Annotated in this window: 34 protein-coding genes (1 of these 34 running past the window's edge); 20 read left to right on the top strand and 14 right to left on the bottom strand. The window is 68.1% G+C overall.

The window, feature by feature from the left end; genetic code table 11:
• The 8 genes in view from ACH438_RS41005 to ACH438_RS40970 are tightly spaced (at most 49 nt apart) and all read left to right on the top strand, a layout consistent with a single transcriptional unit that may run on beyond the window.
• Window positions 1-1,065, top strand: the end of a protein-coding gene (locus tag ACH438_RS41005) for a type I polyketide synthase (RefSeq protein WP_397015679.1). The gene continues 13,890 nt to the left of window position 1, outside the view; 1,065 of the gene's 14,955 nt are visible here — the last part of the coding sequence; its start codon lies off the left edge, out of view; the stop codon is at window positions 1,063-1,065.
• Window positions 1,058-13,135: an SDR family NAD(P)-dependent oxidoreductase gene (locus ACH438_RS41000; protein WP_397015677.1), complete on the top strand. Its 12,078-nt coding sequence runs from the start codon at window positions 1,058-1,060 to the stop codon at window positions 13,133-13,135. The genes ACH438_RS41005 and ACH438_RS41000 overlap by 8 nt, the downstream gene beginning before the upstream one ends.
• A 49-nt stretch (window positions 13,136-13,184) precedes the next feature.
• The gene (locus ACH438_RS40995) at window positions 13,185-23,474 is read left to right on the top strand and encodes a type I polyketide synthase (RefSeq protein ID WP_397015675.1); all 10,290 of its coding nucleotides are present in this window, start codon (window positions 13,185-13,187) and stop codon (window positions 23,472-23,474) included.
• A 25-nt stretch (window positions 23,475-23,499) separates the two neighbouring features.
• Window positions 23,500-29,613 (top strand): type I polyketide synthase, encoded by a 6,114-nt coding sequence (locus tag ACH438_RS40990; RefSeq protein ID WP_397015673.1) that lies wholly within the window; start codon window positions 23,500-23,502, stop codon window positions 29,611-29,613.
• A 29-nt stretch (window positions 29,614-29,642) separates the two neighbouring features.
• On the top strand, window positions 29,643-30,509 hold the full coding sequence (locus ACH438_RS40985) for a 3-hydroxyacyl-CoA dehydrogenase family protein (protein WP_397015671.1): 867 nt from the start codon (window positions 29,643-29,645) through the stop codon (window positions 30,507-30,509).
• A gap of 10 nt (window positions 30,510-30,519) precedes the next feature.
• Window positions 30,520-30,795 carry an acyl carrier protein gene (locus ACH438_RS40980; RefSeq protein WP_397015669.1) on the top strand — a complete coding sequence of 92 codons (276 nt, stop codon included), beginning with the start codon at window positions 30,520-30,522 and terminating at the stop codon, window positions 30,793-30,795.
• Window positions 30,792-31,901, top strand: coding sequence for an acyl-CoA dehydrogenase family protein (locus tag ACH438_RS40975; RefSeq protein ID WP_397015667.1), 1,110 nt, complete (start codon window positions 30,792-30,794; stop codon window positions 31,899-31,901). Before ACH438_RS40980 ends, ACH438_RS40975 begins: the two co-directional genes overlap by 4 nt.
• Window positions 31,902-31,915: 14 nt before the next feature.
• Window positions 31,916-33,034 (top strand): HAD-IIIC family phosphatase, encoded by a 1,119-nt coding sequence (locus tag ACH438_RS40970; RefSeq protein WP_397015665.1) that lies wholly within the window; start codon window positions 31,916-31,918, stop codon window positions 33,032-33,034.
• Between the two features lie 85 nt (window positions 33,035-33,119).
• Here ACH438_RS40970 and ACH438_RS40965 read toward each other — a convergent pair whose 3' ends face one another.
• Entirely contained in the window at window positions 33,120-33,785 is a 666-nt protein-coding gene (locus ACH438_RS40965) for an O-methyltransferase (protein ID WP_397015663.1), read from the bottom strand.
• Window positions 33,786-33,978: 193 nt separating this feature from the next.
• On the opposite strand from ACH438_RS40965, the gene ACH438_RS40960 reads away from it, so the two are divergent.
• Entirely contained in the window at window positions 33,979-34,755 is a 777-nt protein-coding gene (locus ACH438_RS40960) for a thioesterase II family protein (RefSeq protein ID WP_397015661.1), read from the top strand.
• A gap of 53 nt (window positions 34,756-34,808) precedes the next feature.
• Here ACH438_RS40960 and ACH438_RS40955 read toward each other — a convergent pair whose 3' ends face one another.
• On the bottom strand, window positions 34,809-36,674 hold the full coding sequence (locus ACH438_RS40955; protein WP_397015659.1) for a BTAD domain-containing putative transcriptional regulator: 1,866 nt from the start codon (window positions 36,672-36,674) through the stop codon (window positions 34,809-34,811).
• Between the two features lie 1,188 nt (window positions 36,675-37,862).
• On the opposite strand from ACH438_RS40955, the gene ACH438_RS40950 reads away from it, so the two are divergent.
• The gene (locus ACH438_RS40950) at window positions 37,863-38,396 is read left to right on the top strand and encodes an ester cyclase (protein WP_397015657.1); all 534 of its coding nucleotides are present in this window, start codon (window positions 37,863-37,865) and stop codon (window positions 38,394-38,396) included.
• Between the two features lie 93 nt (window positions 38,397-38,489).
• On the opposite strand, the gene ACH438_RS40945 is transcribed toward ACH438_RS40950, so the two are convergent.
• The 3 genes from ACH438_RS40945 to ACH438_RS40935 are packed head-to-tail and all read right to left on the bottom strand — an operon-like array spanning window position 38,490 to window position 40,644.
• Window positions 38,490-39,227 (bottom strand): ABC transporter permease, encoded by a 738-nt coding sequence (locus ACH438_RS40945; RefSeq protein WP_397015655.1) that lies wholly within the window; start codon window positions 39,225-39,227, stop codon window positions 38,490-38,492.
• Window positions 39,227-39,970: an ABC transporter ATP-binding protein gene (locus ACH438_RS40940; protein ID WP_397015653.1), complete on the bottom strand. Its 744-nt coding sequence runs from the start codon at window positions 39,968-39,970 to the stop codon at window positions 39,227-39,229. Before ACH438_RS40940 ends, ACH438_RS40945 begins: the two co-directional genes overlap by 1 nt.
• A gap of 11 nt (window positions 39,971-39,981) precedes the next feature.
• Complete coding sequence (locus ACH438_RS40935; RefSeq protein WP_397015651.1) at window positions 39,982-40,644, bottom strand: LppX_LprAFG lipoprotein; 663 nt, start codon at window positions 40,642-40,644, stop codon at window positions 39,982-39,984.
• A 74-nt stretch (window positions 40,645-40,718) separates the two neighbouring features.
• On the opposite strand from ACH438_RS40935, the gene ACH438_RS40930 reads away from it, so the two are divergent.
• From ACH438_RS40930 to ACH438_RS40920, 3 genes are all read left to right on the top strand, one after another.
• Window positions 40,719-41,072, top strand: coding sequence for a PadR family transcriptional regulator (locus tag ACH438_RS40930; protein WP_397015649.1), 354 nt, complete (start codon window positions 40,719-40,721; stop codon window positions 41,070-41,072).
• Window positions 41,057-41,725: a permease prefix domain 1-containing protein gene (locus ACH438_RS40925; RefSeq protein WP_397015647.1), complete on the top strand. Its 669-nt coding sequence runs from the start codon at window positions 41,057-41,059 to the stop codon at window positions 41,723-41,725. The genes ACH438_RS40930 and ACH438_RS40925 overlap by 16 nt, the downstream gene beginning before the upstream one ends.
• 84 nt (window positions 41,726-41,809) lie before the next feature.
• Window positions 41,810-42,163 carry a hypothetical protein gene (locus ACH438_RS40920; protein WP_397015645.1) on the top strand — a complete coding sequence of 118 codons (354 nt, stop codon included), beginning with the start codon at window positions 41,810-41,812 and terminating at the stop codon, window positions 42,161-42,163.
• On the opposite strand, the gene ACH438_RS40915 is transcribed toward ACH438_RS40920, so the two are convergent.
• Window positions 42,132-43,091 (bottom strand): FAD-dependent monooxygenase, encoded by a 960-nt coding sequence (locus ACH438_RS40915; protein WP_397015643.1) that lies wholly within the window; start codon window positions 43,089-43,091, stop codon window positions 42,132-42,134. The genes ACH438_RS40920 and ACH438_RS40915 overlap by 32 nt on opposite strands.
• A 62-nt stretch (window positions 43,092-43,153) precedes the next feature.
• Here ACH438_RS40915 and ACH438_RS40910 point away from each other — a divergent pair, with 62 nt between their 5' ends.
• The 3 genes from ACH438_RS40910 (at window position 43,154) to ACH438_RS40900 (ending at window position 46,844) form a co-directional block, all read left to right on the top strand.
• A complete protein-coding gene (locus ACH438_RS40910) occupies window positions 43,154-45,364 on the top strand; it encodes a LuxR C-terminal-related transcriptional regulator (protein WP_397015641.1) in 2,211 nt (736 codons plus the stop codon).
• A gap of 60 nt (window positions 45,365-45,424) precedes the next feature.
• Window positions 45,425-46,225, top strand: a complete 801-nt coding sequence (locus ACH438_RS40905) for a BTAD domain-containing putative transcriptional regulator (RefSeq protein ID WP_397015639.1) — start codon at window positions 45,425-45,427, stop codon at window positions 46,223-46,225.
• Between the two features lie 106 nt (window positions 46,226-46,331).
• A complete protein-coding gene (locus ACH438_RS40900) occupies window positions 46,332-46,844 on the top strand; it encodes a hypothetical protein (RefSeq protein ID WP_397015637.1) in 513 nt (170 codons plus the stop codon).
• 6 nt (window positions 46,845-46,850) lie between these two features.
• On the opposite strand, the gene ACH438_RS40895 is transcribed toward ACH438_RS40900, so the two are convergent.
• Window positions 46,851-47,870, bottom strand: a complete 1,020-nt coding sequence (locus ACH438_RS40895) for a hypothetical protein (protein ID WP_397015635.1) — start codon at window positions 47,868-47,870, stop codon at window positions 46,851-46,853.
• A gap of 118 nt (window positions 47,871-47,988) precedes the next feature.
• Between ACH438_RS40895 and ACH438_RS40890 the strand changes: the two genes are divergently transcribed.
• The gene (locus ACH438_RS40890) at window positions 47,989-48,216 is read left to right on the top strand and encodes a hypothetical protein (protein ID WP_397015633.1); all 228 of its coding nucleotides are present in this window, start codon (window positions 47,989-47,991) and stop codon (window positions 48,214-48,216) included.
• Between the two features lie 39 nt (window positions 48,217-48,255).
• On the opposite strand, the gene ACH438_RS40885 is transcribed toward ACH438_RS40890, so the two are convergent.
• Entirely contained in the window at window positions 48,256-49,182 is a 927-nt protein-coding gene (locus ACH438_RS40885) for an LLM class flavin-dependent oxidoreductase (protein WP_397015631.1), read from the bottom strand.
• A gap of 150 nt (window positions 49,183-49,332) precedes the next feature.
• On the opposite strand from ACH438_RS40885, the gene ACH438_RS40880 reads away from it, so the two are divergent.
• The gene (locus ACH438_RS40880) at window positions 49,333-50,565 is read left to right on the top strand and encodes a serine hydrolase domain-containing protein (RefSeq protein ID WP_397015629.1); all 1,233 of its coding nucleotides are present in this window, start codon (window positions 49,333-49,335) and stop codon (window positions 50,563-50,565) included.
• Window positions 50,566-50,637: 72 nt separating this feature from the next.
• On the opposite strand, the gene ACH438_RS40875 is transcribed toward ACH438_RS40880, so the two are convergent.
• Entirely contained in the window at window positions 50,638-51,024 is a 387-nt protein-coding gene (locus ACH438_RS40875; protein WP_397015735.1) for a winged helix-turn-helix transcriptional regulator, read from the bottom strand.
• A gap of 182 nt (window positions 51,025-51,206) precedes the next feature.
• Between ACH438_RS40875 and ACH438_RS40870 the strand changes: the two genes are divergently transcribed.
• Window positions 51,207-51,863: an FMN-dependent NADH-azoreductase gene (locus ACH438_RS40870; protein WP_397015627.1), complete on the top strand. Its 657-nt coding sequence runs from the start codon at window positions 51,207-51,209 to the stop codon at window positions 51,861-51,863.
• 35 nt (window positions 51,864-51,898) lie between these two features.
• Here the strand turns inward: ACH438_RS40870 and ACH438_RS40865 are convergent, their stop codons facing one another.
• From ACH438_RS40865 to ACH438_RS40850, 4 genes are read right to left on the bottom strand one after another with little or no spacing between them, the layout of a single operon-like run.
• Complete coding sequence (locus ACH438_RS40865; RefSeq protein ID WP_397015625.1) at window positions 51,899-52,777, bottom strand: sigma-70 family RNA polymerase sigma factor; 879 nt, start codon at window positions 52,775-52,777, stop codon at window positions 51,899-51,901.
• Between the two features lie 34 nt (window positions 52,778-52,811).
• Complete coding sequence (locus ACH438_RS40860) at window positions 52,812-53,219, bottom strand: VOC family protein (RefSeq protein WP_397015623.1); 408 nt, start codon at window positions 53,217-53,219, stop codon at window positions 52,812-52,814.
• 53 nt (window positions 53,220-53,272) lie between these two features.
• Complete coding sequence (locus ACH438_RS40855; protein WP_397015621.1) at window positions 53,273-55,117, bottom strand: alpha/beta fold hydrolase; 1,845 nt, start codon at window positions 55,115-55,117, stop codon at window positions 53,273-53,275.
• A 21-nt stretch (window positions 55,118-55,138) separates the two neighbouring features.
• Window positions 55,139-55,741 carry a TetR/AcrR family transcriptional regulator gene (locus ACH438_RS40850; protein ID WP_397015619.1) on the bottom strand — a complete coding sequence of 201 codons (603 nt, stop codon included), beginning with the start codon at window positions 55,739-55,741 and terminating at the stop codon, window positions 55,139-55,141.
• 123 nt (window positions 55,742-55,864) lie between these two features.
• Between ACH438_RS40850 and ACH438_RS40845 the strand changes: the two genes are divergently transcribed.
• Window positions 55,865-56,707 carry an esterase/lipase family protein gene (locus ACH438_RS40845; protein ID WP_397015617.1) on the top strand — a complete coding sequence of 281 codons (843 nt, stop codon included), beginning with the start codon at window positions 55,865-55,867 and terminating at the stop codon, window positions 56,705-56,707.
• A gap of 16 nt (window positions 56,708-56,723) precedes the next feature.
• Here ACH438_RS40845 and ACH438_RS40840 read toward each other — a convergent pair whose 3' ends face one another.
• Window positions 56,724-57,323 (bottom strand): TetR/AcrR family transcriptional regulator, encoded by a 600-nt coding sequence (locus tag ACH438_RS40840; RefSeq protein WP_397015615.1) that lies wholly within the window; start codon window positions 57,321-57,323, stop codon window positions 56,724-56,726.
• Between the last annotated feature and the right edge of the window lie 348 nt (window positions 57,324-57,671).

Genomic DNA, 57,671 nt, shown 5'->3' with positions numbered 1-57,671 from the left:
GCCGGTGTGCTCGCCGACGGTGTGATCGGCGCCCTGACCCCGCAGCGGTTGCGAGAAGTCTTGCGCCCCAAGGCGGATGCGGCCCTGCATCTGCACGAGCTGACCGCCGGAATGGAACTCTCGGCGTTCGTGATGTTCTCGTCCATCGCCGGTGTCTTCGGTGGGATGGGCCAGGCCAACTACGCCGCGGCCAATGCGTTCCTCGATGCACTCGCACATCGCAGGCGGGCGCAGGGCGTGCCAGCGGCAGCCCTCGATTGGGGCCTGTGGACCACCGAAGGCGGCATGAGCGGCTCGCTCGACGAAGCCGATCTGCGCCGCATCGCACGCGGTGGCATCCTCGCCTTCACCCCCGAGGACGGCGTCGATCTGTTCGACCTGGCCGTCGCCGCCGACGAACCTGCCGCGCTGCCACTGCGTCTCGACCTGGAAGCGACCGCGACGGCCGGCTACCCGCCCATGCTGCGCGGCCTGATCCGCCCACGGACGCGGCGAGTTGCCGGCGCCGCCGCCACCGAATCCATCGTGCAGCGGCTGCAGGGCCGGAATACAGCTGAGCGCGAACGCATTCTGCTGGACCTGGTCCGGCTCCAGGCGGCCACCGTCCTCGGCTTCGGCGACCCGGACGCGGTGGACGACGATCGCGGCCTGTTGGAGATCGGGTTCGACTCGCTCACCGCCGTGGAACTGCGCAACCGGCTCAATGCCGCGACCGGCCTGCGCCTGCCCGCCACCCTGCTGTTCGACTACCCCACCTCGGCGGGCGTCGCGAAACACCTCGCCGCCGAACTGGCACCGGACGACACCGAACCGGTCACAGGCGGCCTGGCCGAACTCGAACAACTCGAGCAGGCCTTCCAGGGTGGCGCCGCCGATCCGCAGCTGCTGGACCGCTTGCAGATCCTGCTGAACACCTTGCGCGCCAACGCCGATCCCGGTCTCGGGGCGCGCATGGATCGCGCGACCGACGACGAACTCTTCGACTTCATCGACAACGAACTCGGGATGGGGGAGAGCACTCAGCTCCCGTCCTCGATCTACGAAGGTGACGATATCCGTGACTGATGACAAGCTCCGCGACTACCTCAAGCGGGTGGCGGCAGACCTGCACCACACCCGGAATCGCCTCACCGAGGTCGAGGCCCGAGGCCGCGAACCCATCGCCATCATCGGCATGAGCTGCCGCTACCCGGGCGGCGTCGACACACCCGAAAAGCTCTGGCAGATGGTCGAATCCGGAACGGACGCCATCGCCGGATTCCCGGGCGACCGCGGCTGGGACCTGGCAACCCTGTACGACCCCACCCGCCAGCGACCCGGCAGCACCTACGCCGCGGAAGGCGGCTTCCTCGACAAGGCCGCCGACTTCGAACCGGAGTTCTTCAACATCTCCCCGCGTGAAGCGCTGGCCATGGATCCGCAGCAGCGACTGCTGCTGGAAACGACCTGGGAAGCGTTCGAACGCGCCGGCATCGACCCGAACACGGTGCGCGGCAGCGACACCGGAGTCTACGCGGGCGTCATGTACCAGGACTACGCATTGCGGCTGAACCGGGTGCCCGAGGATGTGCAGGGCTACCTCGGCAATGGTCAATCCGACAGTGTTGCCTCCGGCCGCATCTCCTACACCTTCGGTCTCGAAGGACCGGCGATCACCGTCGACACCGCTTGCTCCTCTTCGCTGATCGCCATCCACCTGGCGGCACACGCACTGCGCCGCCGCGAATGCGGACTGGCCCTCGCCGGTGGCGCCATGGTGATGTCGACACCGGTGCCCTTCACCGAAATGAGCCGGCAAGGTGGCCTCGCCGGAGACGGACGCTGCAAATCCTTCGCCGACGAAGCCGACGGCACGGGCTGGGGTGAAGGCGTGGGAATGCTCCTGCTGGAACGCCTTTCGGACGCGCGCCGCAACGGGCACCCGATCCTCGCCGTGGTCCGTGGCAGTGCCGTCAACCAGGACGGCGCCAGCAGTCGGCTCACCGCCCCCAACGGGCCCGCCCAGCAACGCGTCATCCGCCGCGCGCTCGCCGACGCCCAACTACGCACCGACGCAGTCGACGTCGTCGAGGCACATGGCACCGGCACCGCACTCGGCGACCCCATCGAAGCGCAAGCCCTGCTGGCCACCTACGGCAAGGACCGCGACCGCAACCAGCCCCTGCTGGTCGGCTCGCTGAAGTCCAATATCGGCCACACCCAAGCCGCTGCTGGCGTCGGCGGCGTCATCAAGATGGTCATGGCCATGCACCACGGCACCGTGCCGCCCACCCTGCACGCAGCCCGTCCCACCACTCAGGTGGACTGGTCCGCAGGCACCGTCCGGCTGGTCACCGAGCCGACACCGTGGCCCGAGACGGATCATCCGCGTCGAGCTGCCGTGTCCTCCTTCGGAATCAGCGGCACCAACGGGCACGTCATCCTCGAGCAGGCCGAGGCCGAGTCCAACACTGCCGACCGGGACGAACCACCTGCCGTGTCCGACTCCACCTCGGCCGCCGTACCGTGGCTGCTCTCCGCTCGTGACCGCGCGGGCCTACGCGCCCAGGCCGAGCGGCTGCGCAACCACCTCGCCGAACATTCGGATCTCGACCTCGACGGGATCGGCCGGGCACTGGCCGGCCGGACCGTTTTCGATCATCGGGCCGTGCTGACGGCCGGAGATCGGGCGGGACTGACTGCCGACCTGACGGCGCTGGTAGACGGACTGTCGTCGCCCACCGTGGTTCGCGGCGGTGAAATCCGCACCAGCCGTGTGGTTTTCCTGTTCCCCGGACAGGGTTCGCAGTGGACCGGGATGGCCCGGGAACTGCTGGACGAATCACCGGTATTCGCCGAGCGGATGGCCGAGTGCGAGGCCGCGCTGGCGCCGTACACGGACTGGTCACTACTCGAGCTCGTGCGCACGGGTGCGGTGTGGGATCGGGTGGATGTCGTTCAGCCGGTGCTGTTCTCGGTGATGGTGTCGCTGGCTGCGTTGTGGCGCTTGTTCGGGGTGGAACCCGCTGCGGTCGTGGGGCATTCGCAGGGCGAGATCGCTGCTGCCGTGGTGGCGGGCGGGCTGTCGCTGGAAGACGGCGCGAAAGTGGTGGCATTGCGCAGCCGTGCGCTGCGCGCGATCGCCGGTGCGGGCGGAATGGCCTCCGTGCAACTCCCGGCCGAGCGTGTGCGGGCGGAACTGGCCCCGTGGGGCGAGCGGCTCTCGATTGCGGCAGTCAATGGCCCGGCCTCGGTGGTGATCTCCGGGGAGATCGCGGCCATCGACGAATTCCTCACTCACGCAGAGGCTCAGGAACTGCGCGCTCGACGCATCGAGGTCGACTACGCCTCACACAGCGCCCACATCGAGCAACTCCGTGACGAACTGCTGACTCTGCTGGCCGAGATCACCCCGCGCCCAGCCGAAGTGCCCTTCTACTCGACGGTGACCGGCACGACCCTCGACACCCGAACCCTCGACGCCGGCTACTGGTATCGCAATCTGCGACAGACCGTCGAACTGGGTCAGGCCGTCTCCGCCGCACTGGATGCTGGGCTACGCGCCTTCGTTGAGGTCAGCCCGCATCCGGTGCTCACCATCGCGGTCGAGGAGACTGCGCGTGCCGCCGAGCGGGATGCTCTGGTCTCCGGCACACTCCGTCGCGACGAGGGCGGCATCGCCCGCTTCCGCACGTCGGCGGCCGAACTGTGGACCGCCGGCATCCCCGTGAACTGGCGGCCCACGTTTGCACACTTGCCTGCGACCCACACCGACCTGCCCACCTACCCCTTTCAACGACAGCGGTATTGGCTCGAGGACACCGGCCCCGCAACCGGTGACGTCACCGCCGCGGGCCTCGCTGCCGCTGGACATCCACTGCTGGGTGCGGTCGTTACTCTCGCCGACGGCGACGCGCTCGTCCTGACCGGCCGTCTGTCCACGCGCACCCATCCGTGGCTCGGCGAGCATTCGGTGCTCGGCACCGCGCTCCTGCCGGGCACCGCCTTCCTTGAACTCGCCGCCCGCGCCGCCGACCAGCTCGGCTTGCGCCGCGTGGAAGAGCTGACTCTGGAAGCGCCCCTTGCCTTGTCCGCCAACTCCGTCGACGTGCAGGTGACCGTCGGCGCACCCGAAACCGACGGTCTGCGTCCGATCAGCATCTACGCCCGGCCCGCCGACGCCGCACCGGAGGACCCGTGGACCCGCCACGCGCGCGGTGCCCTGTCCGACGAGCTGTCCACATTGCCGCCGTCCGCTGCCTGGCCGCCGGTGGGCGCGACGCCGATCGACCTGAACGGACTCTACGAACGTTTCGCCGCAGGCCGATTCGTCTACGGGCCCGTGTTCCAGGGGCTGCGTGCCGCCTGGCGTCTCGGCGAGGACATCTACGCCGAGGCCGTCCTGTCACCCGAAACGCACTCCGAAGCAGCACTTTTCGGACTACACCCGGCTTTGCTAGATGCCGTACTGCACGTGACGGGATTGTCCGGCGACGAAACGGGCCGCATGCCCTTCGCCTGGACCGGGTCCGCCCTGCACGCCCACGGCGCAACTGTCCTGCGGGCCAAGGTAGCCCCGGCGGGAGAGAACGCCGTCTCGCTACAGGCCTGGGATACCGCCGGACAACCGGTGATCTCCATCGACGCCCTGCTCCTACGACCGGTATCCGAAGCACCGCAACAGGCGATCCGCCACGAATCGCTGTTCCACCTGGACTGGATCCCCGCTCGGATCACCGACCGCCCCTCGGGCATCGCCGAGCCGATCGTGCTCGGCACCGACCGCTACTCGGACTTCGCCGCACTGCGTGCCGCTGTCATCGCAGGGGACGCCGCGCCTGATCTAGTTGTCGCGCCGATGACCGCCGCTGCGCTCGCGAATCTCACTTCCACGTCTGCGGATTCGGATGCCGCCGCTGCTGCCACCCACCGTGCTGTACACGCTGCCACCGCGCTCGTTCAGGACTGGATCGCCGAGGAGCGGTTCACCGATGCGCGCCTGATCATCCTCACCCGCGGGGCGGTTGCGGTAACGGCGGATGAGGACATCAGCGATCTCCCGCAGGCTGCGGTTTGGGGGCTGATCCGCACGGCGCAGTCGGAGCATCCGGGGCGATTCATCCTCGCCGATGTCGACGACTTCAGCGACATCACCTCTCTTGCAGCATTTCTGGCCGCAAACGAAGAGGATCAGGTGGCGGTGCGGGATGGCGAAGCACGGATCCCACGGCTGGTGCGAGCCACCGTCGCCGAGAACTCCGAGCCTGTCGCCGTCGCGGCGCACCTTGCGCCCTTCGCTGATTCGGACGGCACGGTCCTCATCACCGGTGGTACCGGTCTGATCGGCTCTCGGATTGCCCGCCACCTGGTTGCTTCCGGGGCGCGACGGCTCGTCCTGGCAGGGCGGGCTGGTCCTGCGGCGGCCGGTGCGGCCGAACTTGTCGAGGAGCTTGCTGCGCTCGGCGCCGAATGCGCCGTTGTGGCTTGCGATGTTGCCGATGGTGAGGCGCTTCGGCAGCTGCTCAGCGACATTCCTGCCGAGCATCCGCTGACCGTGGTGGTGCATGCCGCAGGTGTCCTCGATGATGGCGTGCTCGCCGCGCTGACTCCCGATCGCATCGATGCGGTGTTGTGTCCCAAGGTGGATGCCGCGCTGCATCTGCACCGCCTCACGGCCGGTATGGATCTGCGGGCGTTCGTGCTTTTCTCCTCTGCTGCAGGCGTTTTCGGTGGTCCGGGGCAGGGCAACTATGCGGCCGCGAATGCCTTCCTGGACGCGCTGGCCCAGCATCGCCGCGCCAACGGCCTGGCCGGGCAGTCGATTGCCTGGACGCTGTGGGAACAACGCAGTGCTATGACCGGTCATCTCGACGAGGCCGACGCGCGCCGAATCGCACGGTCCGGAATGCCCGCGCTGACCGATGGACAGGGGCTCGATCTCTTCGATGCCGCTATTGGTGCAGGAGATCCGTTCCTGGTTGCCATGCCGCTCGACCTCGCGGCCCTGCGGGCTCGCGCCGCTACCGATCCGGTACCTCGACTGCTACACGGCCTCGTCCGTCCGGCCGCTCGCCGGGCCGCAGCGGCGTCACTCGCTGGTGATGGCGCCGGCACACCGTCCGGTCGCCTGACCGCGCTGCCTGCGGCCGAACGTCGCAGGGAATTGCGCGAACTGGTCCGCGCTCAGGTTGCTGCAGTGCTCGGGCATGCCGCCGCTGAGGCCGTGGAACCCGGCCGTGCGTTCCGGGATCTGGGCTTCGACTCCCTTGCGGCAGTGGATCTGCGCAACCGGCTGAACCTCGCGACCGGACTGCGACTGCCGGCCACCCTGGTCTTCGACCATCCCAACCCGGCCGCCTTGGCCGACCACCTCGACACCCGGCTGGCCGGTGAGACCCGCCCGACGCAGGCTGCGCCTGCCGTACGTAGTGGTGTTGCCGACGAGCCGATTGCGATCGTCGCCATGGGTTGCCGATTCCCCGGCGGCGCGAATTCCCCGGAAGCCCTGTGGGACTTGGTCGCCTCCGCCACCGACGCGATCTCCCACTTTCCTGCCGACCGCGGCTGGGATGTCGACAGCCTCTTCGATCCCGACACCGAAACCGAGCGGCACGGCACCTCGTATGTGAAGGAAGGCGGATTCCTCTACGACGCAGCCGAATTCGACGCCGGGTTCTTCGGAATCTCACCGCGTGAGGCGCTCGCCATGGACCCGCAGCAGCGGCTGCTGCTGGAGACCTCGTGGGAGGTGCTCGAACGCGCAGGTATCGATCCGGCGACCTTGCAGGGCAGCCGAACTGGTGTGTTCACCGGCGTCATGCATCACGACTACGCCGTGCGCTTGATCGGGAACGTGCCGGAGGAGGTGGAAGGATTCCTCGGCTCCGGCAACTCCGCGAGCGTCGCCTCCGGCCGCGTCTCCTACGTGCTCGGGCTCGAAGGGCCCGCGGTGACAGTGGATACCGCCTGCTCGTCGTCGCTGGTGTCGCTGCACCTCGCGGTGCGGTCCCTGCGGGCAGGGGAGTGCGATATGGCGTTGGCGGGCGGCGTCACGGTGATGAACAGCCCCGAGCTGTTCGTGGTCTTCAGTCGCCAGCGTGGGCTCGCCCCTGACGGTCGCTGCAAGGCGTTCGCCGACGCGGCAGACGGCACCGGCTTCGGTGAAGGCGTGGGTGTGCTGCTGCTGGAACGCCTTTCGGACGCGGTTGCCAGCGGGCATCGAGTATTGGCCGTGGTACGCGGCTCGGCGGTCAACCAGGACGGTGCATCCAACGGTCTGACCGCCCCGAACGGGCCCGCGCAACAGCGGGTGATCCAGGCGGCGCTGGCCGATGCCCGGTTGACCACCGCGGATGTCGACGTGGTCGAAGGCCACGGAACGGGCACCAAGCTCGGTGATCCGATCGAGGCGCAGGCCCTGCTGGCTACCTACGGCCAGGATCGTGGCGATCGTGCGCCGTTGTGGCTGGGTTCGTTGAAGTCGAATATCGGCCACACCTCCGCGGCAGCCGGTGTCGGCGGCGTCATCAAGATGGTGCAGGCGCTGCGGCACGGCGTACTTCCGGCGACCTTGCACGTGGATCAGCCGTCCTCCCAGGTGGATTGGTCCACCGGCGCGGTGCAGCTGCTGTCGGAATCGCAGGAGTGGCCGGAGACGGGACGCCCGCGCCGCGGCGCCGTCTCGGCGTTTGGCGTGAGCGGAACGAACGCGCACGTAGTACTCGAGCAGGCGCCCGAACTCGCGGAACCGGTGCGGGCCGACGGAGATCGCCCGGCGCATGTTGGTGAGCGATCCACGGCAGGAAGCAGTTCTGCTCTGGTCGCGTCCAACGGGCGATCCGCAACGGCAATCGATTCTGAAACTCACCCTGCATTGCCCGGTGAGCCGCCGGTCGCTTGGGTGTTGTCCGCCCGGTCGGCTGCGGCACTGCGGGCCCAGGCCGAGCAGCTGCTGCAGCACATCGACGCGCGGCCCGAATTGGCTAGCGCCGATGTCGGATTGTCCCTCGCCGTCACGCGCACCCGGCATCCGCACCGTGCGATCGTGGTCGGCGACCGTGCGGAGTTGAGTACCGGATTGCGGGCACTCGCGGCGGACACGCCCGCCGCTAGCGTCGTGGCAGGCACCGGTGGGGATGTCGGCCGCACGGTCTTCGTCTTCCCCGGTCAGGGCGCGCAATGGGCGGGTATGGCGCTCGAATTGCTCGACGCCAGTGCGGTTTTCGCGGAGTCGATGGCGGCGTGTGAACGTGCTCTCGCGCAATACATCGACTGCGCTCTGGTGGAGATTCTCCGGGATCCGACCGCGCTGGAACAGGTGGACTTGGTCCAGCCGGCGCTGTTCGCCGTCATGGTCTCGCTCGCGGCGACCTGGCGCGGGTACGGCGTGGAGCCGGATGCCGTCCTCGGTCACTCCCAAGGTGAGATCGCCGCAGCCGTGGTGGCGGGTGCCCTGTCACTCGAGGATGGCGCGAAGGTTGTCGCTCTGCGCAGCCGGTTGCTGCGCGCGATCGCCGGCAACGGCGCGATGGCGTCCGTATCGCTGCCCGCTGATGAGGTACGAATCCTATTGGAGACCAACGGCGAGGGCCTATCCGTCGCCGCGGTAAACGGTCCCACCTCGACCGTGGTGGCCGGTGATCCGGGCGCGGTCGACGAGCTGCTGGCCGCCTGCGAGCGCGACGGGGTCCGTGCACGCCGCATCGAGGTCGATTACGCCTCGCATTCGGTGCACGTCGACGCGATCCGGGACGAGCTGATCACGGCACTCGAGGGCATCCGGCCCGGAAGCTGCCGGGTGCCAATGTATTCCACACTCGACGCCACCTGGCTGACCGGCACCGAACTCTCCGCCGAATACTGGTTCCGCAATCTGCGCGGCACGGTCGGGTTCGAACCGGCCGTCCGCGCGCTCGCGGACACCGGCCACACCACCTTCCTGGAGATCAGCCCGCATCCGGTGCTCACGACCGGGATCGGTGAGACGCTGGCGGATTCCATACCCTCCGCCGTGGTGACGGGCACGCTGCGTCGCGGTGAGGGCGGCCTCGATCGGCTACTGCTCTCTCTCGGTGAAGCACATGCGGGCGGCGTCGATCTCGACTGGAACGCCTTGTACCCCAATGCCAACCAGGTCGAACTGCCCACTTATCCGTTCGAGCGCACCCGATACTGGCTCGACGCCGCCACCGGCCCGGCCGATGTAGCTGCCGCGGGACTGGCCGCCACTGGCCATCCGCTGCTCGGCGCCGCCGTGGACCTCGCCGACTCCGACGAACAACTGTTCACCGGCCTGCTGTCCCGTACGACGACTCCCTGGCTGGCCGAACATGCGGTATCGGGAGTCACCCTGCTCCCCGGTACCGCCTTCCTCGAACTGGCGCTCCGCGCCGCCGACGAGGTGGGTTGCGGCCTGATCGACGAGCTCACGCTGCAGACCCCGCTCACTGTGCCCGAGCGCTGCGCAATGCGCCTGCAGGTACGAGTCGGTCCGGCCGGACCCGACGGGCATCGCCTTTTCAGCGTGCACGGGCGACCCGACCAGGGCACGGCCACGAACGGCTGGGATGCCGAGCCGGAGTGGACGGCCTACGCCACCGGCACGCTCGCCCCGTACGACAATGATCCGGACGACAGCATCGTGGCCTGGCCACCCGCCGAAGCCGAACCGCTCGATACCTCTGAGCTTTACGACCGTTTCACCACCGTCGGATATCACTACGGACCGACCTTCCGTGGCGTGCGTGCAGCCTGGCACCGTGACGGTGAGGTCTTCGCCGAGATCGCCCTGCCTCAGCAGCGCGACGGCGACGGCTACCTCCTGCACCCGGCTCTGTTGGACGCGGCCCTGCAAGCCTCCGCACTGCTACCCGGCCGCGATGACGTTGCCCGTCTTCCGTTCTCATGGACCGGCGTGACAGCCCGCGCTGCGGGTGCGTCCACACTCCGAGTGCGCATCACCGCCCACGGCGCAGAGGAAGTTTCGCTCGAGGCCCGCGATCTGAGCGGCCGAACGGTCCTGACCGTCGACTCCTTGGCGCTGCGCCCGATGCCCGCCGGCGGTCTACGCGCTGCCACCTCGGCCGCAGGTGGATTGCTCCACGTGGAGTGGATACTTGCGCCCGGCTCCGGCGAATCGGCCTTCGGCGCGGACGAATTCGTACCTCGCTCTAGTGAATCCGCATTGGCGCCGAGTCAGTCAGCGCTCGGCTCTGGCGAGTTCACGGCACGCCTTGGCGAATCCGCGTCGGTGCCAGGTGAATCAGCGCTCGGCCTAGGCGATTCCGCGCTTGAACCTGGCGAATCCACGTCAGAGTTCGGTGATCCGGCGGGCGTGAGTCATTGTGCGGTGCTCGGCGATGGTACGCATGCGCTGCTGCCCGCTGCGACGGCTTGGCCGGACCTCGCGGCGTTGAGCACGGGCGGGGGCGCGATTCCTGCCTTCGTGCTGGCGAACGTTCCGAGTGGCAGCGACGACCAGTCGCAGGATGCGCTGCAGGCCAACACTGTTCGTGCGCTTGCGCTGGTTCAAGGCTGGCTGGCGGACGAGCGGTTCGCGGAGTCGACTCTGGTGGTCATCACGCGGGGTGCGATTCGGACCGGGCCGGGGGACCGCGACGCGAACTGGGCGGAATCCGGTGTGTGGGGCCTGCTGCGTACCGCGCAGATCGAACATCCCGGACGATTCGTGCTCGCGGACATCGACGCGCATCCGGCATCGGTGAACGTACTGGTGACAGCGCTGTCCACCGCGGGGGCCGCGGAGAGTCAATACGCGGTTCGCGGTGGCGAATTGCTCGTGCCGCGGCTGACCGCCGATGCCCGCGATGTACTCACTGCGCCGGACGAACCGGCCTGGCGATTGGGGATCGCGGACGATACCGCGGTCGACGGGTTGGCGCTGCTGCCTGCATCCGATGCCCTCGTTCCGCTGCAGCCGGGACAGGTACGCATTGCCGTGCGTGCCGCCGGGCTCAACTTCCACGATGTCGTCGTCTCCCTGGGCCTCGACCCCGACCAGCCCACCGTCGGTAGCGAAGGTGCGGGCACAGTCCTCGAAACCGGGCCCGGGGTGACCGATTTGGTGCCCGGCGACCGCGTGATGGGTGTTTTCGGTGGGGCGTTCGGCCCGGTTGTCGTCGCCGAGCGCGCGACTGTCGCTCGAATTCCCGCGGGCTGGTCGTTCGCGCAGGCGGCGTCCGCGCCGATCGCGTTCCTCACCGCCTACTACGGCCTGTTCGATCTGGGAGGTCTCCGTCGCGGGCAGTCCGTGCTGGTGCATGCCGCCACCGGCGGTGTCGGTATGGCCGCGGTGCAGCTCGCCCGACATGCCGGTGCGGAGGTCTTCGGCACGGCTAGCCCCGGGAAATGGGATGTCCTGCGCACCACTGGATTCGATGACGCACACATGGCGTCCACACGGACGCTGGAGTTCGCGGAACGTTTCCTGGATGCGACCGGCGGCCGTGGTATGGATGTCGTACTCGACTGCCTGGCACGGGAATTCGTCGACGCCTCACTCGGCCTGCTGCCTCGCGGTGGCGCCTTCGTGGAGATGGGCAAGACCGACGTCCGTGACTCCGCGGAGGTCGCGAGCCGATACCCGGGCGTGCGGTACCGGGCCTTCGACTTGGTGCAGGCGGGTCCGCAGCGCATCGGCGAGATGCTTACCGAGGTGCTGGCGCTGTTCGAGCAGGGCGTGCTCACGCCCTTGCCCCTCACCTGCTGGGATGTCCGGCAGGCGCCGGCGGCCTTCCGGCACCTGAGCAAGGCGCGGCACATCGGCAAGAACGTACTGATGGTGCCCACACCGATCGATCCGTCGGGCACCGTGCTGATCACCGGCGGAACCGGTACGCTCGGCCGACTCGTCGCCCGGCACCTGGCATCCGAATACGGTGTGCGGCAGCAGATCCTGATCAGTCGGCGCGGCCCGGAGGCGCCGGATGCGATCGAGTTCATTGCTGAACTCGCCGAACTCGGCACCGAAGCCACGATTCTCGCCTGCGATGTCACCGATCGCCGTGCCCTCGCGGCCGTACTGGACGCCATTCCGGCGGACCATCGCCTCACGGCGGTCGTCCACGCCGCGGGTGCCCTCGACGACGGTGTCGTCGGCGCGCTCACTCCGGAACAGGTGGAATGGGTATGGCGCCCGAAGGTGGATGCCGCCTTCGCCCTGCACGAGTTGACCCGGGACATCGATCTCGCGGCGTTCGTCCTGTTCTCCTCCGGGGCTGCCCTGCTCGGCGGTGCGGGCCAGGCGAACTATGCCGCCGCCAATGCCGCACTGGACGCCCTCGCAGCCGAGCGACGCGCGCAAGGCCTGCCGGGCGTCTCGATCGGCTGGGGTCTGTGGAAAGAACGGAGCGAGCTGACCGCCACCGTGGCCGGTACCGAGGAAAAGCGCATGTCCCGCTCGGGAATTGGCGCGCTGACCTCGGCCGAGGGACTCGTACTCTTCGACGTGGCCTGCAGTTCGGTGCATCCGTACGTGTTCGCCGCCCGGCTCGATCGCTCCCGCCTTGCCGCCGGAACTGGAGTCCCGCCCCTGCTCAGTGGCCTGGTCCGCGCACCCCGGCAGACCCTGCGCCGGGTCCGCGACGATGCCGGGACGACGGCCGCGGGCTTGGCCGACCGGCTGGCAAGCCTCGCCCCGGTCGAGGCCCACCGGATCCTCCTCGATGTCGTGCGCGGCAATGCCGCGGCCGTGCTGGCCCACGCGTCGGCCGAGGAGATTCACCCGGCGCGCCCGTTCAAGGATCTCGGCTTCGACTCGCTGACCGGTGTGGAACTGCGTAATCGACTGGCGAATGCGGTCGGGGTACGGCTACCGGCGGCGCTCGTGTTCGACCATCCCACCCCGGAGGCGCTGACTCAGTTCCTGCTCGGCAAGGTCACCGCGTCCGCCCCGGCCACGCCGGCGGTCCCGCCGCTGCTCACCGAACTGAGCAGGCTCGAGGCCCAGCTGGATGCCTTGCTCCCGCAAGGCGAGTCGGCTCTGCCCGCCGAACTGGCCACCCGATTGCGCCGTGCTCTCGCGCGGGTCGAAGCGCTCGGCGCGGAATCCGCTGGCGCACAACCCGAACAGGTCATCGAGTCCGCCAGCAATGACGAACTCTTCGACCTCATCGACAAGGAATTGGGCATCTCGTGAGGCCCGTGACAGTGGACCGGCGCGGTCCCCGACGAATCGTAGGAGCACGGTGACCGAGCAGAAGCTTCGTGAATACCTGAATCGGGTCACGATCGACCTGCAGCGCACCCGCCGGCAACTCGCCGACGCCGAGGCCGCCGGGCACGAACCGATCGCGATCGTCGCCATGAGCTGCCGCTTCCCCGGCGGCGTCCGCACTCCCGAACAACTGTGGGAGCTGCTGGCCGAGGGGCGCGACACGACCACCGCGGTGCCGGAGGACCGCGGCTGGGATCTCGCGCAACTCAGTGCCGGGAACGTGTCGTGCCGTGGCGCTTTCATCGACGGGATCGCCGACTTCGATGCCGCGTTCTTCGCGGTCTCCCCGCACGAGGCGACCGCGATGGATCCGCAGCAGCGACTCCTGCTGACCACCGTCTGGGAGGCCATCGAGCGCGCCGGCATCGATCCTGCCGCCTTGCGCGGCAGCGCGACTGGCATCTACGCCGCGGCCGTCGACCAGGGATATGCCCAGGTCGCACTGACTGCCCCCGAGGCCGTGCGGAACTTCATCGTCACCGGCAACTCGATGAGTGTGCTCGCGGGCCGTGTGTCCTATGCGCTCGGACTCGAAGGACCGGCGCTGACGGTGGACACCGCATGCTCGTCCTCGCTCGTCAGCGTGCACCTGGCCACCCAGGCCCTGCGCCGGCGCGAATGCACGCTGGCCCTGGCCACCGGCGTCACGGTGATGTCGCTGCCGCTGGTCTACGCCGAATTCGGCAGGCAGGGCGCGATGTCCGCCGATGGCCGCTGCAAGGCGTTCTCGGCCACCGCGGACGGCACCGGATGGGGTGAAGGCGTCGGAGTCCTGCTGCTGGAGCGGCTTTCGGACGCACAACGCAACGGGCACCCGGTGCTGGCCGTGATCCGCGGATCGGCCCTCAACCAGGACGGCGCCAGCAACGGTCTGACCGCCCCGAACGGCCCCTCCCAGCAGCGGCTACTGCGGGCCGCGCTGGCCGATGCCGGACTCACCGCCGCCGACGTGGACGCCGTCGAAGCCCACGGCACCGGAACCACATTGGGTGACCCCATCGAAGCGGACGCGTTGTTGGCCACCTACGGTCAGGACCGGCCCGCGGATCGGCCGCTGTGGCTGGGCTCCCTGAAATCGAACATCGGCCACACCCAGGCCGCGGCCGGGGTGGCGGGCGTCATCAAAACCGTGCTGTCCCTCGAACACGGGATCCTGCCGGGTTCGCTGCACATCACAGAACCCACCACGCACGTTGATTGGTCCGCTGGCAATGTCCGGCTTCTGACTGCGACCCGCCCGTGGCCGGAGACCGAAAGACCCCGACGCGCAGGTATTTCAGCTTTCGGCATGAGCGGCACCAACGCCCACGTGATCCTCGAACAGGCACCCGCTCTCGAATCGGCGGCCGCCTCTGAATCCGGCGACAACCGGCGGCATGTATCTGCCGCTCCCTACGTGCTGGCTGGTCGCACTCCCGCCGCGCTGCGTGATCAGGCGGTGCGACTGTCCGGCTTGCTGTCCGCCGAATCGTGCCCGGAACTAGCCGATATCGGGTTCTCGTTGGCCACCACCCGCACGGCTTTCGAACACCGCGCCACCGTAATCGCCGCGGATCGCACCGAGTTGCTCGCCGGTCTGGGTGCGCTGGCTCGCGATATTGGCGCGGTGGGTCAAGCGATTGCATCGAATGTCGTTGTCGGCGAGGCCGACTCGAGCGTCGGCCGGACCGTGCTGGTGTTCCCCGGGCAAGGAGCCCAGTGGGAGGGCATGGCCCGCGCTCTCCTCGCGGAGTCACCGGTTTTCGCCGCCTCGATCGCCGAATGTGAGCAGGCCCTGACCGGGCTGGTGGACTGGTCACTGACCGACGTCCTGCGTGGTGTGCCCAATGCGCCGTCGCTCGAGCGCGTCGATGTCGTGCAGCCCGCCTTGTTCGCGATGATGGTTTCCCTTGCGGCGCTGTGGCGTTCGTGGGGTGTTGAGCCCGCAGCTGTCGTGGGACACAGCCAGGGAGAGATCGCGGCCGCGGTCGTAGCGGGCGGGCTCTCCCTCGAAGACGGCGCGAAGGTGGTCGCGCTGCGCAGTCGCGCGATCGGTGCGCTGGCCGGACGCGGCGGAATGGTCGCCCTGGCACTCGGCCGCGACGCCGCCGAGACGGAGATCGCCGCCTGGCGTGGTCGCATCTCGGTGGCGGCCGTCAACGGGCCCGCCGCGGTCGTCGTCTCCGGTGATCCGGACGCCCTCGCCGAGCTGGTCGCCAGCTGCACCGAACGCGGCGTGCGCGCCACAACGGTGCCCGTCGACTACGCCTCGCACTCGGCCCACGTCGAAGCCATCCACGACGAGTTGCTGACAGTGCTCGCCGATATCGCACCGCGGACCGGCCGCATCCCACTGTTCTCGACCCTCACCGGCGACTGGCTGGACACCACCGAGATGGACGCCGGCTACTGGTATCGCAACCTGCGCAACACCGTTCGATTCGACACCGCTATCGAGGCCCTCGCACGACAGGGACACGACGTATTCGTCGAGGCCTCTCCACACCCTGTCCTGACCACGCCAATCCAGGACACCATCGAGGCCGCGGGCCTGCACGCTGTTGCGGTCACAGGCACTCTGCGGCGCGACGAAGGTGATCTGCGGCAGGTATTGGCTTCCGCCGCGGGACTTTGGGTGCGCGGCGTAACCATCGACTGGACAACAGCTTTCGCTGGCGCCCACACGGTCGCGCTGCCCACCTACCCATTCCAGGAGCGACGGTACTGGCCGGAACCCGCCGAGCCGACCAGCGACGGCGGCTTCCCCGCCGACAACGGCTTCTGGGATCTCGTCGACCGCGGCGACCCGGACGAACTGGCCAGAGTGCTCGCCGTCGATGCCGAACCCCTCGCGAAGGTGCTACCCGCGCTCGACGCCTGGCGTCGAGGCCGCACCGAACCCGTTGACCCACTGCGCTATCGCATCGCATGGCGCCGCCTCGCCGACCCGTCGGCGGCGGTACTCACCGGCCGGTGGCTACTCGTGCTGCCCGCGGGGGAGAGCGAATCCACTCACGCCCAATGGATCACGCGCACCCTGACCGACCTCGGTGCCGAGGTCGACCACATCGAACTCGCCGACACGGACGCCGACCGTGGACGGCTCGTCGCGCGCCTCACAGGCCGCGAGGAGGCTGCCGCAAGCCTTGCTGACCGTTCTGCTCCGACCGGCATCATCTCGCTGCTGGCCGTCGCCGAGCATCCGCACACGCAGTATCCGGCTCTGCCTGCGGGCGCTGCGTTGACTGTCGCTCTGCTGCAAGCGCTTTCGGATACCGGCTGGACGGCCCCGCTGTGGTGCGTGACGACCGGCGCGGTCACCACCGGCGCTGCCGATCCGCTCAACGCTCCTCGGCAGGCGATGGTTTGGGGTACTGGCTTGGTTGCCGCCCTCGAACAGTCTCAGCGGTGGGGTGGGCTGCTGGATCTGCCGGCGGAACCGGATGATCTCGCTCGGCTGCGCTTCGGTGCGGCCTTGAGCGGGGCAGGCGATGTCGCGGGTGAAGACCAGCTTGCGCTGCGTCCGGGCGGATTGTTCGCCCGGAGACTGGTGCGGGCGCCCCGAGCGGCAGCAGTTCGCGCCGTCGCGGGACCGGATAGCAGTGTGTCCGCCGGGACTGAACGTCAGGACCGTCAACCGTGGCGTCCGCGTGGCACGGTCCTGCTGACCGGTGGAACCGGTGCCGTGGGTGGGCATCTCGCTCGCTGGCTGGCGCGCGGCGGCGCTGAGCATGTGGTGCTGCCCGGTCGTCGTGGCGCGGACACGCCGACCGCCGAGCAGCTGCGTGCCGATGTCACTGCGTCGGGCGCGCGAATCAGCATGCCTGTGTGCGATATCGCCGATCGCGACCAGGTCGAGAGGCTGCTCGCGGATCTCGATGCGCAGGGCACGCCGGTCACTGCGGTGGTGCACGCGGCCGCGTTCATTGCCCTCGCGCCGCTCGCGACTGGCCCGATCGGGGCGTTCGCCGATGTGGTGGCGGCCAAGGCTGCCGGTGCTGCGCATCTGGACGCCTTGCTCGATCGGGACCTCGATGCCTTCGTTCTGATCTCCTCGATCGCGGGTCTGTGGGGCAGTGGTGATCACGGTGCGTATGCCGCGGGAAATGCTTACCTGCATGCGCTGGCTCAGCACCGACGGGCTCGCGGGCTGACCGCGACAACTGTGGACTGGGGTGTCTGGCGGACCGGCGATCCCGGTATCGCGCAGGACACTGACCTGTTCAAGCTGGACGAGCACGGCCTGCGCCGCATGGATCCGGGAACTGCCGTCGCTGCCTTGCAGCAGGTTCTCGACGACGATGAGACGGTCATCGCGATCGCCGACGTGGACTGGGAACGGTTCGCTCCCGTCTTCGCATCGCATCGTCCCTCTGCGTTGCTGCGCACCATTCCCGAGGCTCGCGGCGCACTGCAGGGCTCGACCGCTGAAGCGTCGGATCCGGTTGCCTCACAGCTGCGCCGGCGGCTCGAGCGGCAGTCGGTGTCCGAGCGGGCACGAACCCTTGTCGATCTGGTCCGTGCCCAAGCGGCCGCGGTCCTCGGCCATGATTCGCCGCGACAAGTTCCGCCCGGCAAGGCATTTCAGGAGCTGGGTTTCGCTTCGCTGACTGCGGTCGAGCTGCGCAATCGCCTCAATGCTGCGACCGGACTGCGGCTGCCCTCCTCGCTCGTCTTCGATCACCCGTCGTCGACTGCGCTCGCGGCATACCTCGAAACGGAACTGTTCGGCTCGCAGGCAGCCGATTCCACGCCTGTGATGCCCACTGCCACGGACGACGATGACCCGATCGCCATCATCGCCATGAGCTGCCGTCTGCCCGGTGGCATCGACACCCCGGACAAGCTGTGGCAGCTGCTGCACGAGGGCGGCGATACGGTCTGCGGATTCCCAACCGATCGCGGCTGGCCGGGGGAGGAAGAACTCTACGATCCGGACCCGGACAACCCCGGTACGACGACCACGCGGCACGGTGGATTCCTCTCCGGCGCGGGAGAATTCGACGCGGGCTTCTTCGGGATCTCGCCGCGCGAGGCGGTCGCGATGGATCCGCAGCAGCGCCTGCTGCTCGAAACCTCCTGGGAGGCAATGGAACGCGCGGGCCTGGACCCCGACGCCTTGCGCGGTTCCCGGACCGGCGTCTACGTCGGCGTCAACTACGGTGACTACGGCGCCGCTGTCGCCAGGTCCGGGGAGGGCGAGGGGCATCTGCTCACCGGCAGTGCGCCGAGCATCGTCTCCGGTCGCGTCGCCTACACCTTCGGTCTCGAAGGCCCCGCTATCACGGTCGACACCGCGTGCTCGTCCTCGCTGGTGGCGCTGCATACCGCGATGCGTGCACTGCGCGGCGGCGACTGCGCGCTGGCGTTGGTCGGTGGTGTCGCGGTGATGTCCACACCGGGTGCGATTCTGAGCTTCTCGCGGCAGCGCGGTCTCGCGGCTGATGGGCGGTGCAAGGCTTTCGCCGAGGCTGCCGACGGTATGGGTATGGGTGAAGGGGTCGGCGTTCTGCTGGTCGAGCGCCTGTCCGACGCTCGGCGCAACGGGCATCCGGTGCTGGCTGTGCTGCGCGGTTCGGCCGTGAACTCCGATGGCGCCAGTAATGGGCTGTCCGCCCCCAATGGTCCTTCGCAGCAACGCGTCATCCGGGCGGCGCTGGCTGATGCGGGGCTGTCGGCCTCGGATGTCGATGTGGTGGAGGCGCACGGCACGGGCACCACTCTCGGCGATCCGATCGAAGCGCAAGCGCTATTGGCCACTTACGGTCAGGATCGGCCCGCTGAGCGACCTGTGCTGATCGGCTCGCTCAAGTCCAACATCGGCCACACGCAGGCTGCCTCGGGTGTCGCCGGTGTCATGAAAATGGTGCTGGCACTGCGCACTGCGCAGGTCCCCCGCACCCTGCACATCGATCGCGCGACCAGCCACGTCGACTGGGACGCGGGCGCGGTCACCCTCGCGACCGAACAGCTGCCGTGGCCAGCGACCGGGCGGGTACGGCGAGCCGCGGTCTCCTCCTTCGGACTCAGCGGCACCAACGCGCACGTCATTGTGGAGCAGGCGCCGGAATCGGAAGCCGCGCAGGAGAGTTCGGTACGCGGGCCGATGGCCTGGGTGTTGTCCGCCCGAACCGCCGAGGCGCTCGCGAGCCAGGCAGAACGGCTGCGCGAGCACTTGGATTCGGCCGGCAGTGTGGACGCCGCCGCCATCGGGCTGAGCCTCGCTGGACGCACCGCGTTCGCGCATCGCCGCGTACTGGTCGGCGACGGCAGCGAACTCACCGCTGCACTGCGCGCCGTTGCCGACGGAACCGATACGCCCGCAACGGTATCCGGCGTTCAGGACACCGAAGGCCGGACGGTGTTCGTCTTCCCGGGCCAGGGCTCCCAATGGGTCGGCATGGCGCGGGACCTCCTCGCCGAATCACCGGTGTTCGCCGACCGGATGGCCGAATGCGATGCCGCCCTGTCCGTTCACGTCGACTGGTCACTGCTCGAGGTGATCCGCTCGGCCGCACCGCTGGACCGCGTGGATGTGGTGCAGCCGGTGCTGTTCGCGGTGATGGTGTCGCTGGCTGCCGTCTGGCGCTCACACGGCGTCGAACCCGACGCGGTGATCGGCCACTCGCAAGGCGAGATCGCCGCGGCCGTCGTCGCCGGTGGCTTGACACTGGCCGACGGCGCGAAGGTAGTGGCGTTGCGCTCGCGCGCAATCGGCGAGCTTGCCGGATCCGGCGGGATGGTGTCGATCGCGCTGCCGCTACCACAGGTGGAACGGCTGCTCGCCTCCTGGGGAGAACGCCTGTCGGTCGCTGCGGTGAACGGGCCTGCGGCCGTGGTCGTCTCGGGTGAGACGGCCGCGATCACGGAACTGCTGAAAGCCTGTGACACCGACGGTATCCGGGCCCGCCGCATCGATGTGGACTACGCCTCGCACTCGGCGCAGGTGGAACGGATCGAATCAGGGTTGCTGCGCGCTCTGGACACGATCACTCCCATCGCCGCTGATATCCCCTTGTACTCGACAGTGACGGGGGAGTGGCTCGACACCAGCGTCATGGACGCCGCCTACTGGTATGAAAACCTTCGTCGCACAGTCGGTTTCGAACCTGCCGTGCGCGCCCTGGCGGAACAGGGCTACAGCACCTTCCTCGAAGTCAGTCCCCACCCGGTACTGACCATCCCGATCGAGGAAACCCTCGACGCCGCCGAGCGCGACGGTTCCGTACTCGGCACCCTGCGCCGAGACGAGGGCGATCTGCGCAGGCTGCTGCTCTCCCTCGGCGAGGCATGGTCCTGCGGCCGACCGGTGAACTGGCAGGCGTTCTTCCCGAACACCGAGCGCACCGACCTGCCGACCTATCCCTTCCAGCATCGCCACTACTGGGCGCTGCCCACCGCCGGAGCAGGCGGTGCCGACGTGGCTGCCGCAGGCCTGGACACGGCCGGACATCCACTGCTGAGCGCCACCGCGGAAGTCGCCGACACCGGCGAGATCCTCTGCAGCGGAAGGCTTTCTCTCCGCAGCCACCCGTGGCTGGCCGACCACGCCATCTCCGATGTGGTCCTGCTGCCCGGTGCCGCCTTCGTCGAACTGGCACTGCACGCCGCCGCCGAAGCAGGCTGCGCCGTACTCGGCGAACTCACCCTGGAAGCGCCGCTCGTCCTGCCCACTACGGCGGCGGTGCGCATTCAAGTGCGAGTCGGCGCGCCCGACGAGGACGGCGAACGCACCCTCACCATCCACTCCCGGCCGGACGACGGCCCGGACCCGCGCTGGATCCGCCACGCCGCCGGCACCGTGACCGAGCACGCCACCACACCCGCCGCCGAGTCGGAGGCTTGGCCGCCGCCGGGAGCCACACCGATCCCGATCGAGGACCTCTACGACCGTTTCGGTGAATCCGGCTACCACTACGGCCCCGCCTTCCGTAGCGTCCGCGCCGCCTGGCGCCGCGACAACGAGGTCTTCACCGAAATCCGCCTGCCGGAAGACGACGACCTCGCCGCCACCTCCTATGGCATCCACCCCGCCCTGCTCGATGCCGCGCTGCACGGAATCTGGCTGGGCGCCACCGACGGCACCGAGCCCGAAGCCGGCACCGCGCGAGTCCCGTTCTCCTGGAACCAGGTGACCCTGCACGCGGCCGGCGCGACACAGCTCCGGATCCGCCTGTCCTTCGCCCCCGACGGCGACGTGACCATCCACGCCACCGACTTCCACGGCCACGCGGTTGCTTCGGTCGAGGCCCTGGCGGTCCGCCCGATCCGCACCGACGCCCTGCGCGTCACCGTGGCTCCCGATGCCTTGTTCCGCGTGGGCTGGACGCCCGTGCCCGGCCTCGGCACCGAGCCTGCCGGGAGGTGGGCGGCACTCGCGCCGCTGAATACCCGCTCTGATCTCGAAGGCCGATTCGATCGGCAGGCACCTGAATTCATGGCTCCCGCCCGGAGTGCCACCGAATTCGGGGCGTTGTCCGCGCTGCCGGATACCTATACGGATCTCGATGCCCTCGGCACCGCGATCGACCAGGGCGCGCCGGTACCGGACACGGTTCTCATCGAATGCCGCTTCGCTGGTGCGGATTCCGCGACCGTGCACGCGGCGACGGCGAACGCGCTGGCATTGATCCAGCAGTGGCTGGGCGACGATCGGTACGCCGACAGCCGGCTGGTACTTGTGACGAGCGGTGCCGTTGAGGTATCTCGCGGTGAGGGCACACTCGACCTGGCGAGCGCGGCGGTTCGCGGACTGGTGCGTTCGGCGCAATCCGAGTATCCGGAGCGCTTCGTGCTGGCCGACGCCGCGGACCCGCTGGAATTGCGTGCGCTGCTGCCTGCGGGGTTGGCTGCCGGCGAGCCGCAGATCGCGGTCCGCGCAGGCGGTTTGCTTGCCGCCAGGCTGATGCGGGCTGCCGCACCCGGCGCGGACGTGACACCGTTCGATCCGTCGGGCACGGTTCTGATCACGGGTGCGAGTGGTGCGCTCGGTGGACTGGTGGCGCGGCATCTGGTGCGCGAGTACGGGATTCGCAGGCTGCTGTTGCTCTGTCGCCGGGGTGCGGATACTCCGGAGGCTGTCGCGCTGACTGCCGATGTGGGCGAGTTCGGTGCCGAAGCGGAGTTCGTCGCGTGCGATGTCGCGGACCGCGGACAGGTCGTTGCGGCTCTGGCGCGGGTTTCCTCGGCGCATCCGCTGACTGCGGTCGTGCACGCGGCGGGCGTGTTGGACGACGGGATCGTGCCGTCCATGACTCCCGAGCGTCTCGCGAGGGTGTTGCGGCCCAAGGTCGACGGTGCCCTGCATCTGCATCAGCTGACGCGTGATCTCCGGCTGTCCGCATTCCTGTTGTTCTCCTCGGCCGCCGGTGTCATCGGCAATGCGGGACAGGCCAATTACGCCGCCGCCAACGCGTTCCTGGACGCGCTGGCGAGCAGCCGGCGCGCGCAGGGCCTGCCCGCTCAATCCATCGCGTGGGGGCTGTGGGAGCAGCGCAGCGCCATGACCGGCAGTCTCGGCGACGCCGGACGTGAGCGCATGACCCGCGGTGGTGTGGCGGCCTTCTCCGACGCCGAGGGCCTCGCATTGTTCGATGCGGTACTGCGACAGGACGCGTCACTGCTGGTGCCGGTGCGCCTGGACCTGGGCCGGCAGCGCCCGGCCGCAGCCGCCGAGGTACCCGCCTTGCTGCGCGGCCTGATCCGCGGTGTGGTCCGGCCGATGGCGGCCACCGCCGTTGCCGCCGAAGCGAACACCCTGCGCCGCCGCCTCACCGAGGTGAATGCGCAGGAGCGGAAGACGTTGCTGGAAGACCTCGTCCGGGAGAAGGTCGCCCGCGTGCTCCGGTATCCCGGTGTGGCCGAGGTCGATCCGGAACTCGCCTTCCAAGAGCTCGGATTCGACTCGCTGACCGCGGTCGAACTGCGCAACCAGCTCACCGCGGTGACCGGATTGCGATTGCCCGCAACCCTCGTCTTCGACCACCCGACACCCGAAGCCGTCGCGGCCTACATCGCCGAACGCCTGGCCCCTGCGACAACGGAACCGGCAGCCGATCCCGGCAACGGCGCCCTCGACGACGAATCGGTGCGCCGCCTGCTCGCGGCGATCTCACCGCAGCGCCTGCGCTCGGCCGGTCTGCTGGATGCGCTGCTGCGACTGGGGGAGCCGCAGTCACCGCGGCCGATATCGGACGAGCCGGAATCGATCGCGGCGGAATCGATCGCGGACATGGATGTGGACGATCTGGTCCGCATAGCCCTGGGTAACGGCCGTGCCTGACCGGATCGACAGCGAAAGGACTGCTATGACAACGGACCAGGTGGTCGAGGCGCTCCGCGCCTCCCTGCTGGACAACCAGCAACTGCGCCAGGAGAACCGCAAACTCGCCGAGCAGGCGCGCGAGCCGATAGCGATCGTCGGCATGAGCTGCCGATTCCCCGGTGGCGTGCGGACACCGGAAGACCTGTGGCAGTTGCTGATCGACGAGCGCGATGGCGTCACGCCCGTCCCCGCCGACCGCGGCTGGGACCTGCCACAACAACCCGGAACTCCTGCCCTGGCCGGCGGATTCCTGCACGACGCCATGGAATTCGACGCCGGATTCTTCGGAATCTCACCCCGCGAAGCCTTGGCGATGGACCCGCAGCAGCGACTCCTGCTCGAGGTCTGCTGGGAGAGCATCGAACGCGCCGGTATCGATCCACAGCGCCTGCGCGGCGGCGACACCGCCGTGTTCGCGGGAGTCATCAACAGTGATTACGGCAGCCGTCTCGGCCACACACCCGAGGATCTGGCCGGATTCCTCGGTACCGGAACCATTCCCAGCGTCGTCTCCGGTCGCATCGCCTACCTGCTCGGGTTGCAGGGGCCCGCGGTCAGCCTCGACACCGCCTGCTCGTCGTCGCTGGTCGCGATCCATCTGGCCTGCCAGGCTTTGCGCGCGGGCGACACCTCTCTCGCCCTGGCCGGCGGCGTCACCGTGATGTCCGCGCCCGGCGTGCTCAGTGGCGCCGCGCGGCAGGGTGGGCTGGCCCGCGACGGCCGCTGTAAGTCGTTCTCCGACAGCGCCGATGGCGCTGCCTTCGGCGAAGGTGTCGGCGTGACCCTGCTGGAGCGGCTCGGCGATGCGCGGCGCAACGGTCATCCGGTCCTGGCGGTCATTCGTGGCTCGGCGGTCAACCAGGACGGCGCGAGCAACGGCCTGACCGCCCCCAACGGCCCGGCACAGGTCCGCGTCATCCGAAAGGCTTTGCACAACGCGGGTTTGTCGCCCGCGGATGTCGATGCGCTCGAGGCGCACGGCACCGGCACGGTGCTCGGTGATCCGATCGAGGCGCAGGCCGTGCTCGAGGTGTACGGCCAGGACCGTCCGATGGGGCGCTCACTGCTGCTGGGTTCGCTGAAATCGAATCTGACGCACACGCAGGCGGCGGCCGGAGTCGGCGGCGTCATCAAGATGGTGCTCGCCATGCGCCATGGCCTGCTGCCGCGGTCGCTGTACATCGAGCAGCCGAGTGCGCAAATCGACTGGAGCCAAGGCGATGTCGCGCTCCTGACCACCGCCCGTCCGTGGCCACTCACCGGGCAGCCACGACGGGCCGCGGTGTCCTCCTTCGGCGCCAGCGGCACCAACGCCCATCTCGTCCTCGAATCCGCGCCCGGAGATGCGGATACGGTGCCACCGGCCCGCGCTGAGGGCCCGACGGCATGGCTCTTGTCGGCCCGGACACCGGCGGCCCTGCGCGCACAGGCCGAACGATTGCACGCGCATGTCAGCGCCGACCCCGGTCTACATCCCGCGGATGTCGGAATGTCGCTGGCACTCGGCCGATCCCGATTCAGCGAGCGCGCGGCAGTGGTCGGCGCCGACCGCACCGAACTGCTCGATGCCCTGGCCGAAGTCGCGCACGCGGACAGCGACCACCCCGGTGCAACTGCCGGGAAGCCCGGCAAGATCGTCTTCGTCTTCCCAGGTCTCGGCGCGGAATGGCCGGGCATGGCCGCCGAATTGCTCGACAGCTCACCGATTTTCGCGGCTCGAATGGCCGAGTGCGCCCGTGTGCTCGCGAACCACCTCGACTGGTCACCCCTCGCGGTCCTGCGGCAGGAGCCCGGCGCACCCTCGATCGACCAGGTCGAAGCGCTACAGCCGGTGCTGTTCTCGGTGCTGGTGTCCCTCGCCGCGGTATGGCAGGCCCACGGCATCGAACCCGCCGCCGTAATCGGGCACAGCCAAGGCGAAGTCGCCGCCGCTTGCGTCGCGGGGATCCTGTCCCTGGAAGACGCTGCCGCGATCGCGGTTGCGCGCAGCCGCGCCCTGTCTGCCGTCACCGGCGGCGGCGCCATGGCCACCGTGCTGCTCACCGCCGACGAGGCGGAGAAGCTGATCGACGGATACGACGGCCGCCTCTCGATCGCCGCGGTCAACGGCCCGCGCGTGGTGGTCCTCGCCGGCGAAGCCACCGCTCTCGACGAATTCCTCGCCGACTCCGACGATGTGATGGCCTTCCGCACCCCGATCGACTACGCCCCGCATTCGGCCGTCGTCGATTCGGTCCGTGACCCCCTCCTCGCCGCGCTCGCCACCGTGCAGCCCGCCCCGGGAACCGTCCCGATGCTGTCCACGACCGAAGCCGAGTGGGCGCGACCCACCGAGCTGGGCGCGGAGTACTGGTTCCGAAACCTGCGCCAGACAGTGCGTTTCCACGACGGTCTCCAGATCCTCTTCGACGCGGGCTACCGAACGTTCGTCGAAGTCGGCCCGCACCCCACCCTGACCTTCAATATCCAGGACGCCGCCGCCGAAGCCGGTCTCGACGGCCTCACCGTCCTGGAAACCCTGCGCCGCGGCGAGGGCGATGCACGCCGCCTGCTCGCGGCCTTCGGTCAAGCCCACGTATCGGGCCTGCCGATCGACTGGCGTCCAGTGTTCGAGCAGGCGGGCGCGCGGCGCGCGGACCTGCCGACCTACGCCTTCCAGCGCACCCGCTACTGGCTCGACCCGGCTCCGGCGGGCGGCGACCCCGCCGCCATCGGCCAGGACGACCCGCACCATCCGCTACTACGCGCCGCGATCGACCTACCCGATGCCGCCGGAACGGTTTTCACCGGCCGCCTCTCGGTATCGGCTCAGCCCTGGCTGGCCGACCACGCTGTGCGCGGCACGATCCTGCTCCCCGGCGTCGCGTACCTCGAAATGGCAGCCCACGCCGGCCGCCACCTCGGCTGCGAACTCATCGAGGAACTCACCCTCTCCGCACCCCTGGTACTCGCCGGCGAACCCGACGGCCGCGCCATACGGCTGCGCCTCACGGTCGGCGCCCCCGACCCCGCAGGTCGGCGCACGGTCGAAATCCACTCGCAGCCAGAAGACTCCGACCCTGACACGGAATGGACCGTCCACGGCAGCGGCGTGCTGGCGTCTACACCCGTAGTGCCTGAACCTGCGCCGGAACCGATGTCGTGGCCGCCGGTGAGCGCACGTCAGCTGGGAGTCGAGCGGCTCTACAGCGTGCTGGAGGCGCGAGGTGTGGAGTACGGGCCCGCTTTCCGGGGTCTGCGTACTGCGTGGTCGTCCGGTGCGGAGATCTTCGCCGAGGTCGCGCTGCCCGACACCGTGGCGGACGGGTTCGGTGTGCACCCCGCACTGCTGGATGCCTTCCTGCACACCATCACGCTGCGTAATGCGGCCGCCGAGACGGATCCGGACTCGCAGCCGGCAGCTTCCGGTGTGCCCCTGCCCTTTTCGTGGCAGGACGTGCGGATCTGGGCCGATGCTCCGGCGGGCGGTGTGTTGCGGGTCGTGCTCCGCCCGCAAGGTGCGGACGCGGTGTCGCTCGAGGTCACCGATGCCGACGGGCGGCCCGTGGTGACTGTGGGAACGCTGGCCATGCGCACCGCGTCCTTCGATTCCCTGCGTGCGCCGACGGATTCGCTGTTCCGTGTCGAATGGCCCCTCCTCGACGCTTCTGCCACCATTGGGACGCCCCTGTCGGCAGTTCGCTGTGCCGTCATCGATGGCGGAGACGAGTGGCTGTCCTCCGTGGCCAAGCTCGGTGCAGGCGATGAAACAGCTGGTCTCGATGCAGTGCTACTGCCTTGTCCGCCAGCGGACTCCGATGTCGCGGCGGTGCACGCTGTCACCGCGAGGGTCCTGAACCACCTGCATGCCTGGCTGGCCCGGCCCGCCGCGGATTGCCCGCCGCTGGTCATCGTGACTCGCGGTGCCGTGGATCTGGGTGAGCAGCCCCTCGATATCGCGGGTGCTGCCGTCTGGGGTCTGGTTCGTTCTGCCCAGCAAGAGAATCCGGAGCGGTTCGTTCTCCTGGACACCGACGATGACACCGCCACAACGGAACTGCTCGCCGCGGTGCTGACCAGTGGCGAACCGCAGGTTGCACTGCGGGCGGGAGCGATTCACGTCCCGCGGCTGACCCGGGTGCGCGCCGCGACCGAACCGGCCGAATCCTTCGACGGCACGGGCACCGTCCTGCTGACCGGAGGCACAGGCACGCTTGCCGGCATCCTCGCCCGGCACCTGGTGACGACGCACGGCGTGCGTCACCTCCTGCTGATCGGCCGTCGCGGCCCCGCAGGCTCGGAGGAATTGGTCGGTGAGCTGACCGAATTAGGCGCGCACGTGACCGTCGAATCCTGCGATGTCACCGACCGCGCGGCCGTCGACGCGCTGCTCGCGCGCATCCCCGACGAGCATCCACTGACCGCGGTCGTGCACACGGCCGGCGTCATCGACGATGCCATGCTGGGCGATGTCACCCCCGAACGCCTGAGCGCGGTACTACGGCCCAAGATCGACGGCGCATGGAATCTGCACGAGGCCACGCTCGGCCTGCCGCTGCGCGCATTCGTGGTGTATTCGTCGATCGCCGGTGTCCTCGGCGGACCCGGGCAATCGGCGTACGCGGCCGCCAATGTCGCCATGGACGCCTTGATGGCCACCCGCCACCGCTCGGGTCTGACGGCCAAGTCACTCGCCTGGGGCCTGTGGGAGCAGCGCAGCGATCTGACCGCCGCACTGTCCGAGGTCGATCTGAACCGTATGTCGCGCAGTGGTATTCGTGGCTTGTCCGCCGAAACCGGCGCCGCACTCTTCGATGCGGCCCACGCTGTGCCCGACCCGCTGCTGGTCCCAGCCGATCTCGACCTCGCGGCCCTGCGCGGCGGCCCGGTACCGCCGCTGCTGCGCACGCTCGTACGCTCCCCGCGCCGGTCCCAGCCCACGACCGATGACCGGCTGCGTGACCGCCTCGCCACCGCGAGCGCCGAGGAACAACCGGGGATCCTGCTGGAAACCGTGCGGCAGTACGCCGCCCGGATCCTCGGGCACGACGATGCCACCGCGATCGGGGCCGATGACCAGTTCCTCTCGGTCGGATTCGACTCGCTGACCGCCTTGGAGCTGCGCAACCGCTTGGCCGCGGCCCTGGGAGTCGCCTTGCTCCCGACGGTCGTCTTCAGCAGCGGCACCCCGGCCAAACTCGCCGAACTGGTAGCCGCAGAGTGGAAATCGGCGCCGACAGATTCCCGAGCCGCAGCATCGCAGCCCGCGGCCGCGTCCGACACCAACCCGGTCGGCACGCTGTTCCGTCGGCTGGGCCGGCGCGGCAAGGCCGATGAGGCCATCGATCTGCTCAAGAACGCCTCCGCCCTGCGCACCGAATTCCGCACCGCCGCCGAACTACGCGGCACCGACGAACCGCCGCAACTGATCCGGATCACCGCCCACGACGACGCGCCCGAATTGGTGTGTCTCGGTTCCCTGGTAGCGCTCGGCGGCGGTCACCAGTACGCCCGCTTTGTCGCACAGTTCCGCGGCACCTACGGCGCGAGCGCCTTGTCGGCGCCGGGTTTCGTTGCCGCCGAGCGTCTCCCGTCGAGCATGGAAGCGCTCTTCGACTATCAGGCCGAGGAGATCCTGGAACAGGTCGGCGGGGACCGTCCGCTGGTCCTGCTCGGTTCCTCCTCCGGAGGCATCGTCGCGCACGGCGTCGCCGGGCAACTGGAGCAGCGCGGTGTCCATCCGGCCGCCATCGTCCTGCTCGACACCTACCTGTCCTCGGACAAGGCGATGACCCAGTTCAACAACGTGCTCCTGCAAGGCATGTTCGATCGCGAGGAGCAGGCGGTCCCGATGGACGATGCCCGCCTCACCGCGATGGGCAAGTACTTCCGCCTGCTCGACGACTACCGCCCGCCGCTGGTCTCCGCGCCCACCCTGCTGGTGCGGGCCTCGAGCCCGCTCGGCGAATCGGCGCCCGCGGTGGGTGATTGGCGTTCGAGCTGGCCCGGCGCGCACACGGTCGTCGATGTGCCCGGCGATCACTTCTCGATCCTGGAGCAGCATTCGGCCACGACCGCCGGCGCCGTCTCCGACTGGCTCGAATCGATCCTGTCCTGACCCGAATGTATTGAGAGGAAGGCTCATTGATGAAAACGGAACCCGAGTCCGGCGCCAGTCAGCTCATCGCGGTGGTGGGCGCCGGTGTCATGGGTGTCGGTATCGCCACCCTCGCACTGGTTCGCGGGCTGCCGGTCATCCTGGTCGATGTCGACGACACCCGGCTGAGCGAGGCCCACACCAGAATCGCGGCGGAACTGCGGATGGCCCAGCTGATGGGCCGCCTCGCCGACGACGAGGCCGCTGGTGCGCTGACGACCACCACCGCGATCGCCGATGTCGCGCCCGCGACCGTGGTGATCGAGGCGACGACCGAGGACCTCGCGGTCAAGGCGAAGGTGTTCGCCGAGATCTCCGCGGTGGTGGCTCCCGGCACCCCGCTGGTCTCGAATACCTCGTCCATCCCGGTCGACGAGCTCGCCGCGTTCGCGCGGCGGCCCGAGGACGTGGTGGGCACCCATTTCATGAACCCGCCGTACCTGATTCGCACGGTCGAGGTCATCCGTGGCGTCCGCACCGGCGAGCACACCATGGCATCGCTCTCGGGTGCACTGGCCGCACTGGGCCAGGATCCCGTCGTCGTCCGCGATACCCCGGGCTTCGTCACCAGCCGTGTGCTGCACCCGATGATCAACGGCGCGGCCCGCGTCGTCGAGCAGGGCACCGCCACCGCCGAGGACGTCGACGCGCTGATGGAGAACTGCCTCGGCCATCGCACCGGCCCGTTGCGCACCGCCGATCTGATCGGCATCGACAACCTGGTCGATTCGCTGCAGGTCCTCTACGACCGCACCGGTGACGAGGGCTGTCGCCCCTGTGACCTGCTGCTGGAGAAGGTCCGGCTGGGCCACCACGGCCGCAAGTCCGGCCGCGGTTTCTACGAGTACACGAACTGAGGAGAAGGCAATGGACGCAACCAATATCCAGACCGAGCAGGCCGAAAGCACTGATATCCAGCAGGATGTGCTGACCTTCCTCGACGCCCAGACCAAGCGCTCCTGGGGCCCGGAGGCCGATCTGTTCGCCGCCGGTGGCCTGTCCTCCCTGTTCGCCATGCAGCTGGTGGTGTTCCTGGAGAAGACCTACGGCATCGCCATCCGCGGAAAAGACCTGCGGCTGGACAACTTTCGCACCGTGGTGAACATGGTGGCACTGGTGGAGCGGCTCCGGGGCGACCGGTGAGCGGCGGCCTCACCGCCGCCCGCGAGGCGGCCACCGACCTCGTGGGCGATCAGGCCGAGCACTGGGATCGCACCGGACTGCTGCCCCGCGATCTGCTGAGCAAGCTCGGCGCCGCCGGATACCTGTGCCCGCAGGTCGCGGCCGGGCACGGCGGCCTGGGCTGGGACAGCGCCCTCGATGGCGAGTTCACCGCGCACGTCGGAAGTCTGTGTTCCTCGCTGCGCAGCATCATGACCTCGCAGGGCATGGCGGCCTGGACCATCGCGCGGCTGGGCACCGAGCAGCAGCAGGCCGAATTCCTGCCGCGGCTCACCGGCGGGGAACTGGCCGCGGTCGCTTTCAGCGAACCCGGTGCCGGCAGCGACCTCTCGGCCATCGGGACCCGCCTTGTCCGCGACGGGGATTCGGTGATCGTCGATGGGCACAAGACGTGGTCGACGGCCGCAGCGTACGCGGATTTCGTTGTGGTTGTGGGCATTATGGACGATGGCGGCGCGGGCGCGGTGGTGGTGCCGACTCGTGCGCCCGGGGTGCGAGTGGAGCGGATCGACGACCCGCTGGGTTGCCGCGCGGCCGGACATGCCGACCTGTACCTGAAGCAGGTGCGGGTGCCTGCTACGCATCTGCTCGGTGACGGCGGTCAGTTCCTGCCGCTGGTGGTGACGACGGCACTGGCCTACGGCCGCATGTCGGTCGCGTGGGGGTGCGTCGGCATCCTGCGTGCATGCCTGGCCGCCGCCGGTACGCACGCCCGGTCGCGTGAGCAGTTCGGCCGGACGCTGGGCGGTCATCAACTCGTCGCCCGGCACCTGGCCGACCTGCTGGTGGCCGAGCAGACCGCCACCCGCGCTTGCGAGTACGCCAGCCGCTGCTGGGACGAAGGCTCCCCGGACCAGGTGTTCGCCACCGTGCTCGCCAAGCATGTCGGCGCCACCCAGGCAGCACGCGGCGCCGCGATCGCCGTGCAGGTCCTGGCCTCGGCCGGGACCCGCGACGGGCACGCGGTGGCGCGCGCGTACCGCGACGCCAAATGCATGGAAATCATCGAGGGCAGCAACGAGATGTGTCAGCTGCTGCTGGCCGATCACGTGCTGGCCAATGCCTGACCGGAGAGGTGAGCATGACCACGAAATCGGAACCCGCGCAGCCTGTCACGGTCAAGTGCCTGGTCTGGGACCTCGACAACACCCTGTGGCAGGGCACGCTGCTCGAAGACGGTGAGGTGGTGCTCGCCGACGCCATCCGCGAGGTGATCGTCGAGCTGGATTCGCGCGGCGTCCTCCAATCGGTATGCAGCCGCAACGATCATGACCTGGCTTGGGCGCGGCTCGAATCCCTCGGGCTCGCTGAGTATTTCGTGCTGCCCGAGATCGGCTGGGGGCGTAAGTCCGATGCGGTGCGCCGCATCGCCGAACAGTTGAACTTCGCGCAGGGGACCATCGCGTTCATCGACGATCAGCCCACCGAACGCGCCGAGGTGACCTATCACCTGCCCGAGGTGCGCTGCTATCCGGCGGAGGCGGCGGCCACGCTGACCGGACTGCCCGAGTTCACGCCGGCGGTGAGCACCGTGGACTCGCGCCGGCGCCGTGAGATGTATCAGGCGGGGTTCCGCCGTGATGCCGAGCGCACCGAATTCGAGGGTGCGGACGAGGATTTCCTGCGCTCGCTCGAGCTCGTACTGCGCATCGGGCGCGCCACCGAGGAGGAGCTGTCCCGGGTCGAGGAACTGACACTGCGCACCAGCCAGATGAACGCCACCGGTGTGCACTACTCGGATGCGACGCTGCGCGCACTGTTGCGAGATCCGAACCATGAGGTGCTGGTCGCGGCCATGTCCGACCGTTTCGGCCCGCACGGCGCGGTGGGTGTCATCCTGATCGAAAAGCATTCGACCGTCTGGCATCTGCGGCTGCTGGCCACCTCGTGCCGGGTCGTGTCGTTCGGTGCGGGGTCGACTTTGCTCGCCTGGCTCGGGGGGCAGGCGTATCGGGCGGGTGTGCATTTCGTGGCCGACTTCCGTCCCACCGACCGGAACCGCATGATGGAGATCGCCTACCGGTTCGGCGGATTCGACGACGAGCCGTGCGATTGCCGCGCCGCCCTTCCGGCCCCCGAGGTCGAGGGTATCGAGCGACTGCACCTATTGCCCGCCGAGTGGAGCGGGTCGGCCACCACCCGGCTGGAGGCGACCGATGTCATCGGCGCGCCGGCAACCGGCCTCGAAGCTGCGCGCTGATCCTGAGCCGAAAGCCCCGGCGAGACAGCGATAACCGCATCTCGCCGGGGCTCAGGCGTTGGTACACACGATATTCCGTGAGGGCTCAGGGGAGTCGGCGGGCGAGGGTGATGCCGTCGGCCATGGTGAGCATGCTGATCTCCACGCGGTCGTCGGACTGCAGCCGGTTATTGAGCTCGCGCACGCCCTGCGTGTCTGCATCCTGTGCGGCCGGATCGGCGACCCGCCCGAAGAACAGCGTGTTGTCCACCACGATCAGGCCGCCGGGCCGCACGAGGTCGAACGAAAGTTCGTAGTAGCGCGGGTAATTGGCCTTGTCCGCGTCGATGAACACCAGATCGAACAGTTCCGGGCCTTCTTTGACCAGGAGCTCCTCGAGCGTCGCGCTGGCGTCGCCGACCCGCAGTTCGATGCGGTCGCTCACCCCGGCGCGATCCCAGTACGGCATGCCGATCGACGGCCACCGGTCGGTGATATCACAGGTGACCAGGCGTCCCGCCGCCGGCAGCGCACGCGCGAGGCACAGCGTGCTGTACCCGGTGAAGGTGCCGATCTCCAGAATCGCGCGGGCGTTCACGAGTCCGGCGAGCAAGCCGAGCAGTTGTCCTTCCTCGGCGAGCACCTGCATGGCCGTGCCACCGGGCAGATCGGCTGTCTCCGTCCGCAATTCGCGCAGGATCTCGTCCTCGCGCAGGGAAACGTCGCGGATGTAGTCGGTGAGTTGTGCGGTGACGGCAATCTGATCAGCCACGATGATCCTTCGTAGGGGAGTGGTCAGGGCGGTGCGCACCGGCGCGACCCTCGTCCGGCGTGTGCACCGCGGGCGAATTCGATGCTGGCAGGGGCCGATATCGTTTCCGTGGCGCGCGAGTGTCCGGTGCGGCGGCCGTCGCGATATCGCGGCGGAACGTGCCAGCCACGACGCGCGAATACGCTACGAGAACATGGACGACGAGAAGAACTGGTTCAGGCGGCTGGCGCCCGCGGACGGGGCCGGGCACCGGCTCGTCTGCTTCCCGCACGCCGGCGGCGCCGCGAGCTACTTCCTGCCGGTGGCGCGGGCGCTGGCACCGGAGGTCGACGTGATCGGGGTGCAGTATCCCGGGCGTCAGGACCGCCGCCACGAGCCCGGCATCGGGGATATCGGTGAACTCGCCGACCTGATCCACGAATTCATGCGGACCTGGACGCCCGGGCCGCTCACCTTGTTCGGGCACAGCATGGGCGCGGTCATCGCGTACGAGGTGGCCCGGCGACTGCGCCGCGACGGTCCCGGCGGGCCCTTGCACCTGTTCGCCTCCGGGCGCCGCGCACCACATCTGCAGCGCGGGGAGATGGTGCATCTGCGCGATGATGCCGGGATCGCCGCCGAGGTGCGTGCGCTCGGCGGCACCGAATCCCTGCTGCTCGAGGATCCGGAAGTGCTCGCGATGATCCTGCCCGCCCTGCGCAGTGACTATCGCGCGGTCGAGACCTACCGCTTCGTCGCGGACGGCCCGCCGCCGTGCCCGATCACGGTCCTCACCGGCGATCGTGATCCGCACACGACCGTCGACGAGGCCCGGGAATGGGCCGGGCATTCACGAGATCCGTTCGATCTCAAGGTGTTTCCCGGTGGCCACTTCTTCCTGAGCAGTAATGCCACCGAGGTGCTGGCTCTCCTCTCCGATCATGTCGCCGCCACCGGATCGAGCCGGGTGACCGGCTCGCGGGTGGAGTGATCGGCTCGCGGTGCGGGACGCGGCACTGTCCGCGTCCTTCACCGCGCGTCCGGTCAGGACGGGAGTCGTTCGGCGGGCCCGAAGGACACGTCGGTCGGGTAGCCGTGCTGGCTGAGCCGGCGCAGCGCGGCGATGTAGTACCCCGACAGCTCCTCCTGATACAGGCGTTCGCGAGCGAAAGCCCAGCTCAGGCGGTCGATGGTGTAGCGATCCCGGTTCGGCCCGCGCAGCAGGTGCACCTCGGCCAGATCCTCGAGCAGGTCCTCGGCCCGGTTCTCCGAACATTCCAGCAGCACCGCGATGGTGTGGGGGCGGATGTGACGGCTGGAGATCATGCCGAGCCAGCGGAAAGCCTTGCGCAGCTCGTCCCCGTCGCGGGGCCGCTGGCCCAATGCCTCGTACCAGCGATCCAGCGCCGTGCGCATCGAAAGGTCCCCGACCTGCAGTTCATTGAGGAGCCGCTGGGGATCGGCGAGCCTGCGCGCGGTTTCGTCCAGGCTGCGGTTGGGCCGGTTGAGCAGCCGCAGGCCGATGACGCGCAAGGCCAGCGGCAGACCGGAACACACTTGTACGACGGATCGGGCCGACTGGATCTCGTTGTCTATCCGCTTCTTTCCGATGATCCCGGCCAGCAGATCCATCGCGATGTGCTCGTCGAGCGGCGCCAGCGCGATGGTGCTGGACCCGTCGAGGTCGGACAGCCGCCGGCGGCTGCCGACCAGGACCCGGCTGTCGCCACTGCCGGGCAGCAGCGGACGCACCTGGGCCGCATCGCAGACATCGTCGAGCACGATCAGCACGCGCCGCCGTGCGAGGACCGAACGATAGAGAGCCAACCGGTTGATGTCACTGTCCGGGATGGCAGCCCCGGGCAACCCCAGGCTGATCAGGAATCGTGTTGCCAGCGAGCCGGGATCGACCGGTGATCCGTCCGGTCCCGCGAGACTCGCGTAGAGCTGACCGTCGGGGAAATCGCCGCTGGCGGCATGGGCTACCCGCAGCAGCAGGCTCGTCTTCCCGATCCCGGCCGCACCGGTGACGATGCCCGCCGCCACCGCCTGCCCGGAATCCGAGCGCGCGGTGAGCAACTCGTACAGCGCATGGGTTTCGCCGCTGCGGCCGGTGAAGTCCCGCACTTCGGGTGGAAGCTGTGCGGGCATGGGCATTTCGGCGTTTTCCACCACGGGCGGGGGATCGCTCAGCGGTGTGGAAGTGATGGTGATGGCAGGCTGGTCTTCTCCGCGCAGGATGCGTCGTTGCATCTCGCGCAGTTCCACGCCGGGTTCCATGCCGAACTGCCCGACCAATTCGTCGCGGACCCGCTGGAAGAGTTCGAGCGCTTCGGGCTGCTGCCCGGCGCGGAACAAGGCGAGCATGAGCCGGCCGACGAAGGCCTCGTTGAGCGGTTGTTCGCGCACGACTCTGCGGAGTTCGGGCAGGATTTCGGCGTGGCGGTGTAGTTCGAGCTGCATGTCCACCCGCCATCCCAGGGTCTGCAGGCGTAGCTCGCGCAGATGGCCGCTCTCGGATTCGTGCAGTCGCGAGCACGGCACATCAGTGAAAGGGTCACTGCGCCACAGGCTCAGGCCGCGGTCGAGTTCTTCCACCGCGCCCGCGAGTTCCCCGGACTCGGCGAGTGTCTTGGCCGTGCGCCGATGGGACAGGAACCGGCCGAGATCGGTGTCGTTGTCCTGGATCTGGATTCGGTAGCCGGGCGCGCGGGTCTGGATTCGTTCCACTCCGAACGGGCCGAGTGCGCGCCGTAACCGCATGACGTAGGTGCGGACCGTGGCCGCGGCGCTCGGCGGGAGTGGATCATCCCAGACGAATTGCGCGATGCGGTCCACGGATACGATCTTGTTTGGATTGAGCAGCAACGTCGTCAAGACGATGCGCTGCCGCGGTGCCGAGATAGCCACTTCACGTTCCCCCGAGCGGACAACCAACGGGCCGAGAATCAGGAACTCCACTACCTCTCCTTCTGGGAGCAGTACGGGACAGGCCCCCCTGTGCCTGAACTGCTTACATGAACCTGTCCATCCACTGCTGCCCGGCAGCCACCCGGTGATTGGTCACCGCTTCCCCCTCAGGCTCCCGAGTTATTGCAGGTTCAACACGAGTTGAATCAGATATGACCGAGTAAATGTGTGACACGCACATCGATGGGCGCTTCGATTCTTTCGTCAACTTTTTGGCGGTAAATATGTTCGATGCGAATTTCCGAAGTAATACTGGCGAATTCTGAGCGACAATGAACGCTGCCACCCTGCGGAGTGCGACCCCGGACAACACCTCCTGTACCAACTATCGAACTCATCATGAACTCGGGTGACGGTACCAGAGGTTGTACACTACCGTCGATAACAGTAATCTCCGGTCTCCAGTATTCCTCACATCGCTTTCCTGCGCCTTTCGAGGCCGGGTCGGCCCTGTTTCGAATAGACGACCGACCGGTCTGTATTGGGCGAAAAGCGAGCTTCTCCGCTGGTCCGGCCGTTTGCCTGCCCTGCTGCCCTCTCGGGAGATCGTCCCCGCTGGGCGGTGATAGCGGTCCGCTCTGGAATTGATTGCGGCACGCGACCTTCGGTCCGTGCCTCCGCGACGCGGTGGCGGCCGGGCCGGGCGGGCCCTGCGCCGGCGGGTGGCGGGCGTCGTCCGCCGGGCGCTCCCACACCGTCGCAGCATGCTGTATTCCGGCCTTGCTCCACCCTCGAGCGAGTTGATGCAAACGGCCCGGCAATATCCACCGGCGCCATTGTTCGACCGGATTGTTTCTGTCGTTAATTATCCGGGTAGCGGGTTATTCCCGAACCCGACCAACTTGTCGGTAGGGTCCGGGCCGGCTATCGGATGACGATAATCGGCCATCGCGAATTCCCTGACAGCAAATCGATCACAGACTTCGGTCCAGCTACCCTGAGGCGAATCTGCGGGATCGCATGCCGGGGACTCGCTACGAGGTCATGCAACAACGGTGTCGTTGCATTCGGCATTCGAACCGCGCAGTTGTTTTGTTATTGCATTTATCCACGCGAAAAGCCCGTCCGACTCCCGCCGCAGGTGCACACTGTGAATGCGGTTCTTACGATGAAAAGAGGAGAATCAGAATGTCCACACCCGGCACGCTCGAAGCCAACAAAGCGGTAGTCCAGAGCTTCTTCGATCAGGTGGTCAACAAGCGCGATATGACCGCCATCGCCGATCTCTTCGCGCCCGACTCCCGCGGCACGCTGGAAGCCGGCGGCAGCACCGCATTCGAGGCCGTCGCGAAGCCCAGCGCCGCTGCCGCGGCCGCCATGCCCGCCCAGTCGGCCCAGGCCATCCACACGATTACCGAGCAGGCCCTGGAAGCCTTCCCCAATATGCGGGTCCAGATCGACCTCATGGTCGCCGAGGGCGATACCGTCGTGGTCCGCTGGACCGAAACCAGTAATCACTTCACCGGAGTCAGCGGCAACGGTCAGCACGTGCCGATGTCGAGCATCGATTTCTTCACCGTCCAGAACGGCAAGATCACCTCATTGGTCTCTCGCCCCGATCTCACCGGCGCCCTCAAGGCCCTCAATGTACTGCCCGACGAATTGTCGTCGCGGCTCACCGCGCCGAACCAGGGCGCAAAGCTGTTCCGCGCCAGCCGCTGACGGCTCAGGTAAACGAAAACGCTTCAGCCCTCGACCCGCAACGACCTGGTACGTGGCCACCCAGGAGCTGCGGGTCGAGGGCTGTCCGGGGGATCAGTTACTTTGGCGGCGAAGCGTTGCCGCTCCGGCGAAGAGCGTCGAGACGGCGAAGACCGCGATCACCAGCAGGTCGAGCCAGAGCCGGGTGGTGGGGAGCGGGAAGGTGCCGACCTCGCTCATGGCCTCGGCGGCATAGCGCAAAGGCATGACGTCACTGGCGATCTGCAGCACCGTCGACATCTCGTCGCGCGGCCAGATCAATCCGCACAGCAGGATCTGCGGAAACACGATGGCGGGCATGAACTGCAGGGCCTGGAATTCGGTGCGGGCGAAAGCACTGGTCAGCAGGCCGGTGCAACAGCCGAGAATGGCTGTGCTGACGGCAATCAGCAGGACCGTCGCGATATTGCCCTGCGTCCGCAGATCCAGCAGGCCGTAGGCGACCGCACACGCAATACCGGCCTGGACGGCGGCCAGGACCGCGAAGGCGATGGCGTAGCCGAAGAGCAGATCGAGTTTGTGCAGGGGAGTGCTGAGCAGGCGTTCGAGGGTGCCGCTGACGCGTTCGCGCAGCATGGCGACGCTGGTGATCAGGAACATCGAGGTGAAGGGGAAGATACCGAGCAGCATCAGCCCGATCTGATCGAAGATGTCGAGCCGATCGTCGAAGATGTAGCGCAGCAGTGCCAGCAGCAGGCTCGGGACGGTGAGCACCAGGGCGATGGTGCGGCGGTCGTGGCGGACCTGGGTGAGTACTCGCAGCGTGGTGGCGAAGACCAGTGAAACAGACATCAGGCAGGCACTTTTCGGTCGTCGGAGGTGTCGTTCCGTCGCAGGATCAGGCGCAGGAAGGCCTCTTCGAGGTCCGCCGCACCGGTGGCGGCGCGCAGGTCGGCGGGTGTCTCGTCGGCGAGCAACCGGCCGTCGCGCAACAGCAGCAGGCGTTCGCAGCGATCCGCCTCGTCCATGACGTGACTCGAGACGAGCAGTGTGGTGCCGGCCTCGGCGAGTGCGTGGAATCGGGCCCAGATATCGCGGCGCAGCACCGGATCCAGCCCGACCGTGGGTTCGTCGAGCACCAGTACCGCGGGATTGGCGAGCAGTGCGCACGCCAGCGAGACGCGCGCGCGTTGTCCGCCGGAGAGCGCGTCCACCATGCGATCGGCGATATCGGCCAGGCCCACATCGCGAATCGCGGCATCGGCGGAAGCCGCTCCGGTGCCTTGGATCTTGGCGAAGTAGCGGGCGTTCTGGCGAATGGTCAGATCGCCGTAGACCGAAGGCTGTTGTGTCACATAGCCGACCTGCCTGCGCAGCTCGGCCGCGCCCGCCGGTCGGCCCAGCACGGTGACACTGCCCGATCGGATGCGCTGCACGCCGACGATGGCGCGCAGCAGAGTCGTCTTGCCCGATCCGCTGGGACCGAGCAGACCGGTCACGCTGCCCGGCGGCAGCGCGAAACTGATGTCGCGCAGCACCTCCTGCTTGCCGCGGCTGACAGTGAGATCGAGCACTTCGATGGTGTTGTCCGGCATGGCGGGTTCCTTCACGATTCGATGCCCGGCACCGAGGCCGACTGTGATTTGGACACCGTGACGGTCAGATGAGCGTCGGGGTGGTCCGGAAAACCGAGCACGGTCTGCAGCGGCAGATGGGCGCCGCGCACCCGCACCCAGACCGTCAAGGTGGCGTCGCGGGTCGTGCCCGGCAGGATCGAGGCCAGTGCCGAGGCGGGCACTACCGCCTCGATCTTGAACGCGTCGACGCCGGTGAACTCCTCGCGCCCAACGGTTTCCGGGTCCCGCAGCGAACGCAACAGCTGCGCCAGCCCGCCGTCGCGCCCGATCATCGCGCTCGGGCTGGGGAAACCGGCCGGCATCGGCACGAGAGTTCCCTTGTCGGACTTACTGAACACCTTGCCCTGCGCGGCGACGAACCGCGTCACCGAACCGCTGGGCAGTGTCGCCGCACCGGTGGCGCTGCCACCGTCCTTCTTGGACACGTCGGCGTCGAGTGTGCGCAACGGGAATCCCGGCACCGTGCCCTGGGCCTGCAGGACCACATGCGCGGAACCTATTGCGCCGGCCGAGATCGCGGCATCGCGCATCATCAGCCCGGCATCGGGTAGTCCTCCCGATCCGTCGGCGCAGCCGGTGAGCACACCGGCGGTGGTGAGCGCGATGACCGCGCTCGCGATCCAGTAGCGCACCGGGAACCTCCTATGGGTAGGGACGCTACCCAAAGGCTAGGCGACTTTTCCGCCGAAGGGTAGGCTTGCTACCCATGAGTGCAGAAGTGCTGAAGGGACACCTCGACGGCATGATCCTGGCCGTGCTCGCCGACGGCCCACGCCACGGCTACGGCGTCATCGACGCACTCCGCACTCGCACCGGCGGCCGCTTCGACCTCCCCAAGGGCACCATCTATCCCGCACTGCACCGGCTCGAACAAGCCGGGCTGATCGACGGCGCATGGTCCCGCGAGGGCGGCCGCCAGCGGCGCACCTACACCCTCAGCGCCGCCGGGCACCGGCGACTCGGAGTGGAGCGGGCGTCCTGGCGCGACTTCGTCGCGGCGGTCGGTGGCCTGATGGAGGGGACAGCCGGAATGGGGGAACAACCATGGCCCGCACTGTGATCGACGACTACCTCGACGACCTGGGCACCCGCCTGACGGGCACCTGGTGGGAACGCCAGGCGATCCTCGCCGAGATCGGCGACGGCCTCCTCGACGCCGCGGAACACCATCGCGCACAAGGACTTTCCCTCGAAGCCGCCCAAGCCGCCGCCGTCGAAGAGTTCGGCGGCCCCACCGCCGTCGCCGAGGAATTCACCCCGGTGCTGTCCGGCAAGCGGATTCACCGTTACGGCTGCACCCTCACCAGCCTCGGCCCGGTGATCGGCATACTCTGGGGAACCGCAGCCCTACTGGGCTCCTTCAGCGCCGTCCCGCGCTCCCTCACCATCCTCGGCCTGATCCTCATGGGCTGCGCCGTATTCGTCGGCGTACCGGCCTCGTTCGCCGCCGTCGCCTCCACCGGCCGCGCAAGCCATTTCGTCCGCATCCCCACCCGACTGGCCGCCAAGGCCCTACTGGTCACCGCCATCATGTCCGTCTTCATCGACGGCACCCTCCTGATCACCCTGCTGACCCTGATCGCCGAAGCACCCCGCGACCTCGTGGTACTCCCGGTGACCTTGGGTGCCCTGATGAGCATCACCCGCATCACCATCGCAGTCACCAGCGTCCCCCGCCTGAGCCCTGACCGCGCCCTGGCCGCAACCGCATAGGACCCGAGCCGGAAGGCTTGAAACGGGGTTGAAATCCTGATTGCCGATAGTGGCGTCGAGATCATCGACTACCGAGGAGCAATCATGTTTCGAGCTGTTGTTATCGGCGCTGCGGGCATTATCGCCGGGGGTATCGCGACCGCCGGATCCGTCTCGGCCGCACCCGCTTACGACGTCTGCGGTGAGGCGGAGTACGTGACGGACCTGGAAGTTTCGTTGTATCACGGTGAGCCGCAGGCTGACCCGCAGGCTGCTGCGGCGCGGGCGCAGTTGTTCGGGGCGAACGCTCCGGCCGAGATCAAGACCGATGCCGTTATCGAGGGGTATGCCGAGACCGCTGTGCTCGATGGTGTGCCGGTGTCGTTCGTGTACAGCCTGGATCCGGCGATCCAGGCTTGGGGTGATGTTATGGACTGGCATACCGATCATTGCCTGTAATGCCTTGCGGTGCCGCGCTACCGGGACAGTTGAGGGTGGCGAGGGCATCGTGGAGCAGGTCGGCGCGGGGTGGGCGGTGGGGCCAGACGGCGGCGATATGGCCGTCGGGCCGGACGAGGACTGCCCCGTGCCGGCCGAGGTGGCACAGCTCTGCTTGTTCGGCGGTGAGGCTTTCGAAGCGCACCGGATACGACCCGGAGGGTTGCTGCTTCCACAGCCACCGGTCGGGGGTGAACACGGTGAACCATTCGCCCATCGCGTCGAGGGTGGAGCGGTCGGCGCTGAGCCACAGGTGTGGCATCCGATGTCCGGGCTCGGCGGTGGGGATGTAGTCGGTGCCGGTGTCGGCTGCGGCGTCGTCGCCGGCCAGGACCGCAGCCGAGCGATAGGTGACACCGAGTACCAGCCCGAGCTGGGCGAAATACTGCTCCGACCAAGGCAATTCGACTTCCTCGGAGGCCGTTGCGCCCTCCTGCAGCTGGGCGTGGCGCCGCTGCTGCGCCTGCGCCATCAGCCGGGAGTTGTCCACCGCCTGATCCAAGGTCCGTAGCGCGACCGGAAGCCGCTCGACCCCATAGGTTTCCAGCAGATCCGGCGCTGCCCAACCGGAGAGGACCCCGGCCAGTTTCCAGCACAGATTGTGCACATCGGCGACCCCCGTGTTCATGCCGAGACCACCCGCGGGCGGGACCGCATGCGCCGCATCCCCGGCCAGCAGCACCCGGCCGTGCCGGAAGCGCTCCGCGACAGAGGCATTCACCACCCAGGGCTGGACCCGGATCACCTCGACCTGGACATCTCCGCCCGGCCCGATGGCCTGCGAGACGAGTTCGGCCCAGTCGGCGGGTGCCTGATCTCCGGAGACGTTACCCACCCAGGCCCACCCGCCCTCGGGATAGACCGGGCCGAAGAACCCGTGTGCTGTCATGTAGACACCTGCGGGCTGTTCACTGCGCCACTCGTCGAGATCGGCGTCGAAGACAGCCGGCGGTGAGCCGCCTGGAGCTGGTGGGGCTGTCCGAATCGGAGGTCGGGCAGCTGCTCACCGACCTGATCGGCGACGGCCAGGCCGCCGCGGATGTCTGCGCGCGCACCCGCGGCAATCCCTTCTTCGTCACCGAGCTGGCGCGGCTGTTGTCCAAGGACGCGAATGCCGTACTGCCCGAACGTGTCCGCGATGCCGTGCGGGGCCGGCTGGATCGGCTCGGCCCGGCCTGCCGCGAGATCGTGGCCGCCGCGGCCACGGTCGGCTCGGGAGCCGGTACCGGCGCGCTCGCCGCGATCACCGGATTCGGCGTCCCGGCCGTGCTGGCCGCGCTCGACGAGGCGAGCGCACGGGGAATCCTGTCCAGCACAGGCGGATTCGAACACGACCTGGTGCGCGAGACCGCCCGCCTGGAAATCCCGACCGCGCAGCGCCTCGAATTGCACCGGCGCATGGCCGATTACCTCATGCAGCGGGTCGATGCGAACGACCGCGTCGCCGAGATCGCATTCCACCTGCTCGGATCACTACCCGCCGGCGATCCGGCGGAGACAGCGAGATGGGCCGAGCGGGCAGCGAACCGGGCGATGAAGCAACTCGCCTGGGAGGAAGCGGCGATGCTGTACGGCCGCGCCGCCGACGTATCCGCCGACGCCGGTCTGGGCGAGCGTGACCGCGCTCGCCTGCTGACCGGCAAGGCGCGCGCCCAGGCCCGCGGCTCCGATACCGACGGCGCCCGCCGCTCCGCGCTCGCGGCCGCCGAACTTGCCCGCGCGGTCGACGACGTGCCCGGGCTGGCCGATGCGGCGCTGGCCCTGGAGAGCATTACCGACCACTGGATCCAACCGTGGAAGCCGTTGCACGAGGAAGCCTTCGAACGCCTCCCCGACGGCGACAGCGCGCAAAAGGCCCGGCTGCTCGCACTGTGGGCGATCCAAGCGTCCTACAGTTCGCCCGGCGAAGCCGAGGAACGCTCGGCCGCGGCGCTGGCGATGGTGGAACGGGTCGATGATCTGCGGGCGTTGCGGGAAGTATTGCGCGCCAGGCAGATTGCCCGCAGCGGACCCGACGGCGTGCACGAGCGGATCACCCTCGGCGACCGGATGACCGCCATCGCCGTGGCCACCGATGACGACTTCGCCGCATTCTGGGGCCACATCTGGCGATTCGACGCCTACGTGCAACTCGGCCGCATCGACCACGCCGACACCGAATTGGCCGCCGCCGGCCGTCGTGCCGAGATCCTGCGCTCCCCGCTGGCGCGCTGGCACGCCACCCGCAGCGCCGCCGCACTGGCCTTGGCGCGTGGACGTTTCGACGAGGCCCGCGACCTCGCGGAACGCGCGCTGTCGCTGGCCCGGCTGGCCTCGCATATCGGCGCGATCCGGCCCTCCGAGGGCTTCCTCTCGATGGTCGACGTGCCGACCGGGCGCGGCCGCGAACACGCCGACGACTACTGCAAGGGCGCGGCCGCGGCCTTCCCGCCCTTGCGCGCATTCGGCGCGGTCATGGTGCTGGGCGTGGGCTGCCGGGCCGAAGCGGAGCAGCTCTATCGGACGCTGCTGCCGTTCGATTCGCTGCCGATCTTCATCCTGCTGGCCGTCCTGGCCGACGCCGCCGAACTGGCCGCCGAATTCGACGACAAGGCCATGGCCGGCGACATCTATCGCAGGCTCGCACCCCACGGCGACCTGTTCGCCTGCAACGGTGCGGGAATCACCGCCGTGCGCGGCAGTGTCCAGCTGCCGCTGGGCCGTTGCGCGGCGACACTCGGCAGGCTCGACGACGCGGCCCGCCATCTGCGCAAGGCCGCGGAACGCAACGAGCAGGCCGGATTACGGCCATCGGAGTTCGAGGCCCGCTTCGAACTCGCCCGCGTGCTCGCGCGCCGCCGCCGGACCGGCGATCAGGAGGAAGCGGCCGCGATAGCGACGGCGACCGCGGCGAGCGCCGCCGAGATCGGCATGATCCCGCTGCACGAACGCTGCCGGGATCTGGCGGAATCCTTGGCCGATCGCGCGCCGGGCCCGCTCACGCGCCGCGAACGCGAGATCGCCGAACTGGTCTCGCGCGGACTGACCAACAAACAGATCGCCGCGGCCCTGCACATCGCCGAACGCACCGCTGAGAACCACGTCCAGCACATTCTGGCCAAACTGGACTTCGCGAGCCGCGCCCAGATCGCGGCGTGGATGGCCACCAATCGCCGGAACTGAGTACCGCGCCTGAGTACTCCCGCGGACGTGGATCAGCGTGGTGGCGGCAACGATCGGAACATGACGACGGATCGCCCACCCGCACTGTTCTTCCGGATCTTGGGGCCGACGCAGGTCGAACGTGATGGCGCCGCACTCGGCATCGGCGGGCGGGTGTCACGGCGTATGCTCGCCGCCCTGATCGCCGGGGGCGGGCAACCGGTCTCCGATGACACGATGGCCGAACATATTTGGGAACGCCCGCCCGCGCGGGTCGTGGAAACGCTGCGGGTGATCGCCTGGCGGCTCCGCGAAGCCCTCGGCCCCGACGGCCGAATCTTGCTGCCGCGCAGTGAATCCGGCTACGCCCTACTACTCCCGCCCGGCATGACCGACGCTGACCTGTTCGGCGAGCGTGTCACCCGCGGAATCTCGCAGCTGCACGCCGGTGATGCGGCGGGCGCCGTCACGACATTCGAAGCAGCGCTGGCCCTGTGGCGCGGGGAGCCCTGGGCCGATCTGGCCGGCACGGTAGAGCTCATGGGCCCGCGCCAGGCCCTGGCCGAATTGTTCGAAGCGGCAAGCGAAGAACTCCTCGCCGCACGCCTCGCCGACGGCGACACCGCCACCGTGATCGCCGCCTCGCGCACCGCGGTCGCCGCCGGACCGTATCGGGAACGCCGCTGGGAACTCCTGGCACTGGCGCTCTATCGCGGCGGACGCCAGGCCGAAGCCCTGGCGGAGCTGCGGCGCGCACGCCAGCTGCTGGTCCGTGAGATCGGGGTCGAACCCGGACCGGCGTTGCGCAGCCTGGAACGCCGAATCCTCGCCCACGACCCGGGTTTGCTCGAACCCAGCGTGCGCGAGCTCCTCTACGCCTGACCAGCGTGCACTGAAATGGCTTTGAAATCGCCGCATGTGAGCATTCGGGGCCATCACCGATCTTCCCCTGCGAAAGGACCGACCGATGTCGAGCTGGAGAACCTGCGTGACCATAGTGGCTGCCACGGGAGCGCTTTTCGCGCTCACCGCCTGCGGGCAGAGCAGTAAACAACCGACCACCACCGCTGCGACCGTTCCCACGATGGCCGCGGCCGGTTTCACCAAGGACCCGTGCTCGCTGCTCACCAGCGCCGAACTCACGCCCGCCCTGGGCGGCGGCGCCACACCCGCGCCCGGAGTGAACGCCATGGGACTGCACAAATGCGACTGGACCCGCCCGGATGAGAATCTCCCGGAAGGCATCCCGGACTTGAGCCTGTCCTACTTCTCGGCAGCCACCTCGAAGGCCTTCGCCGACGCCATCCACCAGCACCTCCCGCCCGCCGCCGATGAGAGACAGCTCGCCATCGGCGACGGCGCGGTCCTGAAAACCGACAACACGATCATCGATGTGCTGGTAGGCAATTCGGTGTTTCGGCTGACCGGCTACTCCCAGCACCCGCTCTCCGACGACACCCTCACCAGCCTGGCCACCGCCGCCGCCAAACGCCTGGCCTGAGGCCGGCTACAGGGCCAGGTCCGCGACGGCGGGAACGGTGCCGGCGTCGGTGAGCTGTTTGTTGTTGTAAGAGAGGGTGTATTTGCCGCTGACCGGTGAGGCGACGACGAAGACCAGGATGTTGTGCGCACTGTCGCTGACGGTTTCCGGATAGAGCGCATCGCAGCAATAGGGGCTGCGGGTATTGGCGGTCACGGTGCTGCCGTCCGGTGACCGTAGCGAGAATTCCTCCCGGTCGACGTTGTAACCGCTGGTGGCGCAGCTGGATCCGCAGGTGACCTTGATCTTCACCGCGACCGTGGTCTTGTTGCGTTCACCGGCCACGTAGCTCGGGGTGATCGTGGCTCCGGTCAGATCGATCTGGATCTGGTCCTGGACCATATGCGTGGTCAGCGGCACGGTCCGCGGGGCGACGCTGTCCACTTTGGTCGCGGGGTTCAGCGGGATGGTGGTCTGGTTGTCGGCGGGCGCGCCGTAGATCAGCGACACACCATCCAGGACGGTCGAGAGATCGCACGAGCTATCGGCGAGATCGGCCGTGATGGTTCCCGGGGCATTCCCGCCGGCGGGGATCTCGGGCACGGTGCTGGTCGTTTCGATGCTCTTGCTCGGCGTCTTGATCGTCGCCGTCGCGCTCGGTGATGCGGCCTCGCTGTCGCTGAGATTGGTGTAGGTGACATCGAGGGTGAGCGCGCCGGCATGGGGCACCGTGGCGCGCTTTACGGTGATCGACATGCCGCCCCACCAGCCGATCTGATTCAGAGTGCGCGAAATGCCTTCTGGCGTCGGTGAATCGGAGGCCGTATGCGCGGCATCGGGGGCGCTCGTCCCCGGACACGTGACGGTGGATCCCGTCGGTGCGCCACCGGCGGCGACCGCCGAAGTCGCGGTGGCCGCCGGAAGATTCGCCACCCCCGTCGGTGTCCCCGCGGTGTCGTGACCGCACCCGCTCGCGGTGAGGGCGACCAGCGCGATGACGCCACCCGTCGTCGCCGCCCAGCGATGGCCGAACCGTATGGTGTTCATGCGGAATCTCCAGTCCCCTCGATTGCTGTGGCGACGACGATCGCAGCTCGCCATTTCATCGGGCTTACAGCTGTCTCCGGTGTCGGCGGTGTCCAGGTCTTTCCCGTGCCGCGCTGTAATGCAGAGCAATGTCGAGAAGTCCGGAGCGGAGCTCGTTCTCGACATCACCGTCGAAGAGCAGGACGGTGTGCACGGTGAGCACGCCGTGCTCTTCCTGGCCCAAGGCGACGGGTGGGTGCGCCGGGACAACCTGGTGCAGCTGATCCCCGAAGTCGATCTGACCACGGTGGCCTTGGCGGACCACGAAGTCATGATGACTGCTCCCTACCCGCGCGTACATCCGTGAGGTAGTCACGGGCCGTTGGTCTTTCGTGCAGAGGCGGGGTTATCTGGCGCGCAAGGCGGGCGGCGTCTCGGCCAGCGCGTCGAGTTGGCGCTGGGCATCGAGTGTGCCGAGGCGTAGCACCAGATGCTCGGCGCCCGCGTCGAGGTAGCGGTGCAGCCAGTCGGTGCATTCCTCGGCGGAACCGCCGAAATAGGCTTGGACCGTGGCCATTTGGTCGAGTGGGCGGCGATAGTAGCGCTGGACGTACCCGTCGAGCTCGGCGCGCGCCTTCGCGGCATCGGGATCGAGGTTGATCGTCGCGTACATGGCGGCGGTGATCGGGCGGTCCGTGAGATCGCCGATGGCCGTCCATGCCCGGGCGTACGCGTCCACGCTGGGCAGGAACGGCAGCCAGCCGTCATAGTGGCGGGCCACGCGCCGCACGACGCGAGAAGTGTCGCTGCCGGCCAACCACACCGGCGGTCCCGCGTGGCTCGCGGCAGGCAAGGCGGCCGACAGGTCGTCGAGACTCCAGTACCGTCCGTCGAAACCCGCGGCGCCCGACCAGCTTGCGCGCCAGATCGCGACCGTCTCGTCCAATCTGCCCACCCGTTCGTCGAACGAGATCCCGAGCGCCGAGAACTCCGCCCGGCTCTCCGGCAGCGGGAATCCGGCGCCCACCCCGAGTACGAGCCTGCCGGCGCTGAGCTGATCCACGGTCGCGGCAGTGTGCGCGCCGAGCAGGGGGTGGCGCAGGGTGGCGGTCAGCGCGGCTGTACCCAGCTGCACCCGGGAGGTGGTCGCGGCGGCCGCGGCCAGCAGTGGCAGCGGATCGACGCGCGTCCGCGCCAAAGGCGAGTCTCCGATCCATACCGAGTCGAATCCCGCGTCTTCGGCCGCGACCGCGAATTTCACCAGTCCCGCGGCATCGTGTGCGCCGGTCATGGCGGTCTCGCGGCTGGGCAGCATGATGCCGATTCGAACCATGCCGCTGATCCTCGGCCTCGACCGGTCAGGCGGCAATTACCTTGCAGGTAAAGACAAACCAAGTGGTATGAGACTAGGCTGGCAAACACTTCGTAACCACAAACCAGCGGACCCGGACGGAGAGTTATGGGATTCCGACGGGGTGTAGGGGTGGTTGTCGCGACCGTGGGGTTGACGGTGGCAGCCGGGTGCGGGTCAACGACCGATACCAGCGGATCGAAAGAACCCGCCTATGCCGCGACACTGCGGCCCATCATCGAGAAATTGATGAAGGACAACGCCATTCCGGGCGCGGTAGTCCTGGTCGAATCGCCCAAGGACGGAAACTGGACCGCCACCTTCGGCACCGGGACACTCGGCAAGAACGTCCCCATGACCGTCGACGACCACTTCCGCATCGGCAGCAATACCAAGACCATGACCGTCACGGTGCTGATGCAACTGGCCCAGGAAGGCAAACTCGGCCTCGACGATCCGATCGCCAAGTATTGGCCCGGCGTACCCAATGGGGACCGCATCACGCTGGCTCAGCTCGCCGAAATGCGCAGCGGCCTCTACAACTACACCTTCGACGAACAATTCAGCGCCGATGTCGACAAAGACCCGCAAAAGGTGTGGACCCCACAGGAGTTACTGGACATCGCCTTCGCGCACCCGGTCGATTTCGCGCCGGGGGAGAAGTTCGAATACTCCAACACCAACACCATCCTGCTCGGACAGGTCATCGAGAAGGTCACGAAAATGCCGGTGGCCCAAAGCTTCCAGCAGCGTATCTTCGATCCTCTCGGACTGGAGAACACCTCCTTCCCGGCGGCCACGGACTCCTCGATCCCCGACCCGCATCCGCAGGGCTACGCCTACGGCACCATGGTCTCCACCATCTCCACCTACGCCCTGCCACCGGACCAGCTGGCCGCCGCATTGGCCGGCACCTTGCAGCCCGGCAATCAGACCCAGTCCAGCCCGTCATGGACCGGCACCGCCGGCGCGGCCATCTCGACCGTCGGCGATATGGCCACCTATGTGAAAGCCCTGGTCCACGGCGGCCTGCTCGACAAACAGATGCAGCAGACCCGCATGAACAGCATCCAGCCCATCGACCCGTCCGACCCGGCGATGGCCGGCTACGGGCTGGGCATCGTGCGATTCGGTACCCATCTGCTCGGACACGACGGCCAGATCCCGGGCTACATGACCTTCATGGGCTCCGACCCGGACTCGGGCCTCACCATCGTGGTCGCCACCAACCTGGCCACCGTCCCCACCGGCGAAGGCTCAGCGCTGGTCCTGGTCAAGGGCATGCTCCCCGCCTTCTACGGCGCCAACGCCCTCCCCGGCCGCGACCCGGCCCAACCCGGACCCACCGCCTCGCCTACGCGTTAGATGTTGCGGGCCAGACGGTTTCGGTCGAGCTGAAGGACAAGGCACCGTCGGCCTGAGGTCGAGGCTCGCCGTTCAGGACCGGGCCGACACGGTATCGGCGTGGTCGCGATTGGCACGGATCTCGTCGTGATGGTCTGCGGCCCAACCGATCAGCTGCATGACGATCGCATGCAAGCCGTGACCGAGGGGTGTGAGTGCGTACTCCACCCGAGGCGGCACCTCGGCGTAGGCGGTCCGCGTGATCAGCCCGTCCTGCTGCAGCTGCTGCAGGGTGTGGGTGAGCATGCGCTGGGAGATGCCGGGGATGCGGCGCTGCAGGTCGGTGTAGCGCAGGGGGCCGTCCTCGAGGATGGCGACGACCAGCATGCTCCATTTGTCGCCGACCCGGTCCAGGACTTGCCGGACGAAGGTCATGCGGTCGGCGGGGATGTTCGCGCACGGCCCGATCGCGGCCGCCATCTCGATACCCGGGTTGTCCTGCATAGCGCCCATTCCTCTCCGTCGCACACACCGCTGTGCCTTTTGTAGGCCCTCCGATTCTGACGCATCATGTGGCTGCGAACAAAAAGTATGAATCGAGGTCGAGTCGGTGAAATTGAGATCTGGGCCCCGGCCCCACTTCACCGCCTCCTCTCGCATCTATGAAAGGCACACCAGCCATGTCGTATCTGCTGCACATCGATTCCTCCGCACTCGGTGCGGCCTCGGTCTCCCGCCAGGTCGCGCTGTCCTTCCGCGATCAGTGGCAGGGCCCGGTCGTCCACCGCGACCTCGCCGCGAACCCCGTGCCGCACTTGAACGCCGCGGGCGTCACCGCCCGCGACACCGACCCGGCCCGCCACACCCCCGAGCAGGCGAAGGCCGCCGCTGTCCAAGACGAGCTGATCGAGGAGTTCCTCGGTGCGGGCGCATACCTGTTCACCGTGCCGATGTACAACCTGTCGATGCCGTCGGTGTTCAAGGCGTGGCTGGACCAGATCATCATCGTCGACCGCACCCTCAACCTGAGCGGCCCGGCCCCGACCGCAGGCCGCCCGGCGGTGCTGATCTCGGCCCGTGGCGGCGGCTACGGCCCCGGCACTCCCAAACACGGCTTGGACTTCGTGGTACCCACCCTCGAAGCCGTCCTGGGCCAGCTCCTGGGCTTGACCGTGACCACGGTGATCCCCGAACTGACCATGGCCCCGCACGCACCGGCCCTCGCCTCACTACTTCCCCTGCACAAGGCATCGATGGACGCCGCCCACGAACAAGCACGCCATCTCGCCACAACCTTTGCCACCACTCGAGCCGCCTGACGGTTCCTGAGGCGACGAGCTCGAAGAGTGGTCCGTCACTCCACAGCGGGTAGATGAATCGCCATGAGCCGCAACGTGTCCGCGACGATGTCGATGCCCGTGATCCGGTCGTCCGTGATCGTGAACGCGATGACCGACAGCGGCGTGCCGTCGCTGCGGCGCGAGATGTAGCCGGTGCGACCGTTGACCAGAACAGGTTGGTGCCCTGCGACTTCGCCCGCGAAGGCACGAGCTGCGGAAGCGACCGCGGTCGCGCCGAGGGTGACGAAGACTCCGGAAGGTGTCTCGACCTGGAGGCGCACATCCGGGTCGAGCACCCGTAACAGTGCCTCGAAGTCACCGCCGAGTGCGGCGGCGCTGAATGCTTCGGCCACTGCGCGCCGTGCGCGCCCGTCGGTCGGTGCCGGCTCGCCGGCTTGCACCTTCCGGCGGGCGCGGCTGGCGATCATCTTGGTGGCGTCGGCGGATTTGCCGAGGATCTGACCGATTTCGACGAAGGGCAAGGCGAAGACGTCGTGCAGGACGAAGGCCAGCCGCTCATTCGGGGTGAGCGAGTCCAGCACCACGAGCAGTGCGATGCCCACCGCGTCGGCGCGCGCCACCGTTTGTTCCGTGGTGGGCGCGTCGTCGGCGGTGACCAGAATTTCGGTCAGGGTGTCGCCGTAGTACATCTCGGGGCGGGAACGGCGCGCCCGCAACAGATCGACGCTGAGCCGGCCGACCACCGTGGTCAGCCAGCCCGCCAGATTGTCGATGGTCGCGGTGTCCTGGCGAGCGAGCCGGAGCCAGGCGTCCTGCACCACGTCCTCGGCGTCGGCCTGCGAGCCGAGGACCTGAAAGGCGAGTGACCGCAACCGATCCCGGTGCGCCTGGAACACTTCGGCTACCGAATCGATCCGGTTGTCTTCGGTCATGATGCTTCTCACCTCTCTCGGCGCCAGGCGATTGTCAGTTGTCGGTGCGGCCGGGATTTCGCTGCTGGCGCAACGAGATCCGGTTCCCGTCGGGATCGACCGCTTCGATGCGGACGCCGAACGGGTAGTCCTCCGGCTTGTCCTGAACGAACGTCACACCCCGTTCCCGCAGCACCTCGAAGTCACGACGCAGATCCTCGGATTCGAGGATGAGCGGGCCGGGGGCGACCGCCGCGGGTTCGGCGACGGGCTGACCGGCGGAGGCCGGATGCGACCACAGGATGATGTCGCCGGGACTGCCCGCGACCCCGACGGTGAGGAAGCGGCCGTCGGGCCCGGGGTAGTCCAGTCGTCGTTCCAGCCCGAGCTTTTCGGTGTAGAAGCTCAGCGCACGGTCCTGGTCGGTGACGTAAATCGTGGTGAACAGAATCGACTTCAGCACGGTCTCTCCAAGTCCCTGGTGTCGGATCGGCGGCCGGATCGTCCGGCCGTCACTCATATGACGAGTGGCGGCTGCGGAAGGTAACGCGCGGCGGGATCGAGCGAGGTCTGGATCGCCTGCGTGAGGTCGGCGGGGTGGGTGAGCTGCGGATGGTGTCCGGCAGCGTCGATCGTGGTCACCCGCAGACGGTCACCCAGCGCATCGATCAGTTCCGGCGCCAATGGTGCGAGGGGGTCCTGGGAGCCGACGATGAGGTGGACGGATCCGCTGAATTCGGTGAGCTGCTGAATCAGGCTCGTACGCCACCGATGCTCGGTCGAGGCACGCAGCAGGCGTGCTGCCCGGCCCGAAGTTCCGGCCCGCCGGAGATCGGCGACGCTGGTCCGCAGCAATGGTGCGCTGCTCTCACTGCCGGTGAGCTGCCGCGACAATGCCTCCGCGCTCATACGCCGGAGGAGGTGCGCGGTGAGGAAGCTGAGGCGGGCACTCGCCCCCGCGGGCTGCTGCAGGAAGAACGGCGCCACCAGCGTCAACTGCCGCACGCGGTCGGGATTGCGGTCGGCCGCCTCGACGGCCGCGGCCGCGCCGATGGAGTGCCCGACCAGATGGTGACTTTCGCTGCTCGACAGCAGTTGTTCGAGCCAGTCCGGCCACATTCGGCTGTCTCCGTTGCTCATTCCCAGACCGGGCAGATCGGCCACGATCGCCGGCTGCAGGGTTTCCGCGATGCCGCCCCAGGTGTCGGCATTGACCGGCAGACCAGGTAGCACGATGGTCTCTGCGTGATCGGGTCCCACCCGGAAGGTCCGCACACCGGCGTACTCGGCGAATCCCCGGTTCAAGCTTGTGGTGGCGGCTTCGCCGAATCGTTGTGCCGCAAGGTGATCGGCCCACCGCTGAATCGCGGGCACCGATTCCGGCAGTGCCATCCCGTGCCGATCGGCAAATTCTCGGGCTGGTTCGGTGGGGTATCGATCGGTCGACATGAACCTGATGGTTTCCGGATCGGCCTTGGTCAGTGCACGCGGCAGCACTTTCAACAGGCCGACAGGGATCCCGAACGCCGGAACCTTGACCCGATAATGCTGGGCCACAGCACGAAAGAGCTCCGGCAGCGCGGGCGTCGCGTCATCGAGTATCCAATAGGCATGCCCCGCCGAGTCCGGATCCAGCGGCAGCAGACTCATGAACCGCGCCAGATAGTCCACGGGGACAACAGGAACGAACGTCTCGTTGTTGCCGGGAAGAGCAGCCAGCGTGCCGTTCCACAATTGACTGAAGCTCTCCGCCAAACCCAGGTACTGATCGGATTCACCGGTTGCGCCGACTCCGCTGACGGTGGAGGGGTTGACGATGCTCCAGGGGACACCCAAACGGTCGGCCTCGGCCTGAAAGACCGCGTCGGACTCGGCTTTGGAGGCTTCGTAGGAACCCAGTGTGCGATGGGCGCGGTGAATACGTTCGGCGCTCCACGGCACCTCGGCCGGATCCTGGCCTCCTGTCCGATATCCCGACACCAGCACCATCCGCCGCAGCCCGCTCATCTCGGCGGCCAGTGCCACGACCTCTCGGACACTGTCCACGTTGGCCTTCCGCGCCTCGTCTTCGGACATTCCGAATCGATAGGCGCCCGCACAGTTGTAGATCTCCGTGACCCCGGCCAGATCGTCCACCGCGTGCAGCCCGAGCGAAGGCGCATCGAAATCGACCGGCACCAGCTCCGGCAGTGTCCGGCAGCCGTGCGCCGAGAGCCAATCGGTAAGGCCCCGATAGGACCGCTGCGTGCGGCACGCCGCCAGCACCCGGACCCCCGCCGCATCGAGGGCCAGGATCAGATGCCGGCCGACGAATCCGGTGGCGCCGAAGACCAGCGCGTTCCGGGTTTCTACTGAATTCATTTGTTCTCCAACGTGATTCATTTAGGTCGCGATCGAACTCGCGGGAGGTTGATCGAGTAGGGGGCCGAGCACGCGCCCGGCACTGGCCAGTGGACGGGTATCGCGCGCCGCGCGGCTGAGGATGATCGCTCCTTCGAGCGTGCTCACCGTCGTCTCCGCGAGGTCGCGTGCGTGATCGGCCGAATGCCCAAGGGCCACGAGGTAATCCGCGACAGGCGCGATCCAGGATTCGTACGCCGCGGCGCAAGCCGACCGCAGCCGATCGCTGTGCGCCCCCATCTCCAAGGTGACCACCGAAACCGGACACCCGAGTTCGTAATCACTCCCGGTGAGCAGCCCGGCCAGCGCCTCCACGACCCGCGCAACAAGTTGCCCGGGCGTCGGCGCATCAGCCGTCACCTGGGCGATGAGCTCCTGAAACTGCGTGGCAGCCTTCCCGATCGCCTGCTCACCGAGCTCCTCCTTCCCCTGCGGAAAGTGGAAATACATCGACCCACGCGGCGCCCCCGCCTGCGCGAGCACCGTATTGATCCCGGTCCCGGCATACCCGTGCGACTGCACCAATTCGAGCATCGCGTCGACCATCCGAGCGCTGGTCGCCTCACCCTTGCGTACTGCTGGCATACCGAAACACTAGACCGGTCTACATATTTTCTGCAATAGCGACCGCCGCCATCGGGTCGGTGCGGGCGGTCGATGCTGAGGGATTTCTGAAGGTCTGGAAGCGCCCTATCGCCGGAGCGGCAAATGAGGTTCTATCAAAACGATAGTAAGTTCGCCGAGGGATCCGATCAGGTTCTCGGCTCGGTTGCGGATGCCGGACACGAAGGATTCGACATGAGAATCGGGACAACCATTGTTGCGATGGCCGGCGTGACGGCTGTCGCGTCTGTACTGGTGATGCACGCTGGCCCAGCGACTGCGAAAAACCCTGCCGACGGAATTACCGCTTGCGCCTCCGGAACTCGCACGCAGGACCCGGTCCTGGTCGTGCACGGCTGGCACGGCCCCATTCAGGGGATGACCAGCGACATGGAACCGATCGCCGCAGCACTGCAAGCCGACGGACGCTGTGTCTACAACCTGGACTACAGCTCCGACCTCGGCCCGCAAACCATCGTCGGCCAGTTCACCGACGCAGTACATCGGATTCTGGCGGTCAACTCCGCCCAGTCGATCAGCCTGGTCGGCCACTCCGAAGGCGGGCTGATCGTGCGCGCGGTGAGCATGCAATTCCCCGCGGCCGCCAATCCGGTCGACAAGGTGGTCGCCATCAGCGGCCCGCAAACCGGAACCGGCCGCCTCAGTGGACTATCCGCGGACATGACCAGCTACATCGCACAGCTCAACAGTGGCCCCACCCCGGTAGCGGCGTCGGTGAACTACACCATGGTCGCCTCCCGCGACGACAAGATCTCCGACCCACCCACCATCGGTTTCGTCGACGCCTCGAACGTACGCAACATCTGGCTGCAAGACGGCTGCCCACAAGACAACTCGGGCCACATCGAGGAACTGAAGGACTCGCACCTGATCGGCATCGTGACCAACGCCCTCGACCCCGACCAGCACCCCACCATCCCGTGCTGATCCGTCGGCCGGGGATTCAGTTGCCGTGCACCATTCCGTCGACGACCTTGTCGTAGGCGGCGATGACGCGCCGGTCGAGCTCTGCCAACGGTATTCCGGTGTCACGCGACATCGTTTCGCGCAGAACGGAATAGCCGGCGTAGGCGGCGGCGGTCAGGGCGTGCAGGGCCTCGCCGTCGGCATCGGCCGGCAGCGCACCGGTCGCCTTGTCGCGTTCCAAGGCAGCCCGGGTCTGCTCGAACTCCGGGAACACCTGGAACTCCTCGTCGTGATCGAGTGCCAGCAGGGCCGCGAACCGCAGATAGGTCTGCTCGGTGAGCGCCAGCCGGAAGATAACCTTCCTGCGCGAGGCGAAGTCGCCCTCCCAATGTCCGGGGCGTTCGCGTCGAAACCGCTCTGCTCCCCGCGCGAGCGCGGCTCGCAGCAGCGACCTCCGGCTCCCGTACATCTGGTAGATCTGCCCGCGGTTCACCCCTGCCTCGGCGGCTACCTCGTTCAGATTCAGCCCCGCCAGCACCCCGTCACGATCGAACAATCGCTCGGCGGCATCGAGCAGATCGGCCTCGGTACGCGCGCGATCCCGCTTCTTGCGACCGGATTCCAGATGTCGCGTCATATCCTCAACCCCATCCGCATCGAACTTTCTGCAGCTCACAGCACATGTCCTACTGTTAGTAGCTTACCGCTAGTCCGCTTGCGTCCCTGTCTGGAACCTCGAAATCGGGGGAGTGGAGATGCCTCCCGGTTGATGTGAAATGCCAACGGTTCGGAACGGGATCGGTTAGCCTCCCTGCAGACCCCCTGCAAAGAGAAGGACCGCTGTGCACGTGAGCGTAAGGGTGACCCGGATTGTGTTCACCGTTCTGGTTGCCCTCGGGTTGGAGGGTTCGGCCGCTGTCGCGGCGGCCGATGACACCCCGCAGCGCCCTGGTCACACACTGGTCGTCCTCGGGGACTCGTACTC

The sequence above is a fragment of the Nocardia sp. NPDC020380 genome (genome assembly GCF_044386975.1).
Classification (GTDB): domain Bacteria; phylum Actinomycetota; class Actinomycetes; order Mycobacteriales; family Mycobacteriaceae; genus Nocardia.
Note: the sequence above shows the minus strand (reverse complement) of the source record. Positions and strands in the feature narration are given on the sequence as shown.

Excerpts from the sequence above, each read along its gene's own strand:
- ACH438_RS40895 (WP_397015635.1), bottom strand. The coding sequence starts at position 47,870 with ATGAACACCATACGGTTCGGCCATCGCTGGGCGGCGACGACGGGTGGC.
- ACH438_RS40940 (WP_397015653.1), bottom strand. The coding sequence starts at position 39,970 with ATGCCGGACAACACCATCGAAGTGCTCGATCTCACTGTCAGCCGCGGC.
- ACH438_RS40885 (WP_397015631.1), bottom strand. The coding sequence starts at position 49,182 with ATGGTTCGAATCGGCATCATGCTGCCCAGCCGCGAGACCGCCATGACC.
- ACH438_RS40875 (WP_397015735.1), bottom strand. The coding sequence starts at position 51,024 with ATGGCGGCCGCGATCGGGCCGTGCGCGAACATCCCCGCCGACCGCATG.
- ACH438_RS40990 (WP_397015673.1), top strand. The coding sequence starts at position 23,500 with ATGACAACGGACCAGGTGGTCGAGGCGCTCCGCGCCTCCCTGCTGGAC.
- ACH438_RS40905 (WP_397015639.1), top strand. The coding sequence starts at position 45,425 with ATGACGACGGATCGCCCACCCGCACTGTTCTTCCGGATCTTGGGGCCG.
- ACH438_RS40865 (WP_397015625.1), bottom strand. The coding sequence starts at position 52,777 with ATGACCGAAGACAACCGGATCGATTCGGTAGCCGAAGTGTTCCAGGCG.
- ACH438_RS40850 (WP_397015619.1), bottom strand. The coding sequence starts at position 55,741 with ATGCCAGCAGTACGCAAGGGTGAGGCGACCAGCGCTCGGATGGTCGAC.
- ACH438_RS40925 (WP_397015647.1), top strand. The coding sequence starts at position 41,057 with ATGGCCCGCACTGTGATCGACGACTACCTCGACGACCTGGGCACCCGC.
- ACH438_RS40950 (WP_397015657.1), top strand. The coding sequence starts at position 37,863 with ATGTCCACACCCGGCACGCTCGAAGCCAACAAAGCGGTAGTCCAGAGC.
- ACH438_RS40870 (WP_397015627.1), top strand. The coding sequence starts at position 51,207 with ATGAAAGGCACACCAGCCATGTCGTATCTGCTGCACATCGATTCCTCC.
- ACH438_RS40845 (WP_397015617.1), top strand. The coding sequence starts at position 55,865 with ATGAGGTTCTATCAAAACGATAGTAAGTTCGCCGAGGGATCCGATCAG.
- ACH438_RS40970 (WP_397015665.1), top strand. The coding sequence starts at position 31,916 with ATGACCACGAAATCGGAACCCGCGCAGCCTGTCACGGTCAAGTGCCTG.
- ACH438_RS40915 (WP_397015643.1), bottom strand. The coding sequence starts at position 43,091 with ATGACAGCACACGGGTTCTTCGGCCCGGTCTATCCCGAGGGCGGGTGG.
- ACH438_RS40945 (WP_397015655.1), bottom strand. The coding sequence starts at position 39,227 with ATGTCTGTTTCACTGGTCTTCGCCACCACGCTGCGAGTACTCACCCAG.
- ACH438_RS40840 (WP_397015615.1), bottom strand. The coding sequence starts at position 57,323 with ATGACGCGACATCTGGAATCCGGTCGCAAGAAGCGGGATCGCGCGCGT.
- ACH438_RS40985 (WP_397015671.1), top strand. The coding sequence starts at position 29,643 with ATGAAAACGGAACCCGAGTCCGGCGCCAGTCAGCTCATCGCGGTGGTG.
- ACH438_RS40890 (WP_397015633.1), top strand. The coding sequence starts at position 47,989 with ATGCAGAGCAATGTCGAGAAGTCCGGAGCGGAGCTCGTTCTCGACATC.
- ACH438_RS40930 (WP_397015649.1), top strand. The coding sequence starts at position 40,719 with ATGAGTGCAGAAGTGCTGAAGGGACACCTCGACGGCATGATCCTGGCC.
- ACH438_RS40960 (WP_397015661.1), top strand. The coding sequence starts at position 33,979 with ATGGACGACGAGAAGAACTGGTTCAGGCGGCTGGCGCCCGCGGACGGG.
- ACH438_RS40855 (WP_397015621.1), bottom strand. The coding sequence starts at position 55,117 with ATGAATTCAGTAGAAACCCGGAACGCGCTGGTCTTCGGCGCCACCGGA.
- ACH438_RS40920 (WP_397015645.1), top strand. The coding sequence starts at position 41,810 with ATGTTTCGAGCTGTTGTTATCGGCGCTGCGGGCATTATCGCCGGGGGT.
- ACH438_RS40980 (WP_397015669.1), top strand. The coding sequence starts at position 30,520 with ATGGACGCAACCAATATCCAGACCGAGCAGGCCGAAAGCACTGATATC.